The 57,128-nt window shown below is 65.8% G+C and carries 45 protein-coding genes, 2 tRNA genes, 2 rRNA genes and 1 pseudogene (1 of these 50 cut by a window edge); 22 read left to right on the forward strand and 28 right to left on the reverse strand.

Annotation, left to right across the window (positions count from 1 at the left end):
- The 4 genes from K369_RS23400 to K369_RS23415 form a co-directional block, all read left to right on the forward strand.
- Positions 1–2,460 (forward strand): 23S ribosomal RNA (locus K369_RS23400) (it extends 394 nt beyond the left edge of the window).
- An 84-nt stretch (positions 2,461–2,544) separates the two neighbouring features.
- Positions 2,545–2,659 (forward strand): 5S ribosomal RNA (gene rrf, locus K369_RS23405).
- Between the two features lie 139 nt (positions 2,660–2,798).
- Positions 2,799–2,875: transfer RNA gene (locus K369_RS23410), tRNA-Met, on the forward strand.
- Positions 2,876–3,002: 127 nt separating this feature from the next.
- Positions 3,003–3,485 carry a hypothetical protein gene (locus K369_RS23415; protein ID WP_036296571.1) on the forward strand — a complete coding sequence of 161 codons (483 nt, stop codon included), beginning with the start codon at positions 3,003–3,005 and terminating at the stop codon, positions 3,483–3,485.
- A gap of 465 nt (positions 3,486–3,950) precedes the next feature.
- Here K369_RS23415 and istB read toward each other — a convergent pair whose 3' ends face one another.
- The 6 genes and pseudogenes from istB to sppA form a co-directional block, all read right to left on the reverse strand.
- Positions 3,951–4,679: an IS21-like element helper ATPase IstB gene (istB, locus tag K369_RS23420; protein ID WP_024882319.1), complete on the reverse strand. Its 729-nt coding sequence runs from the start codon at positions 4,677–4,679 to the stop codon at positions 3,951–3,953.
- Positions 4,612–6,178 (reverse strand): annotated as a pseudogene (gene istA, locus K369_RS23425) (IS21 family transposase). Before istA ends, istB begins: the two are co-directional and overlap by 68 nt.
- A 942-nt stretch (positions 6,179–7,120) precedes the next feature.
- Positions 7,121–7,196 (reverse strand) — tRNA-Thr (locus K369_RS23435).
- A gap of 84 nt (positions 7,197–7,280) precedes the next feature.
- Positions 7,281–7,631: a lipopolysaccharide assembly protein LapA domain-containing protein gene (locus K369_RS23440; RefSeq protein ID WP_036296577.1), complete on the reverse strand. Its 351-nt coding sequence runs from the start codon at positions 7,629–7,631 to the stop codon at positions 7,281–7,283.
- A gap of 36 nt (positions 7,632–7,667) precedes the next feature.
- Positions 7,668–7,955, reverse strand: coding sequence for an integration host factor subunit beta (gene ihfB, locus K369_RS23445; protein ID WP_018264144.1), 288 nt, complete (start codon positions 7,953–7,955; stop codon positions 7,668–7,670).
- 43 nt (positions 7,956–7,998) lie between these two features.
- Positions 7,999–8,973, reverse strand: coding sequence for a signal peptide peptidase SppA (gene sppA, locus K369_RS23450; RefSeq protein ID WP_036296580.1), 975 nt, complete (start codon positions 8,971–8,973; stop codon positions 7,999–8,001).
- 175 nt (positions 8,974–9,148) lie between these two features.
- Here sppA and K369_RS23455 point away from each other — a divergent pair, with 175 nt between their 5' ends.
- Positions 9,149–9,721, forward strand: a complete 573-nt coding sequence (locus K369_RS23455) for a hypothetical protein (RefSeq protein WP_245278307.1) — start codon at positions 9,149–9,151, stop codon at positions 9,719–9,721.
- A 96-nt stretch (positions 9,722–9,817) separates the two neighbouring features.
- Here K369_RS23455 and K369_RS23460 read toward each other — a convergent pair whose 3' ends face one another.
- Positions 9,818–10,660, reverse strand: a complete 843-nt coding sequence (locus K369_RS23460) for a folate-binding protein YgfZ (protein ID WP_036296587.1) — start codon at positions 10,658–10,660, stop codon at positions 9,818–9,820.
- 166 nt (positions 10,661–10,826) lie between these two features.
- Between K369_RS23460 and K369_RS23465 the strand changes: the two genes are divergently transcribed.
- Positions 10,827–12,152, forward strand: a complete 1,326-nt coding sequence (locus K369_RS23465) for a dihydroorotase (protein WP_036296590.1) — start codon at positions 10,827–10,829, stop codon at positions 12,150–12,152.
- 87 nt (positions 12,153–12,239) lie between these two features.
- Here the strand turns inward: K369_RS23465 and K369_RS23470 are convergent, their stop codons facing one another.
- Positions 12,240–13,415: a lytic murein transglycosylase gene (locus K369_RS23470; RefSeq protein WP_036296593.1), complete on the reverse strand. Its 1,176-nt coding sequence runs from the start codon at positions 13,413–13,415 to the stop codon at positions 12,240–12,242.
- Between the two features lie 166 nt (positions 13,416–13,581).
- Here K369_RS23470 and K369_RS23475 point away from each other — a divergent pair, with 166 nt between their 5' ends.
- Positions 13,582–14,055: a hypothetical protein gene (locus K369_RS23475; RefSeq protein ID WP_018264153.1), complete on the forward strand. Its 474-nt coding sequence runs from the start codon at positions 13,582–13,584 to the stop codon at positions 14,053–14,055.
- Positions 14,056–14,268: 213 nt separating this feature from the next.
- Here K369_RS23475 and dxs read toward each other — a convergent pair whose 3' ends face one another.
- Positions 14,269–16,200 carry a 1-deoxy-D-xylulose-5-phosphate synthase gene (gene dxs, locus K369_RS23480; protein WP_036296597.1) on the reverse strand — a complete coding sequence of 644 codons (1,932 nt, stop codon included), beginning with the start codon at positions 16,198–16,200 and terminating at the stop codon, positions 14,269–14,271.
- A gap of 330 nt (positions 16,201–16,530) precedes the next feature.
- On the opposite strand from dxs, the gene K369_RS23485 reads away from it, so the two are divergent.
- Both K369_RS23485 and K369_RS23490 read left to right on the forward strand, forming a co-directional pair.
- The gene (locus K369_RS23485) at positions 16,531–17,790 is read left to right on the forward strand and encodes a GNAT family N-acetyltransferase (protein ID WP_036296868.1); all 1,260 of its coding nucleotides are present in this window, start codon (positions 16,531–16,533) and stop codon (positions 17,788–17,790) included.
- A 42-nt stretch (positions 17,791–17,832) separates the two neighbouring features.
- A complete protein-coding gene (locus K369_RS23490) occupies positions 17,833–18,618 on the forward strand; it encodes a DUF72 domain-containing protein (protein WP_036296600.1) in 786 nt (261 codons plus the stop codon).
- Here K369_RS23490 and K369_RS23495 read toward each other — a convergent pair.
- Together K369_RS23495 and K369_RS23500 are read right to left on the reverse strand one after the other, a co-directional pair.
- Positions 18,596–19,711, reverse strand: a complete 1,116-nt coding sequence (locus K369_RS23495) for a M48 family metallopeptidase (protein WP_036296603.1) — start codon at positions 19,709–19,711, stop codon at positions 18,596–18,598. The two genes, K369_RS23490 and K369_RS23495, sit on opposite strands and share 23 nt — an antisense overlap.
- A gap of 1 nt (position 19,712) precedes the next feature.
- Positions 19,713–20,903: a YjgN family protein gene (locus tag K369_RS23500; protein WP_036296607.1), complete on the reverse strand. Its 1,191-nt coding sequence runs from the start codon at positions 20,901–20,903 to the stop codon at positions 19,713–19,715.
- A gap of 152 nt (positions 20,904–21,055) precedes the next feature.
- On the opposite strand from K369_RS23500, the gene K369_RS23505 reads away from it, so the two are divergent.
- Positions 21,056–21,748 carry an SDR family oxidoreductase gene (locus K369_RS23505; RefSeq protein WP_036296610.1) on the forward strand — a complete coding sequence of 231 codons (693 nt, stop codon included), beginning with the start codon at positions 21,056–21,058 and terminating at the stop codon, positions 21,746–21,748.
- 3 nt (positions 21,749–21,751) lie between these two features.
- Here the strand turns inward: K369_RS23505 and K369_RS23510 are convergent, their stop codons facing one another.
- Positions 21,752–23,020, reverse strand: a complete 1,269-nt coding sequence (locus K369_RS23510; protein WP_036296613.1) for an alpha/beta hydrolase — start codon at positions 23,018–23,020, stop codon at positions 21,752–21,754.
- 186 nt (positions 23,021–23,206) lie between these two features.
- Here K369_RS23510 and K369_RS28050 point away from each other — a divergent pair, with 186 nt between their 5' ends.
- Positions 23,207–25,525, forward strand: coding sequence for a transporter substrate-binding protein (locus K369_RS28050; RefSeq protein ID WP_051949576.1), 2,319 nt, complete (start codon positions 23,207–23,209; stop codon positions 25,523–25,525).
- A 114-nt stretch (positions 25,526–25,639) separates the two neighbouring features.
- On the opposite strand, the gene K369_RS23520 is transcribed toward K369_RS28050, so the two are convergent.
- Positions 25,640–26,029, reverse strand: coding sequence for an HU family DNA-binding protein (locus K369_RS23520; protein WP_018264162.1), 390 nt, complete (start codon positions 26,027–26,029; stop codon positions 25,640–25,642).
- 135 nt (positions 26,030–26,164) lie between these two features.
- Complete coding sequence (gene fae, locus K369_RS23525) at positions 26,165–26,704, reverse strand: formaldehyde-activating enzyme (RefSeq protein ID WP_036296616.1); 540 nt, start codon at positions 26,702–26,704, stop codon at positions 26,165–26,167.
- Positions 26,705–26,850: 146 nt separating this feature from the next.
- Between fae and K369_RS23530 the strand changes: the two genes are divergently transcribed.
- The 3 genes from K369_RS23530 (at position 26,851) to K369_RS23540 (ending at position 30,762) form a co-directional block, all read left to right on the forward strand.
- On the forward strand, positions 26,851–28,248 hold the full coding sequence (locus K369_RS23530; RefSeq protein ID WP_036296620.1) for a sorbosone dehydrogenase family protein: 1,398 nt from the start codon (positions 26,851–26,853) through the stop codon (positions 28,246–28,248).
- Positions 28,249–28,475: 227 nt separating this feature from the next.
- Entirely contained in the window at positions 28,476–30,569 is a 2,094-nt protein-coding gene (locus K369_RS23535; RefSeq protein ID WP_036296623.1) for a carbon starvation CstA family protein, read from the forward strand.
- Positions 30,535–30,762, forward strand: coding sequence for a YbdD/YjiX family protein (locus K369_RS23540; RefSeq protein ID WP_036296626.1), 228 nt, complete (start codon positions 30,535–30,537; stop codon positions 30,760–30,762). The genes K369_RS23535 and K369_RS23540 overlap by 35 nt, the downstream gene beginning before the upstream one ends.
- Positions 30,763–30,874: 112 nt before the next feature.
- On the opposite strand, the gene K369_RS23545 is transcribed toward K369_RS23540, so the two are convergent.
- Positions 30,875–31,165 (reverse strand): hypothetical protein, encoded by a 291-nt coding sequence (locus K369_RS23545; RefSeq protein ID WP_036296629.1) that lies wholly within the window; start codon positions 31,163–31,165, stop codon positions 30,875–30,877.
- A gap of 202 nt (positions 31,166–31,367) precedes the next feature.
- On the opposite strand from K369_RS23545, the gene K369_RS23550 reads away from it, so the two are divergent.
- The gene (locus K369_RS23550; RefSeq protein ID WP_036296632.1) at positions 31,368–32,207 is read left to right on the forward strand and encodes a uracil-DNA glycosylase family protein; all 840 of its coding nucleotides are present in this window, start codon (positions 31,368–31,370) and stop codon (positions 32,205–32,207) included.
- Here K369_RS23550 and ispG read toward each other — a convergent pair whose 3' ends face one another.
- The 5 genes from ispG to K369_RS23575 form a co-directional block, all read right to left on the reverse strand.
- Positions 32,208–33,503: a flavodoxin-dependent (E)-4-hydroxy-3-methylbut-2-enyl-diphosphate synthase gene (gene ispG, locus K369_RS23555; RefSeq protein ID WP_036296634.1), complete on the reverse strand. Its 1,296-nt coding sequence runs from the start codon at positions 33,501–33,503 to the stop codon at positions 32,208–32,210.
- 233 nt (positions 33,504–33,736) lie between these two features.
- Positions 33,737–34,606, reverse strand: coding sequence for an SDR family oxidoreductase (locus K369_RS23560; protein ID WP_036296638.1), 870 nt, complete (start codon positions 34,604–34,606; stop codon positions 33,737–33,739).
- Positions 34,603–35,343, reverse strand: a complete 741-nt coding sequence (locus K369_RS23565) for an N-acetylmuramoyl-L-alanine amidase (RefSeq protein WP_036296641.1) — start codon at positions 35,341–35,343, stop codon at positions 34,603–34,605. The genes K369_RS23560 and K369_RS23565 overlap by 4 nt, the downstream gene beginning before the upstream one ends.
- A 10-nt stretch (positions 35,344–35,353) precedes the next feature.
- Complete coding sequence (locus K369_RS23570; protein ID WP_036296644.1) at positions 35,354–37,888, reverse strand: cation-translocating P-type ATPase; 2,535 nt, start codon at positions 37,886–37,888, stop codon at positions 35,354–35,356.
- Positions 37,889–38,015: 127 nt separating this feature from the next.
- Entirely contained in the window at positions 38,016–39,398 is a 1,383-nt protein-coding gene (locus tag K369_RS23575) for a M20/M25/M40 family metallo-hydrolase (RefSeq protein ID WP_036296647.1), read from the reverse strand.
- A gap of 366 nt (positions 39,399–39,764) precedes the next feature.
- Between K369_RS23575 and K369_RS23580 the strand changes: the two genes are divergently transcribed.
- From K369_RS23580 to K369_RS23600, 5 genes are all read left to right on the forward strand, one after another.
- Positions 39,765–40,775, forward strand: coding sequence for a hypothetical protein (locus tag K369_RS23580; RefSeq protein WP_198033208.1), 1,011 nt, complete (start codon positions 39,765–39,767; stop codon positions 40,773–40,775).
- 159 nt (positions 40,776–40,934) lie between these two features.
- Complete coding sequence (locus tag K369_RS23585) at positions 40,935–41,531, forward strand: LemA family protein (RefSeq protein ID WP_036296652.1); 597 nt, start codon at positions 40,935–40,937, stop codon at positions 41,529–41,531.
- Positions 41,532–41,624: 93 nt separating this feature from the next.
- Positions 41,625–42,416, forward strand: a complete 792-nt coding sequence (locus K369_RS23590) for a YgcG family protein (protein WP_198033209.1) — start codon at positions 41,625–41,627, stop codon at positions 42,414–42,416.
- A complete protein-coding gene (locus tag K369_RS23595; RefSeq protein WP_036296658.1) occupies positions 42,416–43,021 on the forward strand; it encodes a TPM domain-containing protein in 606 nt (201 codons plus the stop codon). The genes K369_RS23590 and K369_RS23595 overlap by 1 nt, the downstream gene beginning before the upstream one ends.
- A gap of 551 nt (positions 43,022–43,572) precedes the next feature.
- Positions 43,573–45,180 (forward strand): murein L,D-transpeptidase, encoded by a 1,608-nt coding sequence (locus K369_RS23600; RefSeq protein ID WP_036296661.1) that lies wholly within the window; start codon positions 43,573–43,575, stop codon positions 45,178–45,180.
- A 148-nt stretch (positions 45,181–45,328) separates the two neighbouring features.
- Here K369_RS23600 and K369_RS23605 read toward each other — a convergent pair whose 3' ends face one another.
- Genes K369_RS23605 through K369_RS23615 form a run of 3 tightly spaced genes read right to left on the reverse strand, consistent with a single transcriptional unit; the run spans position 45,329 to position 50,931 of the window.
- Complete coding sequence (locus K369_RS23605) at positions 45,329–46,648, reverse strand: TolC family protein (RefSeq protein WP_036296874.1); 1,320 nt, start codon at positions 46,646–46,648, stop codon at positions 45,329–45,331.
- Between the two features lie 5 nt (positions 46,649–46,653).
- On the reverse strand, positions 46,654–49,794 hold the full coding sequence (locus K369_RS23610) for an efflux RND transporter permease subunit (RefSeq protein ID WP_036296663.1): 3,141 nt from the start codon (positions 49,792–49,794) through the stop codon (positions 46,654–46,656).
- 12 nt (positions 49,795–49,806) lie between these two features.
- Positions 49,807–50,931 carry an efflux RND transporter periplasmic adaptor subunit gene (locus K369_RS23615; RefSeq protein ID WP_036296666.1) on the reverse strand — a complete coding sequence of 375 codons (1,125 nt, stop codon included), beginning with the start codon at positions 50,929–50,931 and terminating at the stop codon, positions 49,807–49,809.
- A gap of 131 nt (positions 50,932–51,062) precedes the next feature.
- Between K369_RS23615 and K369_RS23620 the strand changes: the two genes are divergently transcribed.
- On the forward strand, positions 51,063–51,725 hold the full coding sequence (locus tag K369_RS23620; RefSeq protein WP_036296669.1) for a response regulator transcription factor: 663 nt from the start codon (positions 51,063–51,065) through the stop codon (positions 51,723–51,725).
- On the forward strand, positions 51,722–53,074 hold the full coding sequence (locus tag K369_RS23625) for an ATP-binding protein (RefSeq protein ID WP_051949577.1): 1,353 nt from the start codon (positions 51,722–51,724) through the stop codon (positions 53,072–53,074). Before K369_RS23620 ends, K369_RS23625 begins: the two co-directional genes overlap by 4 nt.
- Positions 53,075–53,081: 7 nt before the next feature.
- Here the strand turns inward: K369_RS23625 and K369_RS23630 are convergent, their stop codons facing one another.
- From K369_RS23630 to K369_RS23650, 5 genes are all read right to left on the reverse strand, one after another.
- A complete protein-coding gene (locus K369_RS23630; protein WP_036296671.1) occupies positions 53,082–54,338 on the reverse strand; it encodes an Hsp70 family protein in 1,257 nt (418 codons plus the stop codon).
- Between the two features lie 427 nt (positions 54,339–54,765).
- Positions 54,766–55,143 carry a 6-carboxytetrahydropterin synthase gene (locus K369_RS23635; RefSeq protein ID WP_036296674.1) on the reverse strand — a complete coding sequence of 126 codons (378 nt, stop codon included), beginning with the start codon at positions 55,141–55,143 and terminating at the stop codon, positions 54,766–54,768.
- On the reverse strand, positions 55,140–55,772 hold the full coding sequence (gene queE / locus K369_RS23640; protein WP_036296677.1) for a 7-carboxy-7-deazaguanine synthase: 633 nt from the start codon (positions 55,770–55,772) through the stop codon (positions 55,140–55,142). The genes K369_RS23635 and queE overlap by 4 nt, the downstream gene beginning before the upstream one ends.
- A gap of 211 nt (positions 55,773–55,983) precedes the next feature.
- Positions 55,984–56,499, reverse strand: coding sequence for a hypothetical protein (locus K369_RS23645; RefSeq protein WP_036296680.1), 516 nt, complete (start codon positions 56,497–56,499; stop codon positions 55,984–55,986).
- A gap of 141 nt (positions 56,500–56,640) precedes the next feature.
- Positions 56,641–57,006, reverse strand: coding sequence for a cytochrome c (locus K369_RS23650; RefSeq protein ID WP_036296683.1), 366 nt, complete (start codon positions 57,004–57,006; stop codon positions 56,641–56,643).
- Between the last annotated feature and the right edge of the window lie 122 nt (positions 57,007–57,128).

The following is a 57,128-nucleotide window of genomic DNA, read 5'->3' on the forward strand; positions in this document are numbered from 1 at the left end:
ACCGATTGGAAAGTCGGGCCGTAGTGGGTGATAGCCCCGTATGGATTTCGAAGCACAAGAGACATGAGTAGGGCGGGACACGTGCAATCCTGTCTGAAGATGGGGAGACCACTCTCCAAGCCTAAGTACTCCTCAGCGACCGATAGTGAACCAGTACCGTGAGGGAAAGGTGAAAAGCACCCCGACGAGGGGAGTGAAACAGTTCCTGAAACCGGATACCTACAAACAGTAGGAGCCCAAGGTTCGTCCTGGGTGACTGCGTACCTTTTGTATAATGGGTCAGCGACTTAAAGTAACGAGCAAGCTTAAGCCGATAGGCGTAGGCGCAGCGAAAGCGAGTCTGAACAGGGCGTTCAGTTCGTTGCTTTAGACCCGAAACCGAGTGATCTAGCCATGAGCAGGTTGAAGGTGCAGTAACATGCACTGGAGGACCGAACCGGTGTCTGTTGAAATAGACTCGGATGACTTGTGGTTAGGGGTGAAAGGCCAAACAAACTCGGAAATAGCTGGTTCTCCGCGAAAGCTATTTAGGTAGCGCCTCGCACGAATACTCCAGGGGGTAGAGCACTGGATGGGCTAGGGGGTCCCACAGACTTACCAAACCTAACCAAACTCCGAATACCTGGAAGTACTATGCGGGAGACACACAGTGGGTGCTAACGTCCATTGTGGAGAGGGAAACAACCCAGACCAACAGCTAAGGCCCCCAATTCGTGGCTAAGTGGGAAAGGATGTAGAAATCCCAAAACAACCAGGAGGTTGGCTTAGAAGCAGCCATCCTTTAAAGAAAGCGTAACAGCTCACTGGTCTAAATAAGGGTTTCCGCGCCGAAGATGTACCGGGGCTCAAGCCACGAGCCGAAGCTTTGGGCTCACCGCAAGGTGAGCGGTAGCGGAGCGTTCCGTAAGCCCGTGAAGGGACAGCCGTGAGGCATCCTGGAGGTATCGGAAGTGCGAATGCTGACATGAGTAACGAGAAACACTGTGAAAGACAGTGTCGCCGAAAGTCCAAGGGTTCCTGCGTAAAGTTAATCTTCGCAGGGTTAGCCGGCCCCTAAGGCGAGGCCGAAAGGCGTAGTCGATGGGAACCACGTTAATAATCGTGGGCCAGCAGGTGGTGACGCGTGGGGTAAATCGTTCGGACTTACTGGATTGTCCGGGCGGTGAACCCGCGCCAGGAAATAGCCCCTGCATCAGACCGTACCCGAAACCGACACAGGTGGACAGGTAGAGTATACCAAGGCGCTTGAGAGAATGACGCTGAAGGAACTCGGCAATTTACCTCCGTAACTTCGGAATAAGGAGGCCTTCCGTTCGCGCAAGCGGGCGGGAGGGGCACAGACCAGGGGGTGGCAACTGTTTACCAAAAACACAGGGCTCTGCGAAATCGCAAGATGACGTATAGGGTCTGACGCCTGCCCGGTGCCGGAAGGTTAAGAGGAGGAGTGCAAGCTCTGAATTGAAGCCCCGGTAAACGGCGGCCGTAAATATAACGGTCCTAAGGTAGCGAAATTCCTTGTCGGGTAAGTTCCGACCTGCACGAATGGCGTAATGACTTCCCCGCTGTCTCCAGCGTCAGCTCAGTGAAATTGAATTCCCCGTGAAGATGCGGGGTTCCTGCGGTCAGACGGAAAGACCCCGTGCACCTTTACTGTAACTTTGCACTGGCATTCGTGTCGGCATGTGTAGGATAGGTGGTAGGCGTTGAAGCATGGGCGCCAGCTCGTGTGGAGCCACCCTTGAAATACCACCCTTATCGTCATGGATGTCTAACCGCGCTCCGTCATCCGGGGCCGGGACAGTGCATGGTAGGCAGTTTGACTGGGGCGGTCGCCTCCCAAAGAGTAACGGAGGCGCGCGATGGTGGGCTCAGAGCGGTCGGAAATCGCTCGTCGAGTGCAATGGCATAAGCCTGCCTGACTGCGAGACAGACAAGTCGAGCAGAGACGAAAGTCGGTCATAGTGATCCGGTGGTCCCTCGTGGAAGGGCCATCGCTCAACGGATAAAAGGTACGCCGGGGATAACAGGCTGATAACCCCCAAGAGTCCATATCGACGGGGTTGTTTGGCACCTCGATGTCGGCTCATCACATCCTGGGGCTGGAGAAGGTCCCAAGGGTTCGGCTGTTCGCCGATTAAAGTGGTACGTGAGCTGGGTTCAGAACGTCGTGAGACAGTTCGGTCCCTATCTGCCGTGGGTGTCGGAGAATTGAGAGGATTTGTCCCTAGTACGAGAGGACCGGGATGAACATACCTCTGGTGGACCTGTTGTGGCGCCAGCCGCAGTGCAGGGTAGCTATGTATGGACGGGATAACCGCTGAATGCATCTAAGCGGGAAACCCACCTCGAAACGAGTTCTCCCTCGAGAGCCGTGGAAGACGACCACGTCGATAGGCCGGGTGTGGAAGCGCGGCGACGCGCGGAGCTTACCGGTACTAATAGCTCGATCGGCTTGATCGTTCTCATTAATCCATGCCCATCTCCCCAAAGATGGACGCGATCGAAAGACCAATCACAGTTTGCTTCATTCTTGCCCTTTGCCGGCCTGGTGGCCTCGGCGGAGCGATCAGACCCGATCCCATCCCGAACTCGGCCGTCAAACGCTTCAGCGCCAATGGTACTATGTCTCAAGACCTGGGAGAGTAGGTCGTCGCCAGGCCTGCAAAGGGCAAAAGTTTCCTTTTCCACGATGTGCGAATGGGGAGTGGCGAAAAGCGAGTAGACGATCTCTATTCGCCTTTCCCCACTCCCCTTTCTCGTCTTCCAGCCCTCTCCCATAAGAGGGCCGACGTCCTTGGCGCGGGGTGGAGCAGCCCGGTAGCTCGTCAGGCTCATAACCTGAAGGTCACAGGTTCAAATCCTGTCCCCGCAACCACTTCTTACATAAATCAATCACCGCCCCGATCTGATCATCGGGGCGGTTTCTCGCGTTGTAGTGGAGCTATGTTTCACAGTTGAAATGCGCATTTTGCTGAAGTTCGAATCCCTCTCGGCGCGCGGCGTTGGAGGGGCCGGCCCGCGAGGAGGTCGTCTTCGCGCGCGACGAGACGGCCAATGTTGTCTGGGCGGTGGAGCGCAGCGTCGAGGGCGCCGACGGCCTCGCGCGCGACCGCAGCCTCGAGGAGCCGGCGCTCCCGCTCCCCGCAAAACCCCAAGCCGGCGCGGATTACGCCTGGACGCTCGAAACCCTGCCGCCCGATTACTGGATTCCGATGGTTCCGGTTCCCAAAGGCGGCGCCGGGGGGTTCTTCCTGCGCAAGGGAACCTTCGAGAAGGAAGATCAGGCGAGGGGACGCATGCTCGCGCCGAAGCCTTTCGACCTTTTCGACGAGGAGGTTCCGCGCGAAGGCGTGCGCCTGCGCCGGACGCCTTCGCTTCTGCGCGACGAGCATGGCCGGCTGACGCGCTGGATCGCGCGGCGCGTCACGACCGCTTGGGGCGAGGCCCGCTCGCGTCTCGCCTATGACGCGACGCGCCGGGAGTGACCGGCGCTTCATCGCGCGAGCTTGGTGCAGGGATACCCCGTGATCCGGGATTTTAAGGAATGCTGGGGCAAACATGCTTCCGGTTTTTACGACGGGAGCGGACCATGCCTTTCAAGTTTCACGCGAAGGGCAGGCGCCTTGTCGATTTCCGTCGAGATTTGACCCAGGATTTCCATTGAGAACTGACCCGGGTTGAAGATGGCTTGCGGGTCAGTCGGTCGTCAAGTTTCGATCTACTCCTTTGATGGTTTGTCCGCCTTCGCCGAGCTGTCCTTGAACCGGAAGCTGTCGTTTCCGGTTTCGAGGATATGGCTGTCAATCGGCATCGAAAATTGACCCCCGATCGGCGTTCAAAATTGACCCCCTTTTGGCGTAGGGCGGAACGCGAGCGCTCGCCCCGGCGGAGCTGGCGGGGTTGCGCAGCCGGGGCGAGTGCGTTTCGGTTCGCGATGTGATCGGGAAGCGTCAGGCGCGGTTCTTGAAGCGCCAGCTTTCGTTGCCGGTCTCGACGATGTCGCAATGGTGGGTGAGGCGATCGAGCAGCGCGCTGGTCATTTTCGCGTCGCCGAACACGCTCGGCCATTCGCCGAATGCGAGATTGGTAGTGATGATGATAGAGGTGCGTTCGTAGAGCCGGCTGATCAGATGGAAGAGCAATTGTCCGCCAGATTGCGCGAAGGGCAAGTAGCCGAGCTCGTCGAGTATGATGAAGTCCATTCTCGTGAGATATTCCGCGAAGCGTCCCTGACGACCTCCTCGCGCTTCGGTCTCGAGCCTGGTGACGAGTTCGACGGTGTTGAAGAAGCGGCCGCGTTTTCCAGCGCGAATGCAATTTCTTGCAATCGCTATCGAAAGATGGCTCTTCCCCGTACCGGTTCCACCGACGAAAACACAATTACGTTGTTGGTCGAGGAAGCCGCCGTTCGAGAGATCGCGCACCAACCCTTCATTGATCGGCGTACCGTTGAACTGGAAGCCGTCGAAGTCCTTCGCCAGCGGCAATTTGGCGATCGTCATCTGATATTTGATGGAGCGCGCGTGCTTTTCGGCGATTTCCGCCTCGAGAAGATCGCCGACGATGCGTGGCGGCTCATGCTGCCTCTTTATGCCACTCGACATCACCTCGTCATAGGCGTTCCTCATGCCGAAGAGCTTGAGCTCTCCCATGAGATCGAAGAGCTTGGTGCGTTCCATCAGCCTGTTCTCCTCAATTGATCATAGCGGGCGCAGTCGGCGAGCGGCATGTGCAGCAGCATCAACGACTCGGGCGTCGGGATCGTCGGCGGGGGCGGCGGCTCGCGCCGGCGGGCGAGAATGTTGAGAATGACGTCGGCGGAATGGACGCCTTGGCCGAGCGCCTCCGCGCAGGCGGCTTCCACCGCGGTCAATCCGTCCTCGACGACGGCGGCCAGAACCTTGACCATCTGTCGATCGCCATCATTGCTGCCGGCGAGCTTGCGCCGCACGCGCTCGATCGCTCCCGGCAACACCCAGTCCTTGAACGGCGCGCCGTTCCGTAGCGCGCCGGGCTTGCGCGCGAGAACTGGCACATAATGCCAGGGATCGAAGATCGTCGCGCCGCGCCCGAAGGCCCGAGCATGTTCGGCGACCACCCGCCCTTTTTGGCGGAAGACGATGCGGTCGGCGTAGGCGTGGATCTCGACCGGGGCGCCGACGGCGCTCGCATTGACCGAGTATTTATTGTTGTCGAAGCGCACGAGGCAAGTCTTCGACACCGACGCGGTCAGCTCGTGGAATCCGTCGAACCGCCCGCGCAGCGGAACGAGCTTCGGGCGCTCTTCTTCGAATGCCTCCCAGACCGTCTTGTCCGCGATTTCCGGATGCGGATGAGCCTTGGCGTAGGTGACGCATTTATCGAGAAGCCAGGCGTTCATATCGTCGTAGGTCTTGAACCGCAGGCGCGGCGTGAAGAACCGCTCCCGCGCCAGGCCGACTTGATTTTCGACCTGGCCTTTCTCCCAGCCGGACGCTGGCGTGCAGGCGACCGGCTCGACGAGATGATGGCTGCACATTTGCGCGAAGCGACGATTGAACTTGCGCTCCTTGCCGACGAAGATCGTCTCCACCGCCGTCTTCATATTGTCGTAGATGCCGCGCGTGCAGGCGCCCCTGAAGAAGGTAAAGGCGCGATCATGCGCGTCGAAAACCATCTCCTGCGTCTCACGCGGATAGGCGCGAACGAAAGGCATGCGGCTGTGGCACAGACGCATGTGCGCCACCTTCACGGTCGTCGTCACGCCGTCGAGCACAACGATCTCGTGGCTCCAGTCGAACTGGTAGGCTTCGCCCGGCTCGAAGCTCAACGGCACATAGGCGGCCGCCGTCGCCGCGCCTTGCTCGCTGCGCCATTTGCGCGAGTAGCGACGCACAGCGTCATAGCCGCCCGCGTAGCCCAGGCCGCTCAGATCTTCGAAAATACGGATCAGGGTTAGCCGCTCGCGCGGCGCCTTCTTCTCGTTCTCCGCGAGAACCTCATCGAGCTTGTCCGACCAAGGCCCGAGCTTGGGAAACGGCTGATTGTCGCGCTCGTAAGCGAAGGACGTTGCCTCCGACCGCAGCGCCTTGCGGACCGTGTTCCGTGAAATGCCCAGATCGCGAGCGATCTCCTTGATCGTCTTGCCCTTGACGAAATGTTCGCGACGGATTCGTCCGATCGTCTCCACAATCAACATCCCCCACCACCCGCCGTTTCAACCAAAACGGGCGGACTGTCCGGACTTCACCAGAGGGGGTCAATTTTCAACGCCGATTCCCCTCGTATGGGGGTCAAACTTGCACGCCGAATAACACGCATGATTGAGGGGTAGGGACTTCTGGCCCTTCTCAGCGGTTCGGCATTTCCGGGTATTGAGCGCAATCCGCGTCAATGAGTTTGCGCACGTCCTGCCCTATGAGCTTCATCCCATAGTCAAGCGCGAAGGCGAATGCTCGCTTATCGCTCTGTCTCTGTGCCTGTGCGTGCATCTTCGTTTGTTCAGTAGCCCAAGCATAGGCCGCGTAAGCGTCCTGTCGCCGGACAGCACATTGGAAGCCGCGCGCGTAATAGGCCGCGGTCCTCTCTATGAATGGATCGATAACGGGGGCGGCCCCCGCCCCTCCTACTTGCGCAACAAGAAGACACAGCCCCAGCGCTGGGTGTGCGACACGAAACATGTGGATAACCGCTCCCGTGAAAACGCCCTCAGACTCGCACGCGGCCTGTCTGTTGGCAAGGCGGCAGGCTACGGCTCTGTGCTCGGCCCGACCGATGGCCGCTCCCGCATGTTGGCAACCCCAGGTCCTTCGCCACAGCGGTCAATCCCAGTGCGCTCGATGGCGAGCCGGAGAGCGGTCGACGGGGCGAGGCGCGAGGGCCACCCGGCGGCCGGCACGGGGGAAACAGCGCGCTGGCAACTGGTGATAGGCTCTCGAAAATTTGTGGCACATTTTTGGGGGCCATAACGCTACAGCGCTCGGTGTCATTTCTAAGGGCGTGGTGTGGTTCTCCGCGGCAAAGCGGCGAGGGAGAGACGTGAAGATTTAGGGCACAAAAACGGCCCGCTCTAGGGCACAAAGGCTCCGAGCTGCTTCTCTAAGACATTGGATTATTGGGGTGTTTTAGTGCGCTAGGGCACTGGTGCCGCAAGAGGGATTCGAACCCCCGACCCCATCATTACGAATGATGTGCTCTACCAGCTGAGCTATTGCGGCATTTCGTGGACGGGCCGTGGCTCGTCCGAGGCGTTCCTCTTAGCGGCGCCGAATGGGTTTTTCAAGCGCCTACGGCCTTGTTCGTCAAAGCTCGTTGCGAGAAGAGCGGCCAGGCGCCGGCGAAAGGCTCGCCAGCGCCTGGCCGCGCAACTGATCCGCCTCGGAACGGGCCTTTTTGGCGTCGGCGCGCGCGGCCTTGGCGGCGCGGCGATAGCGGCCATGCGCCACCCAGGACGACAGGCCGCCCGCCAGCACGCCCAGCGCGATCGCCGCCAGAACCACGAGATAGAGCGGCGCCTCGAAAGACGGCCCGCTCTCGCCCGCGCCCGGAAACGGGTCCAGGAAAATCTTCACCGGCCCGCGATTCGCCACCGCGAAATATAAGAACACCAGCCCCAGCGGAACAAAGACGAGAATGCGCAGAACCGATCTCATGTCACCTTCCTACTTCGTCCGCCGCCCTATGAAGGGTCAGCCGTGGGCGTCGTTCAGCCGCTCGCGCATTTCCTTGCCCGTCTTGAAGAAGGGCACGGATTTCTCCTCCACCGAGACTTGCTCGCCGGTGCGCGGATTGCGACCTGTGCGGGCCTCTCGCCGCTTCACCGAGAAGGCGCCGAAGCCGCGCAGCTCGACCCGGTCGCCGCGCGCGAGCGCCAGTGTGATCTCGTCGAGAATCGTGCTGACGATCGTCTCGACGTCGCGCTGATAGAGATGCCCATTGCGGGCGGCAATTCTTTGGATGAGTTCTGATTTGATCATGCGACGTTCCAGTTCTGCCGACTTGACCGCATCGATCGGAGCATCAATCGGGCGTGGGAGCGTGCCAAATCGCGACCATACCGTCAAGCAGCCCTTGCTGCGCGAGAAGGCCGGCGCGCTCCAGCGCGTCGGCGAAGGCCGAAAGCCCCAGCGTCCGCGACACGGACGCCATCGAATCGACGAGGCCGAGCTTTTCCAGCGTGCTCTTTTCTTTCCAGTCGCGCACCGGCAGCTTTTTGGCGACGCCCTTATTGGCCTCCAGCCATTCGATCGCCTCGCGCTCGCCGCCGAGCTTGTCGATGAGCTTCAGCGGCAGGCTCTGGCGGCCGGTGAAGACGCGGCCGTCCGAGACTTTGGCGAGCTCCTCGTCGGTGAGCTTGCGGCGGTCCTTCACCAGCTGCTTGAACCAGTCGTAGGAATCGGTGACGAGCGCGGCGATGGCCTCGCGCGCGGCGTCGCTGGTGGGCTCCAGCCCATTGGGCGCGGCCTTCAGCGGGGAGGATTTCACCTCCTCCACCTTCACGCCCACAGTGTCGAGCAGGCGCGAGACATTGGGGAATTGGAACAGCACGCCGATCGAGCCGACGATCGAATTGCCTTGCGCGAAAATCTCGTCGGAGGCGATTGCGGCGATATAGGCGCCAGAGGCGGCGAGCGTCCCGACGACGGCGACCATGGGCTTTTTCTCGGCGAGGCGGCGCAGCTCGTCATGGAGCTTCTCGGAGCCGGTCGTGGTGCCGCCGGGGCTGTCGATATTCAGCAGCACGGCGCTCGCATGTGATTCGCCGATCGATTTGATGAGATCGAGCGTCGCCTTGTCGCCGGTGATGAGGCCGCTGATCGACAGGCGGGCGATATGGGGCGACAGCTTGGCGGCCGGGCTCGGCCCGCCTTCGCCGAATCGCGCGAAGGCCGCGAGACCGGCGAGGGCGACCGCGACCACGGCCAGAACACGCCAATAGCCGAGCTTGCGGCGAAGGCGGCGACGATCGATCAGATATTCATTGGGAAGCGACATGCCGGGGCTCGGGCTCGACAGAAAGGGGCGCGACACTGCGAGACTAGCCTGTTTCGCGCCGGGAGGGAATCGGCCGCGCGCATTCGCGCCGTTCGATCGATGGAATTGCAAAATCGCATAAAAAATTGCAGTTTCGGCGCAGATGGAAGCCTCGGGGAGCATAGGGAAATTGGTCTTGCCTCGCCTTTGTTCGCGTCTCGCTGTCGCGCTCGCCCTCGTCGGCGCCGCTTTTTCCGCCCCCGCGGCGAAGGCGGCCGGCTGGCATTATTATGATCCCGAGTGCCCCGTTGCGCTCGGCGCCGGCAAGGCGATGAAATTCGTCGCCATGCAGCCCAAGAAGAACATAGATCGCGTCTGCGACGTGCTTCCCGACACCGGCGCGACGGTGATCGCGCTGGACGCGCCGGACGCCGAACTGCGCGAGATGAATTGGGATATTCGCGTCGTTCGGGATGTCGAAGGCGATGGCGAGCCGGCCGAGAGCGACACTGTGCTGCGCGTGCCCTTGCAGAAGTTTCGCAATGGCATGGTCAATTTCGACGTCAATATTCAGACGGCGGGCAAATATGCGCTCTACGCCCGCCTGTCGAGCGACGATGGCGCGAAGGAATATGTCGGCCGCCACCATTTCACCGTGGGGCTGATCGACAATACGGAATTCTATGCCTACGTCTTCTTCGGCCTGCTGGTGGCGGGCGTCGGCGGACGCTTCGGCTATGTCGCGCTGAAGAAGAGGCAGGCCGCCTGACCGCGACGGGCCGCCCCGAGTCTCCGCGTGAACCTCACCCCGTCCGGCCTATCGCCGGCCCACCTTCCCCCCTGAAAGGGAGGGTGGAATTGCGGCTCAGCCTTCCACCACAGTGAATTCCAGCGGCACGCCATTGGCGAGCGGCGTGGAGCCGCCGGCCTTGGCGTCAGCCAGACGGTCGAGACGGATCAGCGCCAGACCTTCGCCGCCCACGGCCGAGCCGGTGACGCCGATTTCCACCTCGCCGGCCTTGATCGTCGTGCCCGGCGCCGGGGCCGCGCCCTCGGCGTGGAAAGTGGCGACGCGCTTCCTCACCGGGCCGCGGTGCTTCATGCGCGAGACCACCTCCTGGCCGAGGAAGCAGCCCTTTTTGAAGTCGACGCCGGCGAGGCGATCCATATTCGCTTCATGCGGAAAAGCGTCGCCATAGACGAAATCGAGGCCGCCCTCGGGCGCGGCGGCGGCGATGCGCTTGGCGTCATAGGCGTCGCGCGGCGCGGTGGCGAGCGTTCCGGCGATCTCGCGCGTCACGAGGCCGCGCCAGCCGAGGCTCTCCGCGCGGGGGTCTGGGCTGAGGGCGATGGCGTCGATCGCCGGCTTGGCGGTCGCCTCGGGGAAGGCGACGCTGGCGTAATCGGCGCTGCGGTCGGTGAGCGTCACGGCGGCGCGCAGCTTGTAGAATTTCAGACGGTCGAGCAACGTCTCCACCATATTGGAGGCGCAATCGAGCAGCAGCACGAGTCCGTCCTCGCCGACGCGGGCGAAGATGAAGAAATCGACGATGATCTTGCCTTGCGGCGTGAGCAGCGCCGCAAAGCGCAGCTCGCCCGCCTCTATGGTCTTCACATTCTGCGTGAGAATTCCATGCAGATATTTGGCGGCGTCGGGGCCGGCGACCTCGACGACGCCCCGGTCCGAGAGAAGTGTGGCGCTGGTCATTGTCCGATGTGCTCCAAATGAGGTCGGCGAACCGACAGGCGCCTCTCGCGAGCGCAGGGCGGGTTCCGGCCCGCGCCAATCTGCGCTAGATCGTTTCGAAAGGGCGACGCCCCGTTCGCGTCGAAACTCCACTATCCGGGCGACACCTGCAAGCGAGGCGCCAGCCATGCCCAAGACATTCGACATGATTCTCGCCGGCGGGACGCTCGTCAACCAGGACGGCGTCGCGCCGCGCGATATCGGGCTGCGCGACGGCAAGATCGCCGAGATCGGCGATCTCGCGCAAGCCTCGGCCGGCGAGCGGATCGATTGCGCGGGCCTTCATATATTGCCGGGCGTCATCGACACGCAGGTGCATTTTCGCGAGCCCGGCCCCACCCATAAGGAGGATTTGGAGACCGGAACGCGCGCCGCCGTGCTCGGCGGCGTCGTGGCGGTCTTCGAAATGCCCAACACCAAGCCGCTGACCACGGGCGCCGCCGAGCTCGCCGACAAGGTGGCGCGCGCCTCGGGCCGCGCGCATTGCGATTTCGCCTTTTGGGTCGGCGGCACGCATGAGAATGCGAAAGATATTCCCGAGCTCGAGCGCCTGCCCGGCGCGGCGGGGATAAAGGTTTTCATGGGCTCGTCCACCGGCTCGCTGCTGGTCGCCGACGACGCCGGGGTCGGCGAAATTCTCTCCAAGACGCGCCGCCGCGCCGCCTTCCACAGCGAGGACGAGTATCGCCTCGAGGAGCGCAAGCCGCTGCGCGTTCCGGGCGACCCGACCTCGCATCCGGTCTGGCGGGACGAGATCGTCGCGCTGCGCTCCACCGAGCGGCTGCTGCGCATCGCCCGCGAGAAGGGCGCGCTCGTCCATGTGCTGCATATTTCGACGGAGGAGGAGATCGAATTTCTCGCCCGCCACAAGGATATCGCCAGCGTCGAGGCGACGCCGCATCATCTCACGCTCGATGCGCAAGACTATCTGCGGCTCGGCACGCTCGTGCAGATGAATCCGCCGGTGCGCGACGCGCGCCATCGTGAGGGGATTTGGCGTGGCGTGACGCAGGGAATCGTCGACGTGCTCGGCTCCGACCATGCGCCGCATACGCTCGAGGAGAAGGCCAAGCCCTATCCCGAGAGCCCGTCCGGCATGACTGGCGTGCAGACACTGGTGCCGACTATGCTGGACCATGTGAATTCCGGCCGGCTGACATTGCAGCGCTTCGTGGACCTCACCAGCGCCGGGCCGGCGCGCCTCTTCGGCCTCGCCGGCAAAGGCCGCGTCGCCGTGGGTTATGACGCCGATCTCACCGTGGTCGATCTGAAGCGCCGCGAGACCATCCGCAACAGCTGGATCGCCTCGCGCTGCGGCTGGACGCCTTATGACGGGGTGGAGGTCACAGGCTGGCCCATCGGAACGATCATTCGCGGCGCGCGGGTGATGTGGGAGGGCGAGCTGGTCTCGCCCTCGCGCGGCGCGCCGATACGGTTTCAGCAGGCGTTGTGATGCCAGGCGCTCCCTTCTCCCGCGAGCGGGAGAAGGGGACGCGCGTCGAGATTCGCTATGTATTTGCGAGCGTATGCGCCCTGAGCGTCACCGCCCCCGCAGCGCGTCCAGCGTCTTCTTGCCCGCCCTGCCATCCGCCTTCAGCCCCGCGCGGCTCTGAAAGTCGGCGATGGCTTCCTTGGTCTTGGTTCCGATCACGCCATCCGGCTCGCCTACGGCGTAGCCCTGGCGGTTGAGCAGCGCCTGCATCTCGCGGCGCTCGGCGCGGGAGAGGCCGGGATCGTCGGTCGGCCAGGGCGTTTGAATGCCCGGACGCCCGCGCAGCTGGTCCGACAGCACGGCGATCGCCAGCGCGTAAGATTCGGCGGCGTTGTAGGAATAAATGGCGTCGAAGTTGTGCGTCACCAGAAAGGCCGGGCCGTTGCGGCCGGCCGGCAGCAGCAGCGCCGCTTGGCCTTCGCCCAATCCGCCGCCGTCGAGCCGCGTGATCCCACGCGCGCCCCAAGCCGACATGGGCTGCCGCGTCGTGCGGCCGGAGGGGCCGCTATAGCCCGCGGGAACGCTCACCTCGAAGCCCCAGCGCAGGCCCGGCCGCCAGCCCGCCTTGCGCAGGAAATTCGCTGTGCTGCCGAGCGAATCGGCCGCCGAGCTGGCGATATTGCGGCGTCCGTCGCCGTCGAGATCGACCGCCGTGGAGAGGAAGGTGGAGGGCATGAATTGCGTATGGCCGAAGGCGCCGGCCCAGGAGCCGTTGAACTCCTCCGGCGCAATGTCGCCGCTCTGCAAAATCTTCAGCGCGGCGATGAACTCGCCTTTGAAGTAATCATTGCGGCGCGGCGCCTCGCAGACGAGCGTCGCCAGCGATTGCACCACGCTGCGCTTGCCGAAATTCTTGCCGAAATCCGATTCGACGCCCCAGACCGCCACCACCGTCGCCGGATCGACGCCGTAACGCTGCTCCGCTGCATGCAGGGCGGAGGCGTGGCGCTGCATCATCGCGCGGCCTTCCTCGACGCGCTCCTCATCGACGAGGCCGGCGATATAGTCCCAGATCGGCGTCTTGAACTCGGGCTGCTTGTCCATGAAGCTCGGCGCGTCATTGGGCTCGAGCCCATTGGTCGCGCTGTCGATGACGCGCTGCGAGACGCCCGCGCCGGCCGCCGCATGGCGCAGGCCGGCGAGGCAGGAGGCGAAATCGGCGCGCGCCGGCGCGGCGCAGAGAAGAAGGGCGAGGACTGCCGGGAGCTTATGCGAGATCTTCATGAGCGGATGCTAGGAACCTATGGTTACTGCTTCGTTGCCGCGATCGTCCGTTTCGGTTCATTTCGGCGCGGAGATCGGCTAATTTGAGGCCCAAGCCCGCGCGGAGACGGGCGGCGACGACGCCCGGCCCGAATGCGGCGCGACACCAGACAAAAAGAGGAACCCCATGCTTCGCAGACTGCTCGCGCTGACGCTCGTCGTCGCGCCGCTCACCATCGACCGCGCCGCCGCCATCTGCTGGTTCGGCTGTCCCGATCCGACCGAAGCCAATGCGCGGCAGATTTTCGACAATCTGCTGAAGCAGCGCTTCGACAAGCCCGGAAAAATTCTCTCCTTCAAGCAGACGATGACCGAGCGTCTGGAGATGCACGCCACCGGGGAGAAAGGCTTCGAGCTGTTCTTCAACGCCTCGGTGCAGTTTCCCGACGGCGCCAATCTCGAATGCAAGCCGGACGACGCCGGCAAGTTTCCCGAGGGCTGCTCGTCGAGCAAGCATTATGTGACCGCGCCGCGCAGCAGCGATCCCAAGGGCAAGCAATTTGTGGCCCCCGGCGAGACGATCGCCTTCGACGAGGAATATCGCTTCTACGCCGACGGCGACGGCTGGAAAGGCCCCGACGGCGTCACCTACAAGCAGTAAAAAAGGGCGGAAATCTCCTTCTCCCACTCGAGGGAGAAGGTGGCCCCGCGAAGCGGGGTCGGATGAGGGCGCGCCGAGAAGGGCGCGACTCATCGTAATTCACGGGAAAAATTCAGATCGCGACGAGATTTCGAGCGTCCTGACGGACCCTCATCCGACCCTCGCTGACGCGAGGGCCACCTTCTCCCACGAGTGGGAGAAGGAGAACGCGCGTCAGGCGATCAGCGCGCGGGCGGCGCCGCGCTCGTCGCCGAGCGCCTCCAGCGCCTTGGCGACGACGGCGCGGGCGTCGAGGCCGGCGCGGGCGAGCATGATGTCCTGCTTGTCATGGTCGATATAGAGATCGGGCAGGATCATCGAGCGGAACTTGAACGTCCCGCGCGCGCCGTCCAGCGCGCCATGCTCAGACAGGACTTGGAAGGCCTGTGAGCCGAAGCCGCCGATCGAGCCTTCCTCTATCGTGATGAGGACCTCGTGATTGGCGGCGAGGCGTAGCAGCAGATCGCGGTCGAGCGGCTTGGCGAAGCGAGCGTCCGCGACCGTCGTTGAAATGCCGCGGCCGGAAAGCTCCTTGGCCGCCGTCAGCGCATCGGCGAGCCGCGTGCCGAGCGAGAGGATCGCCACTTTCGAGCCCTCGCGGATCACGCGGCCGCGGCCGATCTCCAAAATCTCGCCGCGCTGCGGCAGCTCGACGCCGACGCCCTCGCCGCGCGGATAGCGGAAAGCGATCGGGCCTTCGTCGAAGGCGGCGGAGGTCGCCACCATATGGACCAGCTCGGCCTCGTCCGCAGGCGACATGATCACCATGCCCGGCAGGCAGGCGAGATAGGCGATGTCGAAAGCGCCGGCGTGCGTGGGGCCGTCGGCGCCGACGAGGCCGGCACGGTCGATGGCGAAGCGAACCGGCAGATGCTGGATCGCGACGTCATGCACGAGCTGGTCGTAGCCGCGCTGCAGGAAGGTGGAATAGAGCGCGCAGAAGGGCTTATAGCCCTCGCAGGCGAGGCCGGCGGCGAAGGTCACGGCGTGCTGCTCGGCGATGGCCACGTCGAACATGCGGTCCGGGAAGGCCTTTTCGAACAGATCGAGCCCTGTGCCGGCGGGCATGGCCGCGGTGATGGCGACGATCTTGTCGTCGCGCTCGGCCTCGGCCACCAGGGTCTTGGCGAAGACGCTGGTGTAGGAGGGGGCGTTGGCCTTGGGCTTGTCCTGCGCGCCGGTCAGCACGTCGAAACGGTTGACGCCGTGATAGCGATCCGCCGCGGCCTCGGCCGGGCCATAGCCCTTGCCCTTTTGCGTCACCACATGGACCAGCACCGGGCCGTCGTCCTTGTCGCGCACATTGGTCAGCACGGGCAGAAGATGCTCGAGATTATGCCCGTCGATCGGCCCGACATAATAAAAGCCGAGCTCCTCGAACATGGTCCCGCCGCCGGTGATGAAGCTGCGGGAGAATTCCTCCGCCTTGCGCGCTTTCTCATAGAGGAAATGCGGCAGATGGCGGGCGAGCTGCTTGGCGGTCTCGCGCAGCGTGCGGAAGGCGCCGCCGGAGACGAGCCGGGCGAGATAGGCCGACATGGCGCCGGTCGGCGGCGCGATCGACATGTCATTGTCGTTGAGAATGACGATGAGGCGGGAATCGAGCGCGCCGGCGTTGTTCATCGCCTCATAGGCCATGCCCGCCGAAATGGCGCTGTCGCCGATCACCGCGACGACGTGATTGGAGCCGCCGGAGAGATCGCGCGCCACCGCCATGCCGAGGCCGGCCGAGATGGAGGTGGAGGAGTGGCCGGCGCCGAAGGCGTCATATTCGCTCTCGGCGCGCTTGGTGAAGCCGGCGAGCCCCTTGCCCTGGCGCAGCGTGCGAATGCGGTCGCGGCGGCCGGTCAGAATCTTGTGCGGGTAGGTCTGGTGGCCGACGTCCCAGACGATCTTGTCGTTCGGCGTGTCGAAGACGTAATGCAGCGCGACGGTCAGCTCGACGACGCCGAGCCCGGCGCCCAAATGCCCACCAGTGACGGAAACCGCGTCGATCGTCTCGCGGCGCAGCTCGTCGGCCAGCTGGCGGAGCTGGCCGGGCTGCAGCTTGCGCAGATCCTGCGGCGTTTCGATCCGGTCGAGAAGGGGGGTCTTCGAAGTCGTCAAAGCGCCTACTCTGGTCTGGACGGGCCGAGGGACTCGACCGCAGGTGATCTCATATAGCGGGTCCGCCACATCCGGCAAATGCCGGACCTCGGCAGTGTCACTCTGGCACGGGAGGAAGCGCGCGCGCAACCGCGCAGCAGCACGGTCTCTCTTCCGATCCCTTTGTTCCCCAAATATTTATCTCTCATGTGACAAATTTCCCACAGGCTTTAGAGCGGCGGCGACGCCCGCAGCGTTGGCCTCGCTCTTGAAGCGCCCGGCGCGGTCGACGTGATTCGTCTCGCAATGGCGTCGGACCTGGGCGAAACTGACATCGACGAGGGGCGAATCATGGCCACCACGCCATTTTGGATCAATAGGTCGGCGTTTCTGGGCAGCCTTCCCGGCCCTTCGAGAGCCGCCGAGCAGAGCGCGGCCGGCCGCGAAGGCGTCATGACGAACGGATCGCTGGAGACGGAGGCGCTCGACGTCGAGCGGATGAGCGCCCACGTCCGCGATTGGGCCGAGCTCGTGTCGCGCGCCATCGAGCCCAATGGATTTTTGGAGCCCGGCTTCGCGCTTCCGGCGGCGCGGCATTTCCCGGCGAAATCGCGTCCGCTCTTCGTCGCCGTCTGGCGGCGGGCCGGCCTTCAGGGCGCGCGGCGGCTGGTCGCGCTGTTTCCCATCGTCGCGCCCGGCTTCTCGCTCGGCGCGGCGACGGCGCGCGGCTGGCTGCACAAGCAAGCCGCGCTGGCGACCCCGCTGCTCGATCGCGAATGCGCTGAGGAGGCGGCCGCCGCCATTCTCGACTGGTTCGCCGGCAGCCGCTTCGGCGCGGGCGCCGTGCTCATTCCCATGACGCCGATGAGCGGGCCGGTCTTCGCCGCCTTCACCCGCGCCGCGCGCGCCACCGGCCGCGACTGGCGCGTGCTCGATCGGCATGAGCGCGCCGCTCTGCTCGCTGGCGGCGATCCGGAGGAAGTGTGGACGCGCACCTCCTCGCGCAAGGCGCTGAGCGAGATGCGCCGCCGCCGCCGCCGCCTGGAGGAGGCCGGCGAGCTGAAGCGCGTCGTCTATTCGACGCCGGCCGAGATTCCGCGCGCGACGGAGGATTTTCTGGCGCTCGAGGCCAGCGGCTGGAAGGCGGAGCGCGGCGCGCTGCTCGGCCATCCCTCGCTCGCCACTTTCGTGCGCAGCGCGACCCGTCTGCTGGCGCGCGAGGGCAAGATTCGCATTCACAGCCTCGAGCTCGCCGGCAAGCCGATCGCCATGGGCGTCGTCATCGAGAGCGGCGCGCGCTCCTATTTCTGGAAGATCGCCTATGACGAGAGCCTGCGCGCCCAGGCGCCCGGCGTGCAGCTCGTCTACGCCATAACCGAGACGCAATCGGAGCGCGCCGATATGGCGATCACCGATTCCTGCGCCATTCCCGGCCACTATATGATCGAGCGCTGCTGGCCGGATCGTCTCGTCGTCTGCGATCTGATGGTTCAGGCGAAGACCGACGGCGTCACGCAATTCGCCGAGGCGCACGCCAAGGAAGTCTGGCGGCGGCGTTTGCGCGAGACGGCGAAGCGGCTCTATCATCGCGTGCTGAGCCGCAAGCGGTGAGCGGGCGCCTCCGCGCGCCCGCGCGCGACCGGAGGCCGGGACATGATCCGCGTCGGCATAGGGGGATGGAGCTTCGCGCCCTGGCGGGGGCTCTTCTATCCGCGAGAGCTGCCCGCCGGAGAGGAGCTCGCTTTCGCGAGCCGCCAAGTGACGGCGATCGAGATCAACGCCACATTCTATCGCACGCAATCGCGCGCGAGCTTCGTGAAATGGCGCGATGCGACGCCCGATGATTTCATCTTCGCGGTCAAGGCGCATCGCGCCGCCGTCAACGCCCGCGCTTTGTCGGAGACGGGCGAGACGATCGAGCATTTCCTCGCGAGCGGCGTGACGGAGCTGTCCGACAAGCTCGGCCCCATTCTCTGGCAGCTTCCGCCCTATAGGCGCTTTCACGCCGAGGAGATCGCCTCCTTTTTGAAGCTGCTGCCGAAAAAGCGCGGCGCGCTTCGCCTGCGCCATACGCTCGAGGTTCGCCACCCTTCGTTTCTCGACGAAAAATTCATCGCCCTGCTGCGCGCGGAAAATATTGCCGCGGTCTTCGTCGATTCCGCCGATGATCCCGCGATCGCCGACGCCACCGCCGATTTCGTCTATGCGCGGCTGAAGCATACGCGCGACGATCGCGTCATCGGCTATGCGGCGGAGGAGCTGGATCTCTGGGCGCGGCGCGCGCGCAAATGGGAGATGGGCGCAACGCCCGCCGATCTTCCGCATCTCGCCGCGCCGGCGAAGACGAGCGCGCGCGATGTTTTCGTCTTCATGATCGACGGCGCCAAGCGGCGCGCGCCGGCCGCGGCGCAAGCGCTCATCGCGCGGCTTCGGGCTTGACGTCGTCCTTCTTGCAGATTGCCTTCAGCGCCGCCCAATTCTCGTCGTCGAGCAGCGGCGGCCCACGCTCGCCTTTGTCGGCGGCGGCGAGCGCCGTGAGCCGATCGGCGCTCAGCGGATGATCGTGCAGCAGGCCGAAGGCGCCATTCTCCGCGCCGGAGATGCGCGTCAGCAGATCGCCGAGCGGCTTGGCCGGCCGGCCGAGCCGCGCCATCAGCTCGGCGGCGAAGGAGTCGGCCTGCGCCTCCGCCTCGCGCGAATGGGCGGCGCCGATCAGCGCCTTGCTGGCGAAGACCAGCGCGCCCGCGCCGGTCACATCGCCGAACAGCAGGCCGATGAGATAGGAGGTTCCGCCCGTGGCGATGAGCTTGCGCATGGCGTCGCGATGTCTGAGATGGCCGATCTCATGGGCGACGACGCCGGCCACTTCGTCCGGCGTCTCCGCGCGGGTCAGCAGTCCCGAGAACACATAAATCTTGCCGCCGGGCAGAGCGAGCGCATTGGGAATGGCGGATCGCAGCGCTTCTATGCGCGCCGGCTCCTCCAGAGCGGCGGCCGATTGCAGCCGCTCCGACAATTGCTTCAGCGCTCTCGCGCCTTTCTCGCCGCCGCAAGGCTCGGCCGAGAAGACGCTGCGCAATTGCGCCTCCGCCGCCTCGCCGATCCGCCGCTCGAAGGAATAGGGCACGAGCGGCGCGATGCGATCGGCCGCGAATGGAATGCCGAACCAGATCAGCGCGACGACGCTCGTCGTCGCGGCCAGCGACCAATAGGCGAGCGCGCGATTTGCGCCGGGCCGCGTCTTGCCGGCGAGATAGGGGCAGCGCGCGACGATCTCATTGTGGAGGCGCGGATCGTACAATTCCAGCCGCGCCAGCTCGCCCGCCGCCGCCGTCTCGCGCCGCAGCGCGAAGATCGGCGAGTCGATGCGGCGAATATCGTCATAGGGCCAGGAGGCGAGCGTCGCGCCATTCTGGACGATCTCCAGCGTCGCGCCGAAGCGCAGCGCGACGCGCCGCTTGCGGCTGCTCCAGCCGTCGAAGAAGATCACGGCCTCTTCGTCGAGGGCTCCCGGCTGCGGCTCCGCGCTCATGTCAGAAGCCGACGACGTCGAGACTATCGGCGAAACCCTCGCCGATGGCGCTCGGCGTGACGCTGGCGCGCGTCGCGACGTCCTCGGCTTCCGCGAGACCATGGACGACGAGCGAGCTCGCCACGAGCTTCCAGACCCGCTGCATGAGGAAAATGCGCGAGGCCACGCCGATGGACAAAAAGGTCGCGACATAGGCGAGGCCGATCGGAATGAGAGCGCCGATCGGCGGAGTGGTCCCGACCATAGCGCTCCGATTCATCGCTACGATGATTCCGAAGGCGATTGCAGCGGCGATGAGCACGCCGATGAGGACGCCGAAAAAGGCGAAATAATTGCCGAGCAGCGCGCTCATCGTCAGTCTCGTCTCGAGCCGCACGCCGCCGAGGCGCAGACCGTGCAGCCACCAGCGCCATTGCTCGGCCTTGAAGGCCGCGAACAGAGCCGGAGCGCCGATCACATAGATGACGCCGGCCAATATCCATATCGGCCCCCTGAAAACGGCGCCGATGACATAAGGCGAGAGCAGGAGAATGAGCGCTGTGAACCAAATCCAGCCGGCGCGCTTGAAGAAATCGCCGCCGCGGCCGACGAAGCCGCCCTCCAGCGCGCCATAATAGGTGTTGCGCATCTTATAGCGCTCGAGCGCCGCCTCCGCCCAGGGCAGAGCGAGGCCGAGCGTGAGCGCGATCAGCAGGCCCCAGCCGATGGCGCGGAACATATAGGCGAGGCCGGAGCCGCCCATGCCGAAACGCAGGCCGCGCCAGGCGCTGCGGTTGAGCCGATAGCGCCGCGCGCGATAGATGGCGAATTGGCCGAAGGCGGCGAAGAACAGGCCCAGCGGCAGCGAGGCGAAAGCCTTTTGCCGCTCCGCCTCGATGCCGACGACGATATAGGCGATATAGACGGGCGCGAGAATGGCGAGCGCGAAGAAGAAGCCGAACAATAGCTCGCGCGCCGTGCCGACATATTCCAGCGCATCGCCGCCGATGACCGTGCTCGACCAGAGATGGCGGCGCATATTGGTGGCGAGCCAGAAGCGATAGAAGCCGGCCGTCACCAGCTCCAGCAGCGCGCCGCGCGTGACCAGACGGCGAAACGCGCCATTGTCGCCGGTGAAGAGGACCGGGACCGGCGCCGCTTCAGAAGGAGATCGCGCGGCGACGTGCTCGTCCGCGAAGGAAATGTCGCTCATGATGCGATCCGCCTTTCGCAATGTTTTCGTTATGTAACGGCCCTACAGTATAAGCTGGATGAGGGCGCGGCAAGCTTCGATCTGGACCGATGCGCGTTATATTCGCATGGCGGCGGAATATTCGCATGTCGCGATGAGAAGAGGAGCGGCCGATGGCGGAGCATTGGTTTATTTCGGGCGCCAATAGGGGCATCGGCCATGGTCTGGCGACGCTGCTCGCGGACCGCGGCGACGATGTCGACGCGTCCGTGCGCAGCGAGGAGGCGCGCGAGCGCCTGCAGAAAGATGTGGCGCGTCATCGCGCGCGCTTCTCGATTCATGTCTTCGACCAGCGCGACGAGGCCGGGATTCGCGCCGCCGCGCGCGAGCTGACGGAGCCGCTCGACGTGCTCGTCTGCAACGCCGGCGCCTATGGGCCGCAGACGCAATCGACATTGGACATGGATTTTCCCGGCGCGCTCGATCTCTTCGACGTCAACACGCTGGGGCCGCTGCGGCTGGTCCAGGCCTTTCTGCCGCTGATGCTGCGCGCCGACAATCCGCGCATCGCGCTTATGTCGAGCGGGCTCGGCTCCATGGCGATGGAGGGCTCCACCAATATCGCCTATCGCGCCGCCAAAGCGGCCCTCAACAAGATCGCCCAGGGCCTCGCCCATGATCTGAAGCGCGAGAAGGTCACTGTCGTCGCGCTCAGTCCCGGCTGGGTGCGCACCGATATGGGCGGGAAGAATGCCGATCTCTCCATAGAGGAGAGCGCGGGCGGCATCCTGCGGACGCTGGACGCGCTGACCCTGGCGGACACCGGCCGCTTCCTCGATTATCGCGGCCGCGACGTTCCCTGGTAGCCGTCAATGCAGCGGGCGTGAGACGACATCGGCGCCGGCGGAGGCGGTGTCGCTCATCTGCTCGCCGAGACGCTGCAGCTGATCGCCGAGATTTTCGCGCGTGCGCGGGTCGACGATGGCGAAAGGCGTCGAGACGGCGACGCTCGCCGCGGCTCCCACGGTCGAGGCCGCGCCGGTCGCCACCTGGCCCAGGCGCTCGCCTACGCCGCTCTGATTGTCGGCGAGCGTCTGGCCCTCCGCCAGCCGCGCGCCGATGGAGCGCACGATCTCCGGCGATTGCGCGAATGTGCCATGGCCGAGCGGATCGGCCGATTTCACCGTCGAGAGATCGACGACGGTGAAGCGCCGCTCCGCCAGCGCGTCCTTGAACGGCTCGCGCTCTGGATCGATGCCGCCGAGCCGCACCTTGTCGCCCCACACGCGGCGGGAGGCGGCCAGCGCCTCGTCCTCGCGCGAGACGAAGAGGGTGAATATGGCGCGGCGCTCGTCGATCTCGGCGATCTGCCGCGAGAACACGTCGTAATCGACGTCGGGCGCGGCGAGCATCACATTTTTGATCTTGGATGGGAGGCCGTGGTCGCGAATCGCCATTTGGCGCAGCGCCTCCAGCGTCACCCAATTGCCCATGGAATGCGCCAATATCGAGATTTCGCCGACGGACGGGTCCTTGGCGAGCATATGCAGCACATGCTCCAGCGCGTCGCGGGAGTAGCTCGCGCTCTCATGGTCATAGCCATAGTCGAGCAGCTTGCCGCGCGAGGGCCAGGTGAACAGCACCGGCAGCGCGCTCGTGCCGGAATCATGGACGATCTGCGCGAGGCGATAGACCGCCTCGGCGAAGAGCGTGTTGAAGCCATGGACGAAGACCAGCGCCTGACGCTTGGGCGTCTTGACGATGCGCGCATCGAAGCGGCGCGCCGCCTCCTGCTGGCCGAGCAGATCGGCGCGCAGCGTGACGAACTCGCGCGTGGGATCGCCCGGCAGAGAGTCCGGCCATTGCACCTCGCCGATCTGGCGCGCGCCGTCCGGCGGAATGGAGATGGCGATATCGGCGAAGGCGAGGCCTTTGCCACGCTCGCCGGTGAAGAGATCGCCGGGCGCGGCGCCGCGATCGCTGCGTGTGGTGGCGACCAGCAATTCGACGCGGCTCGTCCCCGCCGTCTGCGGCTGCGGCGTCAGCACGCCATGGGGCCGTCCGCCGCAGCCGCCCGTCGCGAGGGCGAGGCAAAGGGCGAGCGACGAAAGACGAAGGCGTTTCGAAAAGCGGCTCATTCGGCAAAGCTCCCGATCCGCACCGGGAATAAACCGCCGGCGGAGGCGAGTCACGCGCTTCCGCTCCCCATTCGAGGGGCGGGTGCGACGATCAATCGGGAAAGTTACGACATCGAAAGGGGTTAGTAACCGTTGTGTAGCGAGATTACGTGCAAATTTTCAAACTCATAGCGAAGTGTGCGATCCATGGCGGACAGCTCGGCCGGGAAACTTCCTTGCGCCTATCTCCTCGCGGCGACTCTCGCCGCGGGCTTCACGCCCCTCGTCCTCGGCTGGGCCGGCGGCGATCCGCTCCTCTGCTGGGCCGCGGCGGCGCTCGCCGCTTTCGCGGCGGCGAGCGCGATCGAGCGCCGCCTCTCGGCGCAGATCGCCGCCTTGGAGAAGATCGCCGCGGGCGATCGTTACGCTCCTTTTCCGCCCGCGAGCGGACGTTCGGCGGCGCGGCTCCGCGGCGTCGCGGAGGAGTTGCGTCGCGCTTTGATCGCCGCCGACGCTTTCGCCGTCGCCGAGCGCAGCCGCGGGGCGGAGCAATCGATTCGCGAGGCCGGCCGCGCTTTCTTCCAGCGGCGGCTGCGCCAGATCGTGGAGGAGACGGAAGATGCGCTTGCCGTCGCCGACGCCGGCGCGCGATCGGCCGCGGGCGACTGCGCCGCCTGCAATGGCGACATGCTCCGCGGTCTCTCCGATGCGGCGGCGGCCGCCGCCACGGCTGCGGAGAATGTCGATGGACTGGCGCTGGCGGCGCGGGACGCCATCATCGGCCTCGTCGGGCGGTCTTCGCGCCAGGTGAAGGCGGCGCGCTCGGCGGCCGACCGCAGCGCGGCCGATCTCGCGCGCGCGGAAGACATTGTGCGCGGCCTCGCCGCCGCCGCCGGCCGCATCGGCGCGGTGAGCAAGCTCATTCAGTCGATCGCCGGCCAGACCTCGCTGCTCGCGCTCAATGCGACCATAGAGGCGGCGCGCGCCGGTGAGAGCGGGCGCGGCTTCGCCGTGGTGGCGAGCGAGGTGAAGACGCTCGCCAATCAGACCGCGCGCGCCGCCGCCGAAATCGAGACGCAGATCGACTCCATACGTTTCGCGGTGGAGGACACGGTCGGCGCCATCGCCGACGTATCGACGAGCGTCGAGGCGGTCGCCGGCGTCAATCGCGACCTCGCCGACACTCTGAGCCGGGAGGCGGCCGAGCTCGAAGACATAGGGGCGCGCGCATCCCTCGTCGCCCGCGGCGTCGGCGAGGCGCTGCCGGATGTCGGCGGCGCCGTGGCGCAGGCGCATTCCGCCGGCCGCTCGGCGCTCGCCGCCGCGCAGACGATGCTCGGCGGCTCGAAGAGCCTCGTTTGCGCCGTCGATCGCTATTTCGCCGATCTCGACAATGGCGCGATCCGCATCGGAATATTGCATTCGCTCTCCGGCACGATGACGAGCAGCGAGCGGCCGCTGCAGGAGCTGCTGACGATGCTGGTCGAGCGCTGTAATGCGCAGGGCGGCCTCCTCGGGCGTCCGCTCGAGGCGGTGATCCTCGATCCGCGCTCCGATCCCGCCCTCTACGCCGAGCAGGCGCGCCTTCTCCTGGAGGAGCGCGGCGTCGCGGCGATTTTCGGCTGCTGGACGTCCGCCTCGCGCAAAGCCGTGCTTCCGGTGGTCGAAAAGGCCAAGGGCCTGCTCTTCTATCCGAGCCAATATGAGGGCGAGGAGCGCTCGCCCAATATCGTCTACGCCGGCGGCACGCCGAGCCAGACGGCGATCCCCGCCGTGGATTTTCTGAAAGGCCTCGGCGCGCGGCGCTTTCTGCTCATCGGCAATGACGACGTCTATCCGCGCGTCACCAACGCGATTCTGCGCGCCTATCTCGCCGCGCATGGCGTGGACGCCGCCGATATCGCCGAAATCTATGCGCCGCCCGGCCTCGAGGATTGGCGCGCCGTCGCCAGAGACGCGCGGCGCTTCGCCGCCCGTTCCGGCGCGGCGATCGTCTCGACGGTGAGCGGCGACGCCAATCTTCGCTTTTTCGGCGCGCTCGGCGACGTCGCCTTTGCGCCCACCTTGTCGCTGTCGATCGGCGAGGCGGAGCTGCCGGCGCTCGCTCATTGCGATATCGACGGGCTCTATGTCGCCTGGAATTACCTCCAGTCGATCGACTGCCCGGAGAATCGCAGCTTCGTCGAGCAATGGCGGCGCTATAAGAACGCGCCCGACGCCACGACCAATGACGCGATGGAGGCGAGCTATCTCGGCTTCGAGCTGTGGCGCGCGGCGGTCGCCGCTGCGGGCTCCGTCGATGTCGCGGCGGTGCGCCGCGCGCTGCCGCTGCATGCGCTCCGCGCGCCGAGCGGCTTCTCTTTGAGGCTGGACGCCGAGACGCAGCATTTGCACAAGCCGGCTTTCATCGGCCGCGTCGCCGGCAGAGGCATAGCTCCCGTCTTCGTCGGGGACGGGCTGATCGCGCCGCAGCCTTGGAGCCCGTGGCTCACCAAGAACCGGACCGGAAAGGCGCGCGCCGCGTGACGGCGCGACATCGCGCGCCGCCGAAAACGAAACGAGCCCGAAGGCTCGCAGTGCGAAGGCCATAGCCCCCGGACCGCGAGCCTTCGGGCTCGCTCGAAACAGGCCCTGATGAAATCAGGGCGTGGCGGCGGTCTTCAGCTTGGAGAGCGCGCGGATTTTCACGCGCACGCTCGCCGGCTTGGCGGCGGCCTTGACCATCTCGCCCGTGGCGGGATTGCGCACCAGAGTGCCGGCCTTACGCGCCGGAACCTTGCGCAGCGATACTTTCAGCAGGCCGGGAAGGGTGAACTCGCCGACGCCGCGCGGATGCACGGAGCCGAGGAACACCTCCTCGAGCGTGGCGTAGACCGCAGCGGCGGTCTTGCGCGGAAGCTCGTTCTGCTCGGCGAGCAGATTGATCAGGGCCGACTTGGTCAAGCTCTCCTTCACCGGACGAATCGCGGCGGCTTCGGGTTTCTTGGCCTTCTTGACCGCCGCAGGCTTCTCGCTTTTCGCCTTGGCCATCGCAAATCTCCCTCGAATTCCCATGAAAAGACGCGTCATATCGAACGCGCCATGTGAGGATTCGTTTGCTAGCGCTTCGAGAACTGATTCGCAATCTGCGCAGCGCTCGATTTTTGCAATGCCGGCTGCGCAAAATCACTCGTCGAACACGCCTTCCAGCGCATAATGCGTGACCGTCTTGCGATTGGCGATGAGCTCGTCGATCGTCGGCTCGCCCTTCAGAGCGCGGGAAATCGCCAGCTTCGTCGCCTCGTAATTGGTGCGATAGAGGTCGCGCCGGTCGAGGTTCGGATCGGTCGCGCAACGCGGATCGAGCCAGACCATGATGATCATGACGAGATCATTCACCTGATCTTTCGGAATGATTCCTTCGCAAACCGCATCGACGATGGCGTCGCCGGTCGCCGCCTGCACGACGCCGCCGAGCAGCTCGACGTAATCATTGGAGCGCACCGTCATCTTGGTCGTCATCATGGTGGCGGGCCGCACCTGCTGATTGAGGTCGCGAATGACGAACATGCGCGGATGGCCCGCGACCTGTCCCGTCATGGAGGCGAAAGCCGTCCCCACCGGGCCTTTGACGCTGCCGATCAGCACTTCCGGCATGGCGTCGGTATATTGCCCGTCCGCCGCCAGAACCGTCGCTTCGCCCGTGGCCAGCCAGATCTCGCTCATATGGTTTTTCCTTCTCTTTCGTCGGAGGCGGTCGAATAGCACCGGGCGTCCGCCGCCGGAAGGGGCGCGCGTCGACGCCTTTAATTCTATCTTCTAAATGTGATTATCGCGCGCTAGACTGCGGCTCTGTTTCGAGAGAGGCCGCAATGAAGATTTTCGCCCCGACACTTCTCCTCGCCGGCGCTTTCGCCGGCCTCGCCTTCGCCGGTCACGTCTTTGCGCAATCGGAGGCGGCGCGCCGCCTCGTCGGTCCCGCCGCCTTCAGCGATTGGCGGCAGGACGGGCCTGGAACCTGGCGCAAGATCACCGCGCAGGATTTGCCGGCGCCGCTGGCCAGCGAGCCGACCGCCGCGCGCTCGCAGGTGGTGGCGCGGCCGGACGGCGCCGCGCCCAAGACGCTCGCGGGCTTCTCGGCGGAGATATTCGCCTCCGGCCTCCAAGGCCCGCGCGTCATTCGCCATGCGCCCAATGGCGATATTTTCGTCACCGAGAGCGTCGGCGGCCGTCTCCGTGTTTTCCGTCTCGAGGACGGGAAGATCGCGCCGGCCACGTCCCATGTCTTCGCCGCAGAACTCGAGCGGCCCTATGGGATAGCCTTCTATCCGCCGGGGCCGGAGCCGCGCTTCGTCTATGTCGGCACGCCGACGAAAGTGCTGCGCTTCCCTTATAAGAACGGCGATCTTTCCGCCTCCGGCCCCGCCGAGACGATCGCTACCCTGCCGGGAGCCGATGGCGGCCATTGGACGCGCGATCTCGTCTTCTCGCGCGACGGCAAGACGCTCTATGTTTCCGTCGGCTCCAAGACCAATGTCGCCGAAGGCCATCCGCGGCCTTCCGCGCAGGAGGTCGCGCAGCTCGAGGCGGCGCATGGGCAGGGCGCGAGCGCCGGCGCCGAATTCGAGCGCGCGACCGTGCTCGCCATAGACCCGGAAGGAAAGAGCCGGCGCAATGTCGCCAATGGGCTGCGCAATTGCTCCGGCCTGCAATTGCAGCCGGGGACCGACGCGCTCTGGTGCGTGGTGAACGAGCGCGACATGCTCGGCGACGATCTGCCGCCCGATTACGCCACGCGCGTGAAGGAGGGCGCCTTCTACGGCTGGCCCTGGCATTACATCGGCGCGCATGAGGACCCCCGTCACGCCGGCGAGCGTCCCGATCTCTCGAGCAAGATCACCGTTCCCGATGTGCTGCTCCAGCCGCATTCGGCGCCGCTGGGCATCGCCTTCTACGAGGGCGGCCAGTTCCCGGCGGAGTATAAGGGCGACGCTTTCGTCGCTCTGCACGGCTCCTGGAACCGCGCCAAGCGCACCGGCTACAAGATCGTGCGGCTCTCCTTCAAGGACGGCGTCCCGACCGGCGAATATCAGGATTTTCTCACCGGCTTCGTCGTGGACGAAACGCGCGTCTGGGGTCGTCCCGTCGATGTCGCCGTGGCGCGCGACGGCTCGCTGCTGGTGAGCGAGGACGGCAATGGGACGATCTGGCGCGTGTCCTACAGCGGCGCTGCGCCGGCGCAGACGTCCGGGCTCAATCCGGGCAAATAGAGCGCTTTCCGATCGACCGGAATCGTTCGATCGATCAGAATTCGCTCCCATGCGAGACTCGAGAGCGCTATCCGATCCAATCGGATTGGATAGCGCTCTAATGGGCGAGGGATGCGGCGGCGGTCGTCCGGCTGGACGGGGCGGGCGCCTTTGGCCTATTTCTTGGGAAAAATGCCGGGAGACGATGACGTCCTCCCGGCGCTTCCGGAAACGCCGAGGCTCGCGCTATGTCCCACCCACTCGTCACGCCCGGCCGCAAGCTCGGCTCGATCGCCCTTTGGAGCGCCATCGTCGCGCTCGGCGTCTTCTCGCTCTTCACCCTGGCGATTGCGCGCGGGGACACCGTCAACGCCATGTGGCTGGTGGCGGCGGCGGTCTGCGTCTATCTCACCGCCTATCGCTTCTATTCGCGGTTCATCGCCGAAAAGGCCCTGGGCCTCGATCCGCAGCGCAAGACGCCGGCGCATCGCCACAATGACGGGCTCGATTATGTGCCGACCGACAAATATGTGCTGTTCGGCCATCATTTCGCGGCCATAGCCGGGGCGGGGCCGCTGGTCGGCCCGGTGCTGGCGGCGCAAATGGGCTATCTGCCCGGCACGCTCTGGCTGCTCACCGGCGTCGTCTTCGCCGGCGCGGTGCAGGATTTCGTCGTGCTGTTCATCTCGACGCGGCGCGACGGGCGCTCGCTCGGCGATCTCATCAAGACGGAGCTCGGCCCGGCAGCCGGGCTCGTCGCCATGGTGGGCATATTGACGATCATGGTGATATTGCTCGCCGTGCTGGCGCTCATTGTCGTCAAGGCGCTGGCGGACAGCCCCTGGGGCTTCTTCACTGTCTTCGCCACTCTGCCCATCGCCGTGCTGATGGGCGTCTATGGCCGCTATCTGCGCCCCGGCCGCATATTCGAAATGTCGGTCATCGGCTTCGTGCTGCTCATCGCCTCCATCGCTTTCGGCCGCACTGTCGCGGAGACGCCGGCGCTCGCCGCGCTCTTCACCTTCAAAGGCGAGGCGCTGGCCTTCATGCTGATCGGCTATGGCTTCGTCGCCTCTGTGCTGCCGGTGTGGTTCCTGCTGGCGCCGCGCGACTATCTCTCCACCTTTCTGAAGATCGGCACCATCGCCTCGCTGGCGCTCGGCATTTTCTATGTCATGCCGGAGCTGAAAATGCCGGCGGTCAGCCGCTTCATCGACGGGACCGGCCCGGTCTTCGCGGGCAGCGTCTTTCCTTTCCTCTTCATCACCCTGGCCTGCGGCGCCATTTCCGGCTTTCACGCGCTGGTCTCTTCCGGCACGACGCCCAAGATGATCGGCGACGAGGCGCAGATCCGCTTCATCGGCTATGGCGCGATGCTGACGGAGTCTTTTGTGGCCATAATGGCGCTGGTCGCCGCCACAGTGCTCGATCCGGGCGTCTATTTCGCCATGAACAGCGCGCCCGCCGTCATCGGCTCCACGGTCGACACGGCGGCGCAGACCATCTCGTCCTGGGGCTTCGTCATCACGCCGGAGGCGCTGAGCCAGGCGGCGGCCGAGGTCGGCGAGAAGACGGTGCTCTCGCGCGCCGGCGGCGCGCCGACGCTCGCCGTCGGCATGGCGAAAATATTGTCGGGGGCGATCGGCGGCGCCTCCATGACCGCCTTCTGGTATCATTTCGCCATTCTCTTCGAGGCGCTGTTCATCCTCACCACTGTGGACGCCGGCACGCGCGTCGCGCGCTTCATGATTCAGGATCTCGTCGGAACCTTCTGGCCGCGCTTCAAGCATACGCGCGCCTGGATTCCCAATTTCGGCGCCACGGGGCTCGCCGTCGCCGGCTGGGGCTGGTTCCTCTATCAGGGCGTCGTCGATCCTCTCGGCGGCATCAACACGCTCTGGCCCATGTTCGGCATCGCCAATCAAATGCTGGCGGCCATAGCGCTCACCCTCTGCACTGTGGTGCTGTTTCGCATGAAGCGGGAGCGCTACGCCTTCATCGCAGCGGCGCCGGCGGCATGGCTCTATATCTGCACGCTGACGGCGGGCGGCGAGAAAATCTTCCATCCCGATCCCAAGATCGGCTTCCTCGCCCATGCGGCGCGCTATTCGGCCGCGACGGCGGAGGGCAGGCTGCTCGCGCCGGCCAAGACCGCCGCCGAGATGAGCCGCATCGTCTTCAACGATTATGTGAACACGACGCTCTGCGCCGTCTTCATCGCGCTGGTCTTGTCCATGCTGTTCTTCGGCCTGCGGGCGATCGGCGAGGCGCGGCGGACGACCAGCGTCACCACCAGGGAGACGAGCGATGAGCTGCACGATCTGCAAATTGCCCGCGCTTGATCTCGCCAAGCTCGGGCAAAAACTGCGCGACGGCGCGCGGCTGATGATCGGGCAGGGGGATTATGACGCCTATCTCGCGCATCGGCGCGCCAATCATCCGGACGAGCCGGCGATGACGCGCGAGGAGTTCTTCCTCGAGCGTCAGGCGAGCCGTTTCGGCGAAGGGGGCCGGCGCGCGATGCGCTGCTGCTAAAGTGTTTTCTAGCGAAGTAGGAACCGGTTCGCGTGAAGAGAACACGACAGAACATGGGAATTCAGAACTCTTTTCGCGTTTCGCACTTCGGCTGGAAACGCTCGGGGGAGGCTCAGCACTCGGCCCGGCCGAACGCCCGAAAAGTGAGCAGCGCGGCGGCTTCCGAAGTATTCAGCGCATAGGCCATATAGAGAAATCCGAGACGCGTGATCCGCGTCTCGCGGATTTTTTCGACCAGCTCCGCCGTCTCGACGGGCGCGAGCGAGGCGAACTCATGCAGTATATCTTCCGCCGCATGGCGGAATTTCTCGCGCTCGGCGAGCGTAGCTCCATCCCAAAGTTTCGGATTGGACCCGAATTTCACGAACAGCGATTTCGCCATGGTTTCGATCAGGTCGATCATGTGAATTCTCTATGTGAGCTGTGATTATTGAACTCTGTTTCCACCCTCGGCACATTCTCGATTTTGTTCCAGCCTATTGCGGAGCCGTCGCCGCGCGAAGCTCGATAATCTACGCATTGGCGCGCGGGGAGGGGCGAGATGCGGGGCCTCGCCCCCGGCGCGCGCCTTCACCTTTTCGCGCTTCTGCTCTAAGCTCGCGGCCATGTCTGCTGACGCCGATCTTTCCTTGGAGACGGGGCTCGCCGCGCTCGTCGACTGGTATGTGTCGATCGGCGTCGACATAGCGATCGACGAGACGCCGCATGACCGTTTCGCCGAGAGCGCAGCGCCGCCGGCGCGCGTCGCCGCGCCCGCGCCTGTCGCTGCGTCTTCGCCCTCACCCGCGCGTCGGGCCGAGCCGCCGGCGCGGGAGACCCGCGCCCAGCGCTCCGCCGCGCCCGTCTTCACCGAGGAGGCCGCCCGCGGCGCGCGTGAGGCCGCCGGCGTGGCGCAGACGATCGAGGAATTGCAGGAGCGTCTCGCGGCTTTCGACGGCTGCGCGCTGAAGGCGACGGCCGGGCATTTTCTCTTCTCGGCCGGCGCGCCCGGCGCGGCTCTCATGGTTCTGGATTTCTCGCCCGGCGAGGAGGAGGAGCGCGGCGGCGAGGCTTTCGTCGGGCCGGAGGCGCGGCTGCTCGACAATATGCTGCGCGCGCTTCGGCGCGACCGCTCCGGCGCCTATCTCGCCTATGCGACGCCCTGGCGTCCGCCTGGCGCGCGCGAGCTCAACCCGGCGGAAGTGGCGGCGCTCAATCCCTTCTTGCGCCGCCATGTGGAGCTGACCGCGCCGCGCGCTCTGCTGATCCTCGGCGATTTCGCCGCCCGCGCCGCGCTCGGCTCGCCGGATGTCGCGCGCTATCGCAACGCCTGGTTCGACTATGATCACGGCGGCGGGACCGTGCGCGCGCTGCTCGCGCCCTCGCTCGCCAGCCTGCTCAGGACGCCGGCGATGAAGCGCCGCGCCTGGCGCGATCTGCGCGCAGTGGCGGCGGCGCTCGGCTGATCACTCCGCCGCTTCGCCCTCGGCGCCGCCGCCGAAGCGACGGGCGACATAATCTTCGACGATGCGGGTGAATTCTTCCGCTATGCCCTCGCCGCGCAAGGTCATCGCCTTCTTGCCGTCGATGAAGACCGGCGCCGTCGGCGCCTCGCCCGTGCCGGGCAGCGAAATGCCGATATCGGCGTGCTTGGATTCGCCCGGCCCGTTGACGATGCAGCCCATCACCGCGACATTCAGCGTCTCGACGCCCGGATAGTCCTGCCGCCAGACGGCCATGCGCTCGCGAATATGCGATTGAATGTCGCGCGCCAGCTCCTGGAAGACGGTGGAGGTGGTGCGGCCGCAGCCGGGGCAGGCGGCGACCAGCGGCACGAAGGTGCGGAAGCCCATCGTCTGCAAAATCTCTTGCGCGACGCGCACCTCATTGGCGCGGTCGCCGCCGGGCTCCGGCGTCAGCGACACGCGGATCGTGTCGCCAATGCCGTCCTGCAGCAGCACGCCCAGCGCCGCCGCCGAGGCGACGACGCCCTTGGAGCCCATGCCGGCCTCGGTGAGGCCGAGATGCAGCGCGTAATCGCTGCGCAGCGCCAGCATGCGATAGACGGCGATGAGGTCCTGCACCGCGGAGACCTTGGCCGAGATGACGATCCGATCCCGCGAGAGGCCGATCTCCTCGGCGCGCTCGGCGGAGATCAGCGCAGAGCGGGCCAGCGCCTCGCGCGTCACCGCGCGCGTGTCGAGCGGCGCTGCGGAATTGGCGTTGATGTCCATGAGATGCGTCAGCATCTCCTGGTCGAGCGAGCCCCAATTGGCGCCGATGCGCACCGCCTTGCCATGCTTTATGGCCAGCTCGACGATGGCGCCGAATTGCCGGTCCTTCTTCTCCTTGAAGCCGACATTGCCGGGATTGATGCGATATTTGTCGAGCGCCTCGCCGCAGGCCGGATGATCGGCGAGCAGCTTGTGGCCGATGTAATGAAAATCGCCGATCAGCGGGACGTCGATATTCTTCTGCGCGAGACGGTCGCGAATATGCGGCACGGCGGCGGCGGCCTCGTCGCGATCGACAGTGATGCGCACCAGCTCCGAGCCGGCGCGGACCAGCGATTCGATCTGCGCGACCGTGGAGTCGACATCGGCCGTGTCGGTATTGGTCATGGACTGGACGACGATGGGCGCGCCGCCGCCGATCGTCACCGCGCGCGGCCCCCGGCCGATCGTCACCGCCGCCGTCCTATGGCGCGGCGCCGGCTCGGCGGAGATGGGGTCGGGAAGGCGGGTCTCGATTTCGTCGGTCATCGTCGGTCGTGTCCCCTCGATGGGATTTGGATCGTCTCGCATGAGGTCTGCCGCCTTCCTTCCCCCCGCGAGCGGGGAAAGGGCGAGGATGAGGGGCCTGGGCGTTTTCCGCCGAGGCGCGCGCCCCGAGCCCCTCACCCCGGCCCTCTCCCCGCTCGCGGGGCGAGGGGGAAATTCGGCGAACCCGTCACCTGGAATCTGTCGAGCCTTGGTGGGCCGGAACGTGTCCCGCGTCAAGCCGGCGGCAGCAGCCCCATGCGCTTCGCCACGATGCGGTCCAGCAGCCGCGCCGGCAGCAGGCGCGGCAGCAGCCAATCCAATAGATAGCTCGGCACGACGCGAATGCGCGCCGGGGGCCGCTTCTCGGTCAGCGCGCGCAGCACGGCGGCGGCGACGCGCTCCGGCGGCGGGCCGAGCCGGCCCTTCTCGACCGCCCATTTCTGCAGCCTGCGGGCCGAGGGGCCGTAGACGGTGGAATCATAGCGGCCGAAATCGGCGCTCTCGGCCTTGTCCCATATCGGCGTGGCGATCACGCCCGGCTCTATGACGACGACATCGACGCCGAAAATCATCAGCTCGCGCCGCAGCGCGTCGGACAAGCCCTCGAGCGCATGCTTGGAGGCGGCATAGGCGCCGAGAAAGGGCGAGGCGAAGCTGCCCGCCACCGAGCTCATATTCACGATGCGGCCGGGCGGCCCGTCGCGCTTCTCCGGGCTCGCGCCGAGCAGAGGCGCGAAAGCCTGGGTGACGGCGATCTGGCCGATGACATTGACCTCGAGCTGAAGGTGGACCTCCTCTATCGGCTGATAGAGCAGCGGCGCCGGAAACGCCGCCCCGGCATTGTTGACGAGCCCGGCGAGGCGCGCGCCGACGAGCCGCCGCTCGGTCTCCCGCGCCGCCTCGGCCACGGCGGCGGCGTCGGTCACATCGAAGAGGAGCGGCGTGAAGCTCTCCGCGCCGAAGCGCGCTCGCAGCCGCGCGCTGTCGGCCGGCGTGCGGACGCTGCCGAAGACATGAAAGCCCCGCGCCGTCAGCGCCTCTGCCAGCGCATAGCCTATGCCGGTGGAGACGCCGGTGACGACGACGAATTTTTTCTCGCTCATGCGCCCGCCCCCTTCAGCGCGCGCAATGTGGCGATGGTGGAGGCGTCCACGCGCCCGTCGACGAGGGCGGGGCGGAAATGCCGCTGAAAGGCGGCGACCACGCCGGCGCAGGCTTGGTCGTAATCGCCGGTGACGTCGATTCTATAGCCGTAGTCGGCGAGCGCCTGCTGCAAACGCCTCACCTCGTCGCCGCGCGCGCCGGTCTCCAGAACCGCGCCGCCGACGATGGCGGCGGGCTCCACATAATGGCCGACGCCGAGCTCGGCCAGCGTCTTCCAGGGAAAGAATTCGCCCGGGTCGATCTTGCGGCCAATGGCGATGTCCGAATGGCCGAGCACGCGCCGGGGGGCTATGCCCTGCCGCGCGCAAATATCGCGGCAGAGCGCCGCTGTCGCCTCGATCTGGCGGTCCGGGAAGGGGCGCGGATCGTCATGGCCGGGATGGACGATCTCAATGCCGATGGAGGCGGAGTTCAGATCGGTCTCGCCGGCCCAGAAGCTGCGGCCGGCGTGCCAGGCGCGGCGCGCCTCCGGCACGAGCTGCAGAATGGTCCCGTCCTCATCGACGAAATAATGCGAGGAGACCTGCGCTTCGACGCTGGTGAGCAGCGCCAGCGCCGAGGCCGCCGTCGGCATTCCGGTGTAATGCAGGATCAGCGAAGATATGGGCGTCAGCCGCTCGCCGTGATTGGGCGAGGAGCGGAAATCGGCGGCGTGCGGCGTGTCGGGTGAGGGCATTGGTTTCCGGTTATCTCCGCGGCGGAGAGACGTTTCTGCGGACCGCCTTGTATACCCCCGACCAGCCGCCGGCGGCCAGCGTCGTCGCCACGGTCCAGGCGAGGTCTCGAGGCGCCGGCGGCGCGAAGCGGAACAGCTCCGCCGCCGCGGGAAGATAGACGACGAGCGCGAGCACGAGCGTCGTGACCGCCGCTATGCTCCAGAAGGCGACGCGCCGCTTGTCGAAGAGCGAGGTTCCGGGCTCCGCGGCGGAGGCGAAGGCCATCGCCAGATTGCCGATGACGAGGCCGACGAAGACCAGCGCGCGCGTCTCCCCCTCGCCTTCGCCGGTCCGCATCGAGACGAAATAGACGCCGAGCAGAGCGGCGAGCAGAACCGCGCCCTCGAAAAAGCCGGCGCCGATCTGGCGCAGGCCGAACAAAGGCTCCGTGGGCGAGCGCGGCGGCTCCTCCATCTGATGGCGCTCGGCCGGCTCGCCCTCGAAGACGAGCGCGCAAATGGGATCGATGACGAGCTCCAACGCCACCACATGCACCGGATAGAACACCGGCGGCAGAAGAAAGAGTATGGGCGTGAGCGCGAGGCCGGCGATGGGAACATGGATCGCCGTCACGAAGATCAGCGCCTTGCGCAGATTGGCGAAGATGCGCCGGCCGCTGCGCACGCCCGCGACGATGGAGGCGAAGCGATCGTCGAGCAGCACGATCGACGCGGCCTCGCGCGCGACATCGGTTCCGCGCTGGCCCATGGCGACGCCGACATGCGCGGCGCGCAGCGCCGGTCCGTCATTGACGCCGTCGCCGGTCATGGCGACGATATGGCCGTTGCGCTTGTAGGCCTCCACCAGAGCGAGCTTCTGCTCCGGCCGAATGCGCGCGAAGACGCGTGTCGTCTCGACCGCATCGTCCAGAGCGGCCTCGCTCAGCGCGGCGATCTCGGCGCCGCTCAGCGCGCCGCTTTGCGCCTCTATTCCCGCCTGACGCGCTATGGCGAGCGCGGTCGCCGGATAATCGCCGGTGATCATCACCACATGAATGCCGGCGCGCACCGCGAGCGCCACGGCTTTGGGAACATCCTCGCGCAGCGGATCGAGAAAGCCGACGAGCCCGTCGAGCGCGAAGACGCCCGAGCCGGGATCGTCCTCCTTCGGCAACGGCCCCCGATGTGTGGCGACGGCGAGAACGCGCAGCCCATGCGCCGCCATGGTCGCGACCTCCGCGGTCAGAAGGCGCAGCGCATCCGCGCCCATGCGGCAGAGGCCGGCGACGGCCTCCGGCGCGCCTTTTGCGTAGGTGGCGACGCCGCCGTCGGCCTCGCGCCATGTCTGCATGAAGGCGAGCGTCTCCGGCCGCAGCGGAAAGCTGCGCAGAACCACGCCGGCGGGCGAATCGCCGGTCAGGCGATGCAGCGCCCGATCCATCGGATCGGAAGGATCGACGGCGCTGGCGCGCAAGGCGGCGGCGACGAGAGGCGCGATCGCCTGCGGCATTGCGGCGTCGCTCCGTCGCCACATATCCGCGCCGCGCAGGAAAAACGCCGCCTCCATGCGGTTCTGGGTCAGCGTGCCGGTCTTGTCGACGCAGAGCACGTCGGTCGCGCCCAGCGTCTCGATGACGGCGGAGCGGCGCGCCAGCACATTGCGCTGCGCGAGCCGATAGGAGCCGAGCGCCAGAAACACCGCCAGCACCATGGGGAATTCTTCCGGCGTCAGCGAGATCGCGAGGGTGATGCCGGTCAGTCCCGCTTGAATCCAATCGCCGAAGGCGAGGCCATAGGCGAACGCGACGATGAGGCAGAAGCCGATGCCGAGCGCGCCGAGGACGGCGACGACGTGGCCCGTGCTCTTCTGCAGCGGCGTCTCCTCCGGCTCGATCGCCTCGAGCGAGCGGCCGATGCGGCCGAGTCGCGTCGCGCGCCCGGTGCGTGTCGTCAGCAGCGCGCCCTGGCCGAGCGTCACCAGCGTTCCGGCGAAGAGAAAGGGCGCCTCCTCGCCGGGCTCGGGATCGAGCAGCGGATCGACCATTGTCGCGGGGGCTTTCCAGACCGGCGCCGATTCGCCGGTCAGCGCCGATTCGTCGACGGAGAGGACATCGCCGCGCAGCAGCGCGCCATCGGCCGGCGCGCGCTCGCCCTCGCCGACGAGCACGATGTCGCCGGGGACGATCTCGCGCGCCGGAATGCGCCGCGCGCCCTCGGCGCGCAGCACGCGCGCGCTGGGCGCGGCGAGGCTGCGCAGAGCGGCGAGCGCATTCTCGTTGCGGGTCTCCTGCGCCACCACGAGGCCGATGGAGAGAAAGGCGCCCGCTGTGAGCAGCAGGCCCTCGTCGATATCGCCGAGCGCGAGATAGAGCAGCGCCGCGACGATCAGCAGCGCGAACATAGGCTCGCGCAACGCGGCGAGGGCGATCAGCAGCCATGAGCGGCGTGCGGGCCGCTCCAGCTCATTGGGGCCGAAACGCTCGAGGCGCGTCGCCGCCTCGCGCTCGGAGAGCGGCGCGAAATCGCGCGCCGGCCGGGGCTCTGGTCGTGACGCGCGAAGCCCCATGCGATTTTCCCCTGGTCTTTCGTCGCTACGTCATCGCGAGGAGCGTGGGCGACGAAGCGATCCAGGGACCGCCTCGCGGCTCCGGATCGCTCCGCTTCGCTCGCGATGACGGCCGTGCTGGCGAATATCACGCCGCCAGAGCGGCGAGCACGCGCGCCCAGGAGCGGGAGCCTTTCTTGAACGAGCTATAGGCGTATTTTTCATTGGGCGAATGAATGCGGTCGTCCTCGAGCGCGAAGCCGATCATCAGCGTGTCCATGCCGAGATCGCGCTTGAATGCGCCGACGATCGGGATGGAGCCGCCGCAGCCGACCAGCGCCGCCTCCTTGTCCCACTCGTCCTGTAAGGCCCGCCGCGCGCGCGTCAGCGCCTCGGAGCCGAAGGGCAGCTGCAGAGCGCGCGAGGCGCCATGGGGAACGAATTCCGCGCGCACATCGATCGGCAGGCGCTCGCGCACGAAGGCGCGGAACGAGTCCAGCACCTTCTCCGGGTCCTGCGTCCCGACGAGGCGGAAGGAGATTTTCGCGCTCGCCTGCGCCGGCAGCACCGTTTTGGCGCCGGGGCCGGTGTAGCCGCCGATGATTCCGTTCACGTCGCAGGTCGGGCGCGACCACACTTGCTCGATGACGCTGCGGCCGCGCTCGCCGGCCGGGCGCGCGACGCCGACGCTCTTCAAAAACGCGCTCTCGTCGAACTCCAGCCCGCGCCATTGCGCGGCGATCTCCTCCGGCAGCTCGGCGACGCCGTCGTAAAAGCCCGGCAGCGTGACGCGTCCCTCGGCGTCATGGAGGTCGGCGACGATCTTGGCCAGCACATGGATCGGATTGACGACCGGCCCGCCGAATATGCCCGAATGCAGATCACGATCGGAGGCGGTGAGGATCACCTCTTCCTGCGCCAGGCCGCGCAGCATTGTGGTGATGGCGGGCGTCTTGGCGTTCCACATTCCGGTGTCGCAGACGAGCGCCAGCGCCGGCTCGGACAATTCCTCGCGATTGGCGGCGAAGAAATCCGGCAGCGAAGGAGAGCCGGTCTCCTCCTCGCCCTCGAAGAGGAAGGTGATGTGGCAGGGCAGGCCGCCATTGCGCTGAAAGGCGCGGCAGGCCTCGAGAAAGGTCATCAGCTGGCCCTTGTCGTCCGAGGCGCCGCGGGCGACGATCTCCTCGCCCTTGTCGCCTTTCACCAGCCGCGGATCGAAAGGATCGCTGACCCAGAGGTCGAGCGGGTCCGGCGGCTGCACGTCATAATGGCCATAGAACAGCACATGCGGCGCATCCGGCCGCTTGGCCTTGGCGTGGCCGACGACGATCGGATGCCCGGGCGTGTCGCGCACGCTCGCCTCATAGCCCAGCTCGCGCAGCTGGCCGGCGAGCCAATCGGCGGCGCGGCGGCATTCCCCGGCGAAGGCTGGGTCGGTGGAGACGGATTTGATGCGCAGAAAATCGAAGAGGCGATCCGTGGCCGCGGGCAGATCGGCGTCCAAGGATTGGAGAACGGTTTCCGTCGACATGAAAGAGGCTCCGCTACGGGTCGCGCTGCGCGGCGCAGCGCGAGTCGCGATGAAAACTGCAATCTGGTCCCGAAGCTAGTGCGAATGGAGCGTCATGAAAAGAGCGACGGCCGTTCGGCTGGATTCATCGCGTCCGTAGGCAATGGCTTGGGGTGAAACTCCCGCGATGCGCCATGGGCTGACGTATGCCCGAAGGCCATTTGCGATCGATTTGTTGCATCGAATCGTAGCTAATCGCTATGCTGAAATTGTTCTGGCTCGTACTCGTGGGTTGTCATTATTGTTCCGCTGAGCCGTACAGTCATAACAAAAGCCGCACTCCGGATTCGCGAAACATGATGCTGATTGCTACAAAATGGTGTGCCGATGGCCGAGGACGCGAACTTATTTGATCCTGATATCGAACTTCATCTACGAATGTATCAGACCGTAGCGCCACGGATCATCAGCGGTCCGTGGCACTGGTTTCACTGGCTCTTTGCTCGGGGCCCGAGGCACCCCTTTGTGGCTCACCTGATCGCCGCATGCGTGGAGTGCGAATTAAAGCTGCCAGGGCTGGGCTGGTCATTGATCGAGGATGTCGCTTCGATATCCGGACGGGAGAAGCACAAACCAGATTACGAGATGTTGATGCAGAAACTCTCGGAAGTTCTAGTGTTACGGCAAATACTTTATTTGCCGTGGCCTGAAGGCACCACGTTTCAACATGAACCTTCTGCTACTCCAAATGGTAAGCGTCCCGAGCTGAAGGTCGATACCACAGAAATAGTCTTCCTGTTTGAGGTAAAGGCGCCTTCGCTGCTTTCTCACCAGCACGCTCGCTCTCAGAATCCAACTCAGTTCCCGGGACGGATGTTTGATAAGGAAATGCGCAAAGCGATAGCAGGAGAGCAGGAGCCAACCCTGCCGCGGGACAACCCGATTAAGGATTTTCTTGCTAGTGCCGAGGAAAAGTTTGCTCCTTTCGCGGAAGAAAAAGAGACAGTCGGCGTCCTCGTGATCGTATGGGACGACTTCATATTTGAACCCATCACGAGTTTGGTGCATGAGCCGAGTCAGGGACTTCTTACAACCAATACGTTCGTTAAATCCGCTGATGGGTTACCGTTAACTTATCCCCACATCGATGCTGTGATCGTCGTGCGGCATCTTTTGTACTTTCAGCAGGGAGCGGCCGAAACGCTTACTGAACGAAAACATGCTTTCGACTTCGGCGGAGACCAAGATCTGCCCAACATCTTAGTTCCTATTCCCGATGGTAAGCCTCTGCCTGGCTTCATTATCAAGGGCCTGCGGGCATTGCACTATGACGATGAGGCGATTCGACATTTTGCCGACTATCGCCCGCAGGAGTTTGTCATGTGGTTCAACACATGATCTGGTAGGTCCGCGTTGGGTCACAAGCCGAAATCCAAACCGACCCACGCCTCTTCCCCCTTTCCGGCGTCGCCCGCACTTCCCAAGCCTTCATGTGCAGCCTAAGTAATGGGCGCGCTCCGTTCGGTGGGGCGGATGACGTCATGAGGAGACTTTCGGATGAATTTTTCCCTCCGCCGGCCGTCTCTGCTGGCCGCTCTCTTCCTCGCGCTCTCCCTCTCGGGCTGCGGCTACAACACGATTCCGACTCAGGAGGAGGAAGCCAAGGCCAAATGGGCCGAGGTGGAGGCGCAATATCAGCGCCGCGCCGATCTCATCCCCAATCTCATCGCCACCGTGCAGGGCTACGCCAAGCATGAGAAGGACGTGCTCACCGCGGTGACGGAGGCGCGCGCTCACGCCTCGCAGGCCAAGGTCGATGTCTCGCAACTCACCGATCCGGAAAAATTGAAGCAGTTTCAGGAGGCGCAGGCGCAGCTCTCCGGCGCGCTGGGGCGGCTGCTCGCGGTCAGCGAGGCCTATCCCGATCTGAAATCCAACACCAATTTCCTTGCCTTGCAGTCGCAGCTCGAGGGCACGGAGAACCGCATCAATGTGGCGCGGCGCGATTACATTCAGGCGGCGCGGGAGTTCAACACATCGCTGCGCACCTTCCCGACGCTGCTCTGGGCCAAGACCGTCTTCGCCGGGACCAAGCCGCTCGCCGAATTCACCGCCAACGCCGGCGCGGAGCAGGCGCCGACGGTGAAGTTCTAGAATCGCTTTTTTTAGAAAACGCTCTATGGGAGATCGCCGCTGATGCCGTCGCTTCCTTCGTGGCCTTCGCGTCGCCGCGGCGTCTTCGCCACGATGCGTGGGACACGAAGCCTCGCTCTGCTGGTCTTTCTCCTGCTGCCGGCGCTCGCCTTCGCGGCGCTCGATTTCCCCGCGCTCACCGGCCGCGTCGTCGATGACGCGCATATTATTCCGCCGGCGGCGCGGCAGGAGGTCGAGGCCAAGTCGAAGGCGCTGGAGGAGAAGTCGGGCATTCAACTCGTCGTCGCCACAGTGCCGTCGCTGCAGGACACGGATATAGAGACTTTCGCCAATGGCCTGTTCCGCTTCTGGAAGCTCGGCGAGGCGAAGGTCAATAATGGCGTGCTGTTCCTCATCGCGCCCAATGAGCGCAAGATGCGCATAGAGGTCGGCTATGGGCTCGAGGGAACGCTCACCGACGCGCTCTCCAAAGTCATCATCGCGACGGCGGTGACGCCGAAGTTCAAGACCGGCGATTTCGGCGCCGGAATCGAGCGCGGCGTCGATGGAATCATCGAGGTGCTGAGCGGCGATTCCGCCGAATGGGAGAAGCGCGTGAAAGTGCGCGCCGAACATTCGGAGCCCGGCTTCGACGAGATCGTGCCTTTCATCATCTTCCTGCTCTTCATGTTCGTCTTCTTCTCCATGCTGGCCAACGCCCGCGGCGGCGGGCGGCGCATTTATCGCGGCGGGCGCGGGCCGATCGTCTATTTTCCGCCGTCGAACGACAGCTGGTCCGGCGGCTCCTCCTGGGGCGGCGGCGGTTCCTCCTGGGGCGATGGCGGCGGCGGATTTTCAGGCGGCGGCGGCTCGTCGGGCGGCGGCGGCGCCTCGGGGGATTGGTGATGCCGATTTCAGATGCGGATAAAGAGCGCATAGCGGAGGCGATCGCCGCCGCCGAGCGGCGCACGGCGGGGGAGATCGTCTGCGTTTTGGCGCGCCGCTCCTCCGATTACGCCTATGTGCCGCCGCTGCTGGCGGCGCTCATCGCGCTCATCGCGCCATGGCCGCTCGTCTTTTTCACCGAGCTCGGCGTGCGGCTCATTCTCGCCATTCAGATTCTCGTCTTCATCGGCGCGGCGCTGCTCTTTTCGCTGCCGCCCTTGCGGCTCGCGCTGACGCCGCGCTTCGTCAAGCGCGAGCGCGCACATCGCGCGGCGATCGAGCAATTTTTCACGCGCGGCGTTTCGGCGACCAAAGAGCGCACCGGCGTGCTGATCTTCGTCTCGCTCGGCGAGCGCTATGCGCGCATCGTCGCGGACGAAGGGATAGCGGCGAAAATACCGCAGGAGGATTGGCGCGCGGCGCTCGATCTTCTGCTTGCGCGCGTGCGCGAGGGGCGCATCGCCGATGGTTTCGTCGATGCGATCGGCGAATGCGCGCGGCTCTTGTCCAAACATGTGCCGCCCGGCGGCCATGAGGAGCTGCCGGACCGCATCTATGTGATTTGAAAAATCCCGGAGACGCCGGGGGGCGCTCCGGGAAGTCGCGCGAGGAGAAGGCTCTCAGCCGATCAGGCGGGTGAGCTGGTGAAGGACGACGATGAAAAAGGCGAGCGCGCCGACGATGCCGGCGACGGCTTTGAAGAGCTCCGCATTGCTGTGCATGACGATTCTCCCTCAGTGCAATTTTTCTTGTGACGACGACGCAGCGCATCGCCGAGGAGAAAACTGCGCCGCGTTTTCATCGCCGACAATTGCGCGCGCATGCGGCAGAATGGCGCGAAGCGCTCGAGCGAATTGAATTTGCGGCGGAAAGCGCGGCGGCTACAAAAAGTCGCGCCCAGCTAATTGCGAGACGGGCGCGCGATAGCCGCAACTCGACTCCGTCGCCGCCGCGTCGTTAATGGAAAAGCAATCTTTGTGGCGGGGCGGGCAAGCTATTCCAAGCATTAACCCGTTTACGTTAATATACGTAAGGCGCGAGTCGAGAGCGGCGCGCGTGAGCATTGGTGAGCGGCCGCCTGCTCGACAGCAGGGCGCCGCCCGGTGGCGTGAGGCAGATGAGCATGGTGTTCCGCGGCAGTTTCGCGCGTGCGTCCGTTCTGGCGTTCGCAGTCGGACTCGGTTCGTCCTCGGGCGCCGCCGCCGAGCCGCGCGCGCCTTTCCGCGCGCCGCTCACCGTCGCGCCGCCGCCACTGGTGCGGCAGCTCGAGGTTTCCTGGCTGCGCATGGAAGAGCCGCCGGCCGACATCCTCGCGCCGCCGAATGCATCGGCGCTGCTTCCTATCGTCAACTCCACCGCGCTCGCCGTGCTTCCCGTCGTTGGCGGCTTCGATGTCGCCGAGGCGCTGCTCAGCGAGGAGCAGCGAGCTTTCGCGCTCGCGCTCGACTCATGGGCCGGCGCGGCGCGTGGATTAGAGCAGCGCGCGCGGCGCAAAGCGGTCGCCGCCTTTTATGCGCAGCGCGCCTTTAAGCCGCTGTGGCGCGAGGGCGGCGCCTGGCGCGCCTCGGCGCCGGCCGCGATAGAGCGGCTGAGCCGCGCGCGCGACGATGGTCTCGATCTGCGCGGCCTGGCCTATCCTTCGGAGACGAAGCTCGGCGGCGATGCGGATGAGCTCGCATTGTCGGAGGCCGTCGTCGCCTATGCGGCTCAGGCCTCCGGCGGGCGCATCGATCCGCGGCGCCTGTCGCGTCTCATCGGCGCGCATCCCGCTCTGCCGGAGGCCGGCGCCGTGATCGCGACGATCGCCGCCGCAGGATCGCGCGCAGGCGATCTTCTGCAAGACTATAATCCGCCGCATGAAGGCTATCGCGCGCTGCGGGGAAAGCTCGTGGAGCTGCGCAGCGCCGGCCTGCCGGAGCTCGACAGGCGTTTCGCCGAGGCCGCGCATTCGGTCGCGCATGACGCCGCCCCGGGCCGCGAGGCGCCGAGCGCGCCGCCGCGCCGTTCCAATGCGCAGGTGGAGGCGGAGATCATCGCCAATATGGAGCGCTGGCGCTGGCTGCCGCGCGAGCTCGGCGAGAGCCGCATAGAGGTGAACATTCCCGATTTCGAGCTGGCTCTGGTGCGCGACGGACATGTCGCGCATCGCGCCCGCGTCATCGTCGGCAAGGAGGGCACGCCGACGCCGGTGTTCTCCGACAAAATGCAATTCATCATCGTCAATCCCTATTGGAACGTGCCGCCGTCGATTTTGACGAAGGAGATGCTGCCCAAATTCGGCGGCGACCTCGGCGCCATAGCCGCGCGCGGCTATGAGGTGATCACGCGCAAGGGGCAGACTTTCGTGCGGCAGAAGCCTGGCGAATCCAATGCGCTCGGGCGCATCAAATTCATGTTCCCGAACGATTTCTCCGTCTATCTGCACGACACGCCCAATCATGCGCTGTTCGCTTCGGCGCATCGCGCTCTGAGCCATGGCTGCGTGCGCGTGGATCAGCCCTTCCGCCTCGCCGAGGCGGTGCTGGGGCCGGGCAGCGGCTGGCCGGAGGAGCGCGTGCGCAAGCTCGTCGGCGGCAATGAGCGCTACATAAATCTTTCGCGGCCGCTGCCGATCCACATCGAATATTTCACCGCTTTCGTGGACGAGGCGGGACGCCTGCAATTGCGCGGCGATCTCTACGGCTATTCCGCCAAGGTGCGGCAGGCGCTGGGGCTCGAGGGGTAATTTCGGCTTCGCGCGGCGCCGGCCGCCTCCTTCTCCCCGCTTGCGGGGAGAAGGTGAGGATGAGGGGCTCGGGGCGCTTTCCGTTGCGGATAAAAAGCCCAGGCCCCTCACCCTGACCCTCTCCCCGCGCGGGGAGAGGGAAAACGCGTCACAGAGTCGGCGCGTAGCCGAAGGCTTGGTTGAGGCGCGACAATGCGACGCCGAGATCGATGGCCGCGCTCGCCCGCGCGCGCTGCGCGTCGAGCTGCAATTGGCGCACGCGATAGAGATCGAAAGCGTTGATCTCGCCGAGCCGGAAGGAGCGCCGCGCGAGATCGAACTGCTCGCTCGCCACGGCGAGACGCTTGGCCGAGAGGCCGTCCGCGCGTCGCGCTGCGGCGACGGCGGCGCGGGCGGCGTTGATCTCCGCGGCGACGTACCTCTGCGCGCGGCCGAATTCGGCGTTGGCGCGATCGAATTCCGCCTGCGCCTCGGCGATGCGCGGAATATTGCGGCCGGGCGTCGGCAGCGGAATGCGAAAGCGCACGCCGACGGTATTGTTATGGGAGCGGATCGGATCCTCGGCGGCGGGATCGGTGCCTTGCTCATTGCGGCCGAAGACGGCGATCTCCGGATTGTCGATGAAGCCGGTCTCGATCAGCCGCATCTGCGCCTGCGCCTTGCCGAGCGCGGCGATCGGCGCGCGCAGCGCGGGATGATCCTCCAGCGGGCGCGCCGGCAATGGCGCCTCCAGCGTTCCGTCCGGCGTCCCGCCGCCGGTCAGCACCTCATAGGCGGCGCGCGCGGCCTTGGCGGCGGCGTCGGTCTGCGCCACTTCCGTCTCGGCGGCCAGCGTTTCGTTGCGCGCGAGCAATTCGTCTTGCGCGGCGTTCTCGCCCAGCTCGACGCGCCGCTTCATGTCATTGCCGATATCGCGCGCCGTCGCCAGACGATCGCGCGCGACGGCCGCGTCTTTCGCCGTGCGCTGCGCCGTCCACCAGGCGTCGCGCACCAGCGCCGCGACATCGAGCCGACGCAGCGCCAGACGCTCGACGATCTCGGCGACGCCGGCGGTGACATTGAGCTCATAGGCTTCGCGTTCTCCCGGCAGCCAGATCGGCATGCCGATCTCGAGCTCGGATTCGCGATAGCCCTGCACATTGCCTTTGACGCGTTCCTGCCGCGAGCCGCCGAAGAAGGGCGAGCCGGGCGTGAAGGAATTGGCCTGGGCGTAGCGCGAGGCCACCGCGCGGCGTTGCGCCTCCAGCGCAGCGCTCTGCGCATCTATGCCGATCGCCTGATCGAGATGACGCGTGAGCACGAGGCCGAAGGGCTTGCCCGGCGGCTTCTGCTTTGGTTTCGCCTTCGCCTTCGCCTCTATGCCCGGCGGCAGCGGCGAGACGGTGAGCTTGGGCTGCGTCTGCGCGGCCGCGCTCGCGGCGAGAAGAAGGACGAGCGTGGTCGAAAGAAGCGGAGGAAGGCAACGCATGGTTTTCATCGACGCTGAATCCGCCAGCGGGAATCCGGCGCCGTGGTGACGGCGGGCTGCGTCGCGGCGCGCTTGCGCAGCAGACGCTTGAAGTCGAAGCGATCGTAGAGAATGGGCAAGAGCAGCAGCGTGAGAGCGGTGGCGGTGACGAGGCCGCCGATGACGACGATGGCGAGCGGCCGTTGGATTTCCGCGCCCGGACCCTTGGCGAAGAGGAAGGGCGCGAGGCCGAGCGCGGCGATGGTCGCGGTGAGCAGCACCGGGCGCATGCGGCGCCGGGCGCCTTCGCGCACCGCGTCATGCACGGCGCGGCCCTCGGCGACCAGCTTGTTGATATAGGAGATCAGCACCACGCCATTGAGCACGGCGATGCCGATGAGCGCGATGAAGCCGACGGAAGCGGGCACGGAGAGGAACTCGCCGGAGAGCCAAAGGCCGATGACGCCGCCGATCGCCGCGAAAGGCACATTGCAGAAGACCAGCGCCGCCTGCGACATGGAGCCGAAGGTGAGATAGAGCAGCAGGAAGATGAGCCCCAGCGCCAGCGGCACGACGATGGCGAGCCGCGCCGAGGCGCGCTGCTGGTTCTCGAACTGACCGCCCCACACCAGCTCATAGCCCGGCGGCGTATGCACCTCCTTGGCGACGGCGGCCTTGGCCTCGTCGACGAAGCCGACGAGATCGCGCCCCGTGACATTGGAGAGCACGGTGGCGTAGCGCCGCGCCTCCTCGCGAATGACCTGTATAGGGCCGTTCTCTGCGCGTATGTCGGCGAGCTGCGACAATTCCACCACCTTGCCGTCGCCGGACACCACCGGCACGCGTGCGAAATCCACCGGCGAGCGGCGCGAGACGGGATCGCCGCGTATGACGAGCGGCGTGCGGACCGGGCCTTCGAGCACGAGGCCGACCTGCGTGCCGTCCACCCATACGCGCAATCCGTCCTGAATATCGCTGGCGTTGAGGCCGAGGCGGCCGGCGGCCAGGCGGTCGATGCGCGCGGTGAGATAGCGCATGCCGTCATTCTGTAGCGCGAAGACGTCGCGCGAGCCTTCGATCTTGCGCAATGTTCCGGCGATCTCGCGTGCGAGGCGGTTCAGCTCGTCTATGTCGTCGCCGAAGACCTTCACCACCACATCGCCGCGCGCGCCGATGATCATCTCCTGCACGCGCATGTCGATCGGTTGCGAGAAGGCGTAGGAAATGCCGGGGAATGTGTCGAGCACCTGGCGCATCTCGCCGAGCAGCCAGGCCATGTTGGGCTCGCGCCATTTGTCCATCGGCGCGAGCGTCAGGAACATGTCGGTCTCATTGAGGCCGACGGGGTCGATGCCGAGCTCGTCGGCGCCGGCGCGCGCCATCACGCCCTTGATCTCCGGCACGCGCGCCATCAGCGCGCGCTCTATGCGCATGTCGGTCTCGGCGGTCATATCGACGCTGATGGTCGGATGCTTGCGCACGGTGATGACCGGCGTGCCTTCGTCCATCACCGGCATGAAGGTCTGGCCGATGTGATTGGAGGCGAGCAGCGCCAGAGCGAGGCCGATGGTCACGGCCGCGCCGACGACCATAGGCCGGCGCAGCGCACGCTCGAGCAGCGGATCGTAGAAGGCGGAGATTTTGCGCACCAGCCAGGGCTCGTCGCTGCCGCCTGCGCGCAGCAGACTGGCGGCGAGCGCCGGCACCACGGTGAGCGAGAGAATGAGCGCCGAGCCCATGGCGAAGGCGATGGTGAGCGCGACCGGCGCGAATAGCCGCCCCTCGAGCCCCTCGAGCGAGAGCAGCGGCAAAAAGACGGTGATGATGATGACCGCGCCGGAGACGAGCGGGCCGGCGACCTCGCGCGTCGACTCATAGGTGATGCGAACGCGGTCTTGCAGGTCGGCCTTTTCCATTCCGGCGAGGCGATGCTCGACATTCTCGACGACGACGACGGCGCAATCGACCAATATGCCGATGGCGATGGCGAGGCCGCCGAGCGACATGATGTTGGCCGAGAGCCCATAGAGCCGCATGATGGCGAAGGTGGAGAGGGCGGCGAGCGGCAGGATCAGCGAGACGACCAGCGCCGCGCGCAGATTGCCGAGGAAGAGGAACAGCAGAATGACGACGAGGACGATGGCCTCGATCAGCACTTTCTGCACCGTCCACACGGCTTTGGAGATGAGCTCGCTGCGATCGTAGAAAATCTCGACCTTCACGCCTTCCGGCAGGCGCGGCTTCAGCTCCTCGAGCTTGGCCTTGACGCCGGAAACGACCGTGCTGGCGTCGGCGCCGCGCAGGCCAAGCACCAGCGCCCATACGGCCTCGTCCTCGCCATTGCGCGTGGTGACGCCATTGCGGGCCAGCGCGCCATTGCGCACATCCGCCACATCGCCGACGCGCACGATTCCGGTCGGCCGCGCGGCGACGACGACCGAGCGTATGTCGTCGAGCGTGCGCAGCCGTCCCTCGGCGCGCACCAGCAGCGCTTCCTCGCCATCGCGCACGCGGCCGGCGCCGTCGTTGCGGTTGTTCTCCTCGAGCGCGTCCTTCAGCATCTTCACGGTGATGCCGCGCGCCGCCATGGCGGAGGGCGAGGGCGCGACCTCGAAAGTGCGCACATAGCCGCCGAGCACATTGACGTCGGCGACGCCGAGCAGGCCGCGCAATGCGGGACGAATGGTCCAATCGACGAGGCTGCGCTGCTCTGTCGGCGTGAGGCCGCCGCCGGTGATGGTGAACATCAGCATTTCGGCGAGCGGCGTGACGATGGGCGCGAGGCCGCCCGAGGCGCCCGCCGGCAGCTGATCGGCGACCGAGGCGAGGCGCTCGTTCACTTGCGTGCGCGCCCAGAAAATATCCGTGCCCTCGCCGAACTCGAAAGTGAGCAGCGCCACGGAATAGCGCGTCGTCGAGCGCATGCGCACGAGATTTGGAATGCCGCGCGCGGCGATCTCGATGGGCGCGGTGACGCGGTTCTCCAGCTCCTCCGGCGTCAGGCCGGGCGCGCGCATGGAGACCAGCACCTGCACCGGCGCGACATCCGGAAAAGCGTCGATCGGCAGCTTGGAATAGGCGTGCGCGCCCCAGGCGGCGAGAGCGATCGCCGCGAGAAAGACCAGGAGCCGCTGGCCCAGCGCCGCTTTGATGAGTTTATCGAGCATGTCGCGTTTCGCTCACTTAGCGCTCGGGTCTTTCGCCGCAAGCTCGGCGAGCAGCGTCAGCATGCCTCGCGTCGCCACCTGATCGGCGACGGCGAGCGGTCCTTGGATCGACGCATATTGCGGCGTCTCCGAGACGAGATTGACCGGCACGGCGCGGAAACCATCCGCAGAGCGCAGAAATACCCAGTCTTTGTCGCGGAAATGGACCACGGCGTCGGCCGGCACGCGCCAGAGCGTCCCGCCGGTTCCTTTGATGCGCAGAATAGCCTGCACCGCCTGTCCGGGGCGAATCGGCGATTTGCCGGGCGAGAATTCCGCGACCGCGGTGATGGATTGCGTCGCCGGATCGGCGGTCCGGCCGATGCGGATCAGCTTTCCCTCGACGCCATGGCTCGGCAGCACGACCTTATCCGTGCGATCGAGCCCGCCGGCGCGGCCGATGGGAATTTGCAGATTGACCCAGATGGGATCGAGCCGCGCTATGGTGACGAGCGGCGCCGAGGCCATCAGGCGATCGCCCACCGTCGCATGGCGCTGGAGAATGACGCCGGACATGGGCGCGCGCACGGTGAGCGCGGCGCCGAGCTTGCGTTCCTTGCGCAGCGATTCGATCGCCTGCTCGCTCATGCCGTCCAGCGCCAGCAATTGGCCGCGCTCGTCCAGCACGGAGCGCGCCTGCGCGGCTTCCGCGCGCGTCACCAGAAGGCGGCGCTCGGCGATGATGCGCTCTTTGTGCAGCTGCTCGTCGCGGCGCAGCTTCTCGCTGGCGAGCGCGGCGTCGGCGGCGGCCTGCAGAAAGGCGCGCTGCGCCTCGATCAGCTCGGAGGATTTGAGGGTCGCGATCGGATCGCCGGCTTTCACCTCCTCGTCCGGCGAGACCAGCAGTGTCTCGACGAGGCCGGCGGCGGGCGTCGCCACCATGCGCAATTGCTGCGGCGGAACCGTCACGGTTCCAGGAACGACGAGCTCGTCGGAGCCGGAGCTTTTCTCCACCGGCTTCGTTTCTATGCCCGCGGCTTGAATGTCCTGCTCGCGCAGCGGGATGGAGACCTCGTCGGCGGCGCGGGCCGCGCTCGCGAGGAGCGCGCCGGCCAGTCCGACGATGACGGCAAGATGCTGAAACTTTTGTATGTTCATTCCGCCTGGAACCGGTCTTTGCGTCTACGCGCAATTTCGCTTATCGAAGCTGACGAAAAGCTGACGAGCTCGAACTCGACGCTGACGCGACGACCAAATTCGAGCGGAGCATAGCACCGCAGCCCTGTGACATGCGAATTTTGCTGGTGGAAGACGACGAGCGCATTTCCCGCGATGTGGCGAAAGCTCTGCGCGCGGCGGGTTATGTCGTCGACAGCGTCGCCAATGGCGAGGAGGCTTGGTTTCTCGGCGATACGGAGAATTTCGCCGCCGTCATTCTCGATCTCGGCCTGCCGGGGCTCGACGGGCTCGCCGTGCTGGAGCGCTGGCGCGAGCAGGGCCGCCGCATGCCGGTCTTGGCCTTGAGCGCGCGCGGCTCCTGGAGCGAGCGCGTCGCCGGCATAGACGCGGGCGCCGACGATTATCTGCCCAAGCCGTTTCAGCCCGAGGAATTGCTGGCGCGGCTGCGCTCCGTCATTCGCCGCTCGGCCGGCCACGCCTCCTCGGTGACGCGCAATGGCGCGCTCTCGCTGGACGAGCGCAGCATGACCATCAAGGTCGACGACAATACGGTCGAGCTCACGGCGATCGAATATCGTCTCGTCGCTTATCTTCTGCATCGTCGCGGGCAGGTGGTTCCACAATCGGATCTCGCCGAGCATGTCTATGGCCATGACCAGCAGAGCTCCAACGCCGTGGAAGTGCTGATCGGCCGCGTGCGCAAGAAGCTCGGCGCGCAGGCGATCGAGACCAAGCGCGGCTTCGGCTATTCTATGCCCGATCTCGACCGATGAGAACGCGCTCGCTGCGCCTGCGGCTGTTTCTCTTCGGAGCCGCCGCCATCGCCGGCGCGCTGGCGCTCGCCGGCTTCGTGCTGGTGCTGCTGTTCGAGCATCATGTCGAGCGCACGATGGACGACGACATCGAGACCTATGTCCGTCAGCTCGTCTCCGATCTCGCGGTCGACTCCGATGGACGGCTGCGCGTCATCACCGCGACGCCGGACCCGCGTTTCGCGCGCTTTCGTTCGGGCTTCTATTGGCAGGTGGCGGGCGACGACAGAAGCGATGTTGAGCGTTCCGCCTCGCTCGGCGACGAGACGCTGGAAATCTCCGGCCGTTGCGAGAGCGGCGAGCGCATCGCCTATCATCGTATGCGCGGGCCTTGGGGCAATGCTCTGCTCGGCGGCGAGCGTTGCGTCGCTCTCGGCGGGACGGCGGCGTCGCGCCTGCGCGTGCTGGTGGCGCTCGATCTCTCCGGCGTCGCCCGCGCGCGGGACGCTTTTGCGGCCGAGCTGTTCGCCGCGCTCCTTCTCATCGCGATCGGCCTGACCTTCGCCACCTGGATTCAGGTCGGGCTCGGCCTCGCGCCGCTCGTGGGCCTCGGCGCGGCGGTGGGCGAGATCGCCAAGGGGCGTCGTCGCCGGCTCGATTCGCCGGCGCCGCCGGAGGTGTGGCCGCTCATCGACGAGGTGAACGGATTGCTCGACGAGCGCGACAAGGAAATCGAGCGCGCGCGCAATCGCGCCTCCGATCTCGCCCATGGCTTGAAGACGCCGCTCACCGCGCTCGCCGCCGACGCCCGGCTCTTGCGCGAGAGGGGCGAGACCGAGATCGCGCGCTCGCTCGATCGCATCGGCGACGCCATGCATCGCCATGTCGCGCGCGAGCTGGCGCGGGCGCGCAGCCGCGGCGTCGCGCGCGGCGGCGCGCCGACGCCGGTCGCCGAAGTGGTGGACGCGCTGGCGCGCACGCTCGCCTCGGCGGGGACCGAGGCGCGTTTCGACATGCGCATCGCGCCCCAAGCGCGCATCGCCGTGGATCGCGTCGATCTGATGGAGATTCTCGGCAATCTGATGGAGAACGCCGCCCGCCACGCGCGCGAGCGCATCTGCGTTTCTTTCGGCGGCGGCGTTTTTATCGTCGAGGATGACGGGCCGGGCCTGCCGGAGGGCAGCGAGGCGCTGATCCGCCGTCGTGGCGGCCGGCTCGACGAGACCGGCGGCGCCGGCCTCGGCCTCGCCATCGTGCAGGATGTTCTCGACGCCTATGGCGCCGATATGCGCTTCTCGCGCTCGGCGCTCGGCGGGCTGCGCGTGGAGGTGGATTTGTCCGGCGCCGCCGAATTTCCCGCGGCGGGCTGAGCGCGGCTCAGCCGAATTTCAATCCCGAATCGATCGTCAGCCCGACGCCGACGCTGGCGAATTTATCGCCGCGGACGATCTTGGCCTGCGGCGTATGCACGAGGCAGGCGCGCTCGATCGCCGGAATGAAAGTGCTGCCGCCGGTGAAGAACACCGTATCGACTTGCGCCGCCTTCACGCCCGCCGCCCTCAGGCAGCGCGCGACGCAATCGGTGAGCTTGCGGCATTCATTGGCGATCGTCTCCTCGAACAGCGCGCGCGATGTTTCGATCAGCAGCGCCTCGTCCAGATAGGCGAGGTCGATCATCGCCGTCGCCGCCTCCGAGAGGACGATCTTCGCCTCCTCCACATCGCCCGCGACGCGATGGCCGGCGCGATCATCGATCGCCTTGATGAATCGCTCGACCTTCTCCGGCTCTCCGGCGATGGCGCGCAGCTGCTTCAATTCCTCGAGCGTCTTGTTGTTGTAGAGGAAGGCGATGCGATGCCATTGCGCGAGATCGTGGAAATAGCCATTGGGCAGATCGAGCTCGGGGCGTTTCCGCTGCCGCGTCTGATAGCCGAACAAGGGCATGACCTGCTTGAGGCTCAGCCGATAGTCGAGATCGGTGCCGCCGACATGGACGCCGGAATTGGCGAGAATATCGTCCTTGCGGTCGATCTTGCGCCGATTCTTCGGCGAGACCTTCACAATGGAGAAATCGGAGGTGCCGCCGCCAATATCGGCGATCAGCGCGATCTCCTCCCGCTCGATGCGCCGCTCGTAATCGAGCGCGGCGGCGATGGGCTCATATTGGAAGAGCACCTCTTTGAAGCCCTGCGCGCGGGCGGCGGCGGCGAGCTGCTCCTGCGCGGTGCGATCGGCGGCCTCATTGTCGTCGACGAAGAAGACCGGGCGGCCGAGCACGGCGTTGTCGATCGGCGCGCCGGCGCTCAGCTCGGTCTTGTCCTTCAAATGGCGCAGAAAGCTGCCCAATATCGCCGTGAAGGCGACGCGCTTGCCGCCGGCGGCGGTGGTCTCGTGAATGAGCGAGCCGCCCAAAATGCTCTTGATGGCGCGAAACAGACGGCCATTCTCGCGGTCGATATAGAGCGAGATGGCGGAGCGGCCGAAGCCGAGCTTGCCGCCATAGGCGGGGTAGAAGATCGCGCTCGGCAGCGAGACGCTGTCGCCCTCGAGCGGAACGAGCCTCGGCTCGCCCTCGGCCATATAGCCAACGGAGGAGTTGGAGGTTCCGAAATCGATCCCGCAAGCGAGGCTCACGCGATTGTCTCCTTTATAGTCGCCGCGCGAGCGCAGAGCGAAAAACGCGCCGCCGCGCCGACGAGCGTCGGCCGGATGACGGAGCTATGGGGGTTGTCGGCTTTGGGGCGCGGCCGCGGGGAGGGCGGCCGTCCAAATCTGGCGCGAAACTGCAATTTTTCGCGCGGATTTGCAAATGGGCGGGACGCGGTCCGACGGCTTACGGAAGCCGAGGACGTCTCGCGATTCTACCTCCTCGCCCCCGCGGCGTCTTGAACGTTCGGCGTGACGCCGAAGCTCCGGCGGGCGCGCCCGCCACGGGACGAGTCCGTCGACGGCGGGCGCTTTCATTTGTTTTTGTCAGCTGCTTGGCGTGGATGGCCGGGACAAGCCCGGCCAAGACGGCGGCGCGCCGTTTCGCGATGTGTGAAAGGGGAGGGCAGCGCCCTCACTGCTTCTTCAGCACGCAGCCTTCATTGCAGGTGTCGCGGAAAATGCCGACCTCGTGGATCGCCGGCAGCGCGGGCTCGAGGTCGTTCCATATATAGACGCACAAATTCTCGAGCGTCGGCTTGCCGAGGCCTTCCAGCTCGTTGAGGAAGGAATGGTCCAGCCGCTCGCGCAGCTGCTGCAGCCGCGCGCCGAGCTTGCCGAGATCCATGACCCATTCCTCGCCGTCCTGGCGCGGGCCGCGCAAAGTCACCCGCACGCGGAAGGAATGCCCGTGCAGATTGCGGTATTTGCCGCCGGTCGGGTGGTCCGGGTCGTAGAGGGCGTGCGCCGCCTCGAAGCAGAACTCCCGATAGACTTCGAACAGAACCGTCATTTCACCCCGATGGCCTTATGCGTCTGATGCGAGAACCGCCAGCGCGGATGCGCGAGGCAATAGTCGATCGCCGCCTTCGTATTGCGCAAACTCTCCGGCCCGTCCATGGGCTGGAGCAGGAAATGGTCGAAGGCGAGCCCCTCGAACAGCTCCGGCTCGGCGCCTTTTTGCGGATAGACGAGCTTGAGCTCGTCGCCCCTGGTCTGGACCAGCGGCGCGCCCGCCTTGGGGCTGACGCAGATCCAGTCGACCGTAGGCGGGACGGGAAGCGTCCCATTGGTCTCGACCGCGATCTCGAAACCCTCGGCGTGGAGCGCATCGAGAAGCGCGGCGTCGATTTGCAACAGGGGCTCGCCGCCGGTCAAGACGACGAAACGCCGCTCGCGGCCTTCCCCCCAAAGATGCGCCAAATGGGCGGCGAGGGCTTCGGCGCCCGAGAATTTCCCGCCATTCTCGCCGTCGACGCCGACGAAATCCGTGTCGCAGAAGCGGCAGTCGGCGGCTCCCCGGTCGGCCTCGCGGCCGCTCCACAGATTGCAGCCGGCAAAACGGCAGAAGACGGCGGCCCGCCCGGAATGGCGGCCCTCCCCCTGCAGCGTCTTGAAGGCTTCCTTGACCGCATAGGCCATGGTTTTTTGGTCCCGTGGAGCGATCGGGACTGATTAGGGCCTCGCGCGGCGAGGGTCCAGCGGGGAAGGGGCGATTGAAATCAGCGCGGCTCGGTGCTAAATATCCTCTGTCGCTGATGGCGAGCGAAAAACAGCACACCCTCTCGTGAGAGACCCGCGGCGCGCGGGGGCAACGGGATACTCGCACAAAAATAGCCTCCTGAGCAGGGGGCTATTTTTTTGGCCGCGTGACAGCCTCGCCTCGGGCCGTTTTCGACACCAGAGTCGCGAATGTTATTCTGGGCAGGTTTTTGGGTAGATTAGGTTTCTCATAAGCGCTGACCACGAACATAGCCGCGTCGAAGCTCGCTGATTTCGAGCGCTCTATATTGAAGAACACGGCATATGGACCGTCGAGGCCCGGAAGGTTTTCGATCAAGAGAAAGTTCTGACGCTGGCTGAAATATGCCTTGCCGGCGGACGCCTGCCGCACGATCGTCGGCAGATATAGGGAATGCCCATGCCGGATTGGGCAGAAGCACCGCGCTTCTGCGCCGAACTCGATCGTGTGATCGGCAGGGTGGGCTGCGTCCCATTCTTTCGAGACAGTATGGATGCCGAATGAGACGTAGAGCTTGTAAGTCGGCGCGCCTTCGGCCTTCGGCGTCACCGGCATCGTGAACGGTTTCAGATGCGCGAGAGAGTAGGTTTGCCCGCCGATTACATGCTCATTCCAAGGAAACGACATTCCATTCTCTAACCACGGCCATTCGATCGATCGCTCGGCGGCGAGTTATCGGCCGTGATCGCCTCTTCCGCAACTGGCGTTCGAGACGCGCGCATGGCCTCGCCTCGTTGGCGTCACTGCGGCGTCTCCGCCTCTGTCGCGTCACCCGTTCTTCGGCCGCTCATAGCGGTCTATGCCCGGCTCGGGGGCGCGCGGGCGAAGGTCGAGGCTGCGGATATAGGAGACGATATCGTCGATCTCGCGCCGCGAGAGATGCATGTCCGGCATTTTGGGATGCGGATCGACCAGGAAATTGGCCAGAGCCTTGGCGTCTGTCCGGCGCTGGGCGACGTCGGCGAAGGAGGGGGCGTCGGCGTTGGCGGTCTTTTGGGCGCTTGTCACCACATGGCAGGCGGAGCACCAGCGCTCGGCGATGCGCTTGCCATGGGCGGCGTCGGCGGCGGCGGCCGGCGCGCAAAAAGCCGCGAGCAGGGCCAGCGACGGAAAGAGGTGGCGCGAGAGTTTCATGCGGGGCTCCTCCGGCTCGTCGCGAGAGCGGGCGCGTCGCCCGACTCGCAGAAGAGACATGAGACCACGAATCCGCGCCGCCGAGAATCGCGGGTCGCGCCGAGGGGCCGCGACCAGACAGC

It is taken from the genome of Methylosinus sp. PW1 (assembly GCF_000745215.1).
GTDB lineage: Bacteria > Pseudomonadota > Alphaproteobacteria > Rhizobiales > Beijerinckiaceae > Methylosinus.

What these genes read in the sequence shown, in the direction of transcription:
- K369_RS23600 (WP_036296661.1), top strand. Translation starts at nt 43,573, where the DNA reads ATGAGCATGGTGTTCCGCGGCAGTTTCGCGCGTGCGTCCGTTCTGGCG.
- K369_RS23620 (WP_036296669.1), top strand. Translation starts at nt 51,063, where the DNA reads ATGCGAATTTTGCTGGTGGAAGACGACGAGCGCATTTCCCGCGATGTG.
- K369_RS23470 (WP_036296593.1), bottom strand. Translation starts at nt 13,415, where the DNA reads ATGAAGATCTCGCATAAGCTCCCGGCAGTCCTCGCCCTTCTTCTCTGC.
- K369_RS23485 (WP_036296868.1), top strand. Translation starts at nt 16,531, where the DNA reads ATGGCCACCACGCCATTTTGGATCAATAGGTCGGCGTTTCTGGGCAGC.
- K369_RS23510 (WP_036296613.1), bottom strand. Translation starts at nt 23,020, where the DNA reads ATGAGCCGCTTTTCGAAACGCCTTCGTCTTTCGTCGCTCGCCCTTTGC.
- K369_RS23465 (WP_036296590.1), top strand. Translation starts at nt 10,827, where the DNA reads ATGCCCAAGACATTCGACATGATTCTCGCCGGCGGGACGCTCGTCAAC.
- K369_RS23625 (WP_051949577.1), top strand. Translation starts at nt 51,722, where the DNA reads ATGAGAACGCGCTCGCTGCGCCTGCGGCTGTTTCTCTTCGGAGCCGCC.
- K369_RS23440 (WP_036296577.1), bottom strand. Translation starts at nt 7,631, where the DNA reads ATGAGATCGGTTCTGCGCATTCTCGTCTTTGTTCCGCTGGGGCTGGTG.
- K369_RS23495 (WP_036296603.1), bottom strand. Translation starts at nt 19,711, where the DNA reads ATGAGCGCGGAGCCGCAGCCGGGAGCCCTCGACGAAGAGGCCGTGATC.
- K369_RS23505 (WP_036296610.1), top strand. Translation starts at nt 21,056, where the DNA reads ATGGCGGAGCATTGGTTTATTTCGGGCGCCAATAGGGGCATCGGCCAT.
- K369_RS23605 (WP_036296874.1), bottom strand. Translation starts at nt 46,648, where the DNA reads ATGCGTTGCCTTCCTCCGCTTCTTTCGACCACGCTCGTCCTTCTTCTC.
- K369_RS23585 (WP_036296652.1), top strand. Translation starts at nt 40,935, where the DNA reads ATGAATTTTTCCCTCCGCCGGCCGTCTCTGCTGGCCGCTCTCTTCCTC.
- K369_RS23580 (WP_198033208.1), top strand. Translation starts at nt 39,765, where the DNA reads ATGGCCGAGGACGCGAACTTATTTGATCCTGATATCGAACTTCATCTA.
- K369_RS23460 (WP_036296587.1), bottom strand. Translation starts at nt 10,660, where the DNA reads ATGACCAGCGCCACACTTCTCTCGGACCGGGGCGTCGTCGAGGTCGCC.
- K369_RS23590 (WP_198033209.1), top strand. Translation starts at nt 41,625, where the DNA reads ATGCGTGGGACACGAAGCCTCGCTCTGCTGGTCTTTCTCCTGCTGCCG.
- K369_RS23645 (WP_036296680.1), bottom strand. Translation starts at nt 56,499, where the DNA reads ATGTCGTTTCCTTGGAATGAGCATGTAATCGGCGGGCAAACCTACTCT.
- K369_RS23570 (WP_036296644.1), bottom strand. Translation starts at nt 37,888, where the DNA reads ATGGGGCTTCGCGCGTCACGACCAGAGCCCCGGCCGGCGCGCGATTTC.
- K369_RS23535 (WP_036296623.1), top strand. Translation starts at nt 28,476, where the DNA reads ATGTCCCACCCACTCGTCACGCCCGGCCGCAAGCTCGGCTCGATCGCC.
- sppA (WP_036296580.1), bottom strand. Translation starts at nt 8,973, where the DNA reads ATGTCGCTTCCCAATGAATATCTGATCGATCGTCGCCGCCTTCGCCGC.
- fae (WP_036296616.1), bottom strand. Translation starts at nt 26,704, where the DNA reads ATGAGCGAGATCTGGCTGGCCACGGGCGAAGCGACGGTTCTGGCGGCG.
- K369_RS23635 (WP_036296674.1), bottom strand. Translation starts at nt 55,143, where the DNA reads ATGACGGTTCTGTTCGAAGTCTATCGGGAGTTCTGCTTCGAGGCGGCG.
- K369_RS23610 (WP_036296663.1), bottom strand. Translation starts at nt 49,794, where the DNA reads ATGCTCGATAAACTCATCAAAGCGGCGCTGGGCCAGCGGCTCCTGGTC.
- K369_RS23520 (WP_018264162.1), bottom strand. Translation starts at nt 26,029, where the DNA reads ATGGCCAAGGCGAAAAGCGAGAAGCCTGCGGCGGTCAAGAAGGCCAAG.
- queE (WP_036296677.1), bottom strand. Translation starts at nt 55,772, where the DNA reads ATGGCCTATGCGGTCAAGGAAGCCTTCAAGACGCTGCAGGGGGAGGGC.
- K369_RS23475 (WP_018264153.1), top strand. Translation starts at nt 13,582, where the DNA reads ATGCTTCGCAGACTGCTCGCGCTGACGCTCGTCGTCGCGCCGCTCACC.
- K369_RS23615 (WP_036296666.1), bottom strand. Translation starts at nt 50,931, where the DNA reads ATGAACATACAAAAGTTTCAGCATCTTGCCGTCATCGTCGGACTGGCC.
- K369_RS23490 (WP_036296600.1), top strand. Translation starts at nt 17,833, where the DNA reads ATGATCCGCGTCGGCATAGGGGGATGGAGCTTCGCGCCCTGGCGGGGG.
- K369_RS23650 (WP_036296683.1), bottom strand. Translation starts at nt 57,006, where the DNA reads ATGAAACTCTCGCGCCACCTCTTTCCGTCGCTGGCCCTGCTCGCGGCT.
- K369_RS23550 (WP_036296632.1), top strand. Translation starts at nt 31,368, where the DNA reads ATGTCTGCTGACGCCGATCTTTCCTTGGAGACGGGGCTCGCCGCGCTC.
- K369_RS23500 (WP_036296607.1), bottom strand. Translation starts at nt 20,903, where the DNA reads ATGAGCGACATTTCCTTCGCGGACGAGCACGTCGCCGCGCGATCTCCT.
- ispG (WP_036296634.1), bottom strand. Translation starts at nt 33,503, where the DNA reads ATGACCGACGAAATCGAGACCCGCCTTCCCGACCCCATCTCCGCCGAG.
- K369_RS23575 (WP_036296647.1), bottom strand. Translation starts at nt 39,398, where the DNA reads ATGTCGACGGAAACCGTTCTCCAATCCTTGGACGCCGATCTGCCCGCG.
- K369_RS23545 (WP_036296629.1), bottom strand. Translation starts at nt 31,165, where the DNA reads ATGATCGACCTGATCGAAACCATGGCGAAATCGCTGTTCGTGAAATTC.
- K369_RS23595 (WP_036296658.1), top strand. Translation starts at nt 42,416, where the DNA reads ATGCCGATTTCAGATGCGGATAAAGAGCGCATAGCGGAGGCGATCGCC.
- ihfB (WP_018264144.1), bottom strand. Translation starts at nt 7,955, where the DNA reads ATGATCAAATCAGAACTCATCCAAAGAATTGCCGCCCGCAATGGGCAT.
- K369_RS28050 (WP_051949576.1), top strand. Translation starts at nt 23,207, where the DNA reads ATGGCGGACAGCTCGGCCGGGAAACTTCCTTGCGCCTATCTCCTCGCG.
- K369_RS23565 (WP_036296641.1), bottom strand. Translation starts at nt 35,343, where the DNA reads ATGCCCTCACCCGACACGCCGCACGCCGCCGATTTCCGCTCCTCGCCC.
- istB (WP_024882319.1), bottom strand. Translation starts at nt 4,679, where the DNA reads ATGGAACGCACCAAGCTCTTCGATCTCATGGGAGAGCTCAAGCTCTTC.
- K369_RS23530 (WP_036296620.1), top strand. Translation starts at nt 26,851, where the DNA reads ATGAAGATTTTCGCCCCGACACTTCTCCTCGCCGGCGCTTTCGCCGGC.
- K369_RS23540 (WP_036296626.1), top strand. Translation starts at nt 30,535, where the DNA reads ATGAGCTGCACGATCTGCAAATTGCCCGCGCTTGATCTCGCCAAGCTC.
- K369_RS23560 (WP_036296638.1), bottom strand. Translation starts at nt 34,606, where the DNA reads ATGAGCGAGAAAAAATTCGTCGTCGTCACCGGCGTCTCCACCGGCATA.